The organism is Paenibacillus sp. P36, from assembly GCF_045866505.1.
Classification (GTDB): Bacteria; Bacillota; Bacilli; order Paenibacillales; family NBRC-103111; genus Paenibacillus_E; species Paenibacillus_E chondroitinus.
In genome coordinates, this window is the sequence record NZ_AP038372.1 from 205,001 (window position 1) to 262,671 (window position 57,671).

At 47.8% G+C, this 57,671-nt stretch carries 47 protein-coding genes, 2 rRNA genes, 1 pseudogene and 1 riboswitch (2 of these 51 running past the window's edge); of the genes and pseudogenes, 46 read left to right on the top strand and 4 right to left on the bottom strand.

The window, feature by feature from the left end:
• Nucleotides 1–2,552 (top strand): 23S ribosomal RNA (locus ACKTT9_RS00885) (it extends 366 nt beyond the left edge of the window).
• 69 nt (nt 2,553–2,621) lie between these two features.
• A 5S ribosomal RNA gene (gene rrf, locus ACKTT9_RS00890) occupies nt 2,622–2,738 on the top strand.
• A gap of 421 nt (nt 2,739–3,159) precedes the next feature.
• On the opposite strand, the gene ACKTT9_RS00895 is transcribed toward rrf, so the two are convergent.
• A complete protein-coding gene (locus ACKTT9_RS00895; protein WP_407870172.1) occupies nt 3,160–3,687 on the bottom strand; it encodes a hypothetical protein in 528 nt (175 codons plus the stop codon).
• A 133-nt stretch (nt 3,688–3,820) separates the two neighbouring features.
• On the opposite strand from ACKTT9_RS00895, the gene ACKTT9_RS00900 reads away from it, so the two are divergent.
• The 10 genes from ACKTT9_RS00900 (at nt 3,821) to rsmI (ending at nt 11,178) form a co-directional block, all read left to right on the top strand.
• Nucleotides 3,821–4,021 (top strand): sigma factor G inhibitor Gin, encoded by a 201-nt coding sequence (locus ACKTT9_RS00900; RefSeq protein ID WP_407870173.1) that lies wholly within the window; start codon nt 3,821–3,823, stop codon nt 4,019–4,021.
• A gap of 95 nt (nt 4,022–4,116) precedes the next feature.
• Nucleotides 4,117–5,628 carry an aminotransferase class I/II-fold pyridoxal phosphate-dependent enzyme gene (locus ACKTT9_RS00905; protein WP_407870174.1) on the top strand — a complete coding sequence of 504 codons (1,512 nt, stop codon included), beginning with the start codon at nt 4,117–4,119 and terminating at the stop codon, nt 5,626–5,628.
• A 40-nt stretch (nt 5,629–5,668) separates the two neighbouring features.
• Nucleotides 5,669–6,325 carry a dTMP kinase gene (gene tmk / locus ACKTT9_RS00910; RefSeq protein ID WP_181646447.1) on the top strand — a complete coding sequence of 219 codons (657 nt, stop codon included), beginning with the start codon at nt 5,669–5,671 and terminating at the stop codon, nt 6,323–6,325.
• A 63-nt stretch (nt 6,326–6,388) separates the two neighbouring features.
• Complete coding sequence (locus tag ACKTT9_RS00915) at nt 6,389–6,718, top strand: cyclic-di-AMP receptor (RefSeq protein ID WP_079417169.1); 330 nt, start codon at nt 6,389–6,391, stop codon at nt 6,716–6,718.
• Between the two features lie 33 nt (nt 6,719–6,751).
• Nucleotides 6,752–7,198, top strand: a complete 447-nt coding sequence (locus tag ACKTT9_RS00920; RefSeq protein ID WP_127457116.1) for a YaaR family protein — start codon at nt 6,752–6,754, stop codon at nt 7,196–7,198.
• A 16-nt stretch (nt 7,199–7,214) separates the two neighbouring features.
• On the top strand, nt 7,215–8,192 hold the full coding sequence (holB, locus tag ACKTT9_RS00925; protein WP_157324517.1) for a DNA polymerase III subunit delta': 978 nt from the start codon (nt 7,215–7,217) through the stop codon (nt 8,190–8,192).
• A gap of 1 nt (nt 8,193) precedes the next feature.
• On the top strand, nt 8,194–8,997 hold the full coding sequence (locus ACKTT9_RS00930; RefSeq protein ID WP_127457118.1) for a stage 0 sporulation family protein: 804 nt from the start codon (nt 8,194–8,196) through the stop codon (nt 8,995–8,997).
• A gap of 59 nt (nt 8,998–9,056) precedes the next feature.
• Nucleotides 9,057–9,398: a DNA replication initiation control protein YabA gene (gene yabA, locus ACKTT9_RS00935; RefSeq protein WP_127457119.1), complete on the top strand. Its 342-nt coding sequence runs from the start codon at nt 9,057–9,059 to the stop codon at nt 9,396–9,398.
• Nucleotides 9,399–9,480: 82 nt separating this feature from the next.
• On the top strand, nt 9,481–10,236 hold the full coding sequence (locus tag ACKTT9_RS00940) for a tRNA1(Val) (adenine(37)-N6)-methyltransferase (protein WP_407870175.1): 756 nt from the start codon (nt 9,481–9,483) through the stop codon (nt 10,234–10,236).
• A gap of 54 nt (nt 10,237–10,290) precedes the next feature.
• Nucleotides 10,291–11,178, top strand: coding sequence for a 16S rRNA (cytidine(1402)-2'-O)-methyltransferase (gene rsmI / locus ACKTT9_RS00945; RefSeq protein WP_407870176.1), 888 nt, complete (start codon nt 10,291–10,293; stop codon nt 11,176–11,178).
• 169 nt (nt 11,179–11,347) lie between these two features.
• Here the strand turns inward: rsmI and ACKTT9_RS00950 are convergent, their stop codons facing one another.
• A complete protein-coding gene (locus ACKTT9_RS00950) occupies nt 11,348–11,602 on the bottom strand; it encodes an AbrB/MazE/SpoVT family DNA-binding domain-containing protein (RefSeq protein ID WP_127457122.1) in 255 nt (84 codons plus the stop codon).
• A 372-nt stretch (nt 11,603–11,974) separates the two neighbouring features.
• Here ACKTT9_RS00950 and ACKTT9_RS00955 point away from each other — a divergent pair, with 372 nt between their 5' ends.
• Nucleotides 11,975–13,252, top strand: a complete 1,278-nt coding sequence (locus ACKTT9_RS00955) for an HD domain-containing protein (protein ID WP_127457123.1) — start codon at nt 11,975–11,977, stop codon at nt 13,250–13,252.
• A gap of 27 nt (nt 13,253–13,279) precedes the next feature.
• Nucleotides 13,280–14,047 (top strand): TatD family hydrolase, encoded by a 768-nt coding sequence (locus ACKTT9_RS00960; RefSeq protein WP_127457124.1) that lies wholly within the window; start codon nt 13,280–13,282, stop codon nt 14,045–14,047.
• Here ACKTT9_RS00960 and ACKTT9_RS00965 read toward each other — a convergent pair.
• The gene (locus ACKTT9_RS00965; RefSeq protein ID WP_407870177.1) at nt 14,033–15,265 is read right to left on the bottom strand and encodes an ABC transporter permease; all 1,233 of its coding nucleotides are present in this window, start codon (nt 15,263–15,265) and stop codon (nt 14,033–14,035) included. The two genes, ACKTT9_RS00960 and ACKTT9_RS00965, sit on opposite strands and share 15 nt — an antisense overlap.
• The gene (locus tag ACKTT9_RS00970; protein ID WP_407870178.1) at nt 15,262–16,005 is read right to left on the bottom strand and encodes an ABC transporter ATP-binding protein; all 744 of its coding nucleotides are present in this window, start codon (nt 16,003–16,005) and stop codon (nt 15,262–15,264) included. The genes ACKTT9_RS00965 and ACKTT9_RS00970 overlap by 4 nt, the downstream gene beginning before the upstream one ends.
• A gap of 282 nt (nt 16,006–16,287) precedes the next feature.
• Nucleotides 16,288–16,481: riboswitch (cyclic di-AMP (ydaO/yuaA leader) on the top strand.
• A 290-nt stretch (nt 16,482–16,771) separates the two neighbouring features.
• Here ACKTT9_RS00970 and ACKTT9_RS00975 point away from each other — a divergent pair.
• The 32 genes and pseudogenes from ACKTT9_RS00975 to tilS all read left to right on the top strand — a co-directional run.
• A complete protein-coding gene (locus ACKTT9_RS00975; RefSeq protein ID WP_407870179.1) occupies nt 16,772–17,911 on the top strand; it encodes a ubiquitin-like domain-containing protein in 1,140 nt (379 codons plus the stop codon).
• A 116-nt stretch (nt 17,912–18,027) separates the two neighbouring features.
• The gene (rnmV, locus tag ACKTT9_RS00980) at nt 18,028–18,570 is read left to right on the top strand and encodes a ribonuclease M5 (protein ID WP_157324505.1); all 543 of its coding nucleotides are present in this window, start codon (nt 18,028–18,030) and stop codon (nt 18,568–18,570) included.
• Nucleotides 18,571–18,638: 68 nt separating this feature from the next.
• Nucleotides 18,639–19,547, top strand: a complete 909-nt coding sequence (gene rsmA / locus ACKTT9_RS00985; RefSeq protein WP_407870180.1) for a 16S rRNA (adenine(1518)-N(6)/adenine(1519)-N(6))-dimethyltransferase RsmA — start codon at nt 18,639–18,641, stop codon at nt 19,545–19,547.
• Between the two features lie 55 nt (nt 19,548–19,602).
• On the top strand, nt 19,603–20,475 hold the full coding sequence (yabG, locus tag ACKTT9_RS00990) for a sporulation peptidase YabG (RefSeq protein ID WP_407870181.1): 873 nt from the start codon (nt 19,603–19,605) through the stop codon (nt 20,473–20,475).
• Between the two features lie 265 nt (nt 20,476–20,740).
• Nucleotides 20,741–21,016, top strand: coding sequence for a biofilm formation stimulator Veg (veg, locus tag ACKTT9_RS00995; protein WP_028557365.1), 276 nt, complete (start codon nt 20,741–20,743; stop codon nt 21,014–21,016).
• 154 nt (nt 21,017–21,170) lie between these two features.
• Nucleotides 21,171–21,341, top strand: a pseudogene (locus ACKTT9_RS01000) (small, acid-soluble spore protein, alpha/beta type); the annotation flags it as partial.
• A 349-nt stretch (nt 21,342–21,690) separates the two neighbouring features.
• The gene (gene ispE / locus ACKTT9_RS01005; protein WP_127457131.1) at nt 21,691–22,545 is read left to right on the top strand and encodes a 4-(cytidine 5'-diphospho)-2-C-methyl-D-erythritol kinase; all 855 of its coding nucleotides are present in this window, start codon (nt 21,691–21,693) and stop codon (nt 22,543–22,545) included.
• Between the two features lie 271 nt (nt 22,546–22,816).
• Nucleotides 22,817–23,653, top strand: coding sequence for a pur operon repressor (gene purR, locus ACKTT9_RS01010; protein ID WP_407870182.1), 837 nt, complete (start codon nt 22,817–22,819; stop codon nt 23,651–23,653).
• A gap of 4 nt (nt 23,654–23,657) precedes the next feature.
• A complete protein-coding gene (locus tag ACKTT9_RS01015; RefSeq protein WP_127457133.1) occupies nt 23,658–24,041 on the top strand; it encodes a RidA family protein in 384 nt (127 codons plus the stop codon).
• Nucleotides 24,042–24,159: 118 nt separating this feature from the next.
• Nucleotides 24,160–24,444, top strand: coding sequence for a septation regulator SpoVG (gene spoVG, locus ACKTT9_RS01020; RefSeq protein WP_028557369.1), 285 nt, complete (start codon nt 24,160–24,162; stop codon nt 24,442–24,444).
• A 138-nt stretch (nt 24,445–24,582) separates the two neighbouring features.
• Complete coding sequence (gene glmU, locus ACKTT9_RS01025; RefSeq protein WP_407870183.1) at nt 24,583–25,986, top strand: bifunctional UDP-N-acetylglucosamine diphosphorylase/glucosamine-1-phosphate N-acetyltransferase GlmU; 1,404 nt, start codon at nt 24,583–24,585, stop codon at nt 25,984–25,986.
• A 142-nt stretch (nt 25,987–26,128) separates the two neighbouring features.
• Complete coding sequence (locus ACKTT9_RS01030) at nt 26,129–26,764, top strand: 50S ribosomal protein L25 (protein WP_407870184.1); 636 nt, start codon at nt 26,129–26,131, stop codon at nt 26,762–26,764.
• A 390-nt stretch (nt 26,765–27,154) separates the two neighbouring features.
• Complete coding sequence (gene pth, locus ACKTT9_RS01035) at nt 27,155–27,715, top strand: aminoacyl-tRNA hydrolase (protein WP_127457137.1); 561 nt, start codon at nt 27,155–27,157, stop codon at nt 27,713–27,715.
• Nucleotides 27,716–27,845: 130 nt separating this feature from the next.
• Nucleotides 27,846–28,070 (top strand): anti-sigma-F factor Fin family protein, encoded by a 225-nt coding sequence (locus ACKTT9_RS01040; RefSeq protein WP_145669352.1) that lies wholly within the window; start codon nt 27,846–27,848, stop codon nt 28,068–28,070.
• Between the two features lie 95 nt (nt 28,071–28,165).
• Nucleotides 28,166–31,693: a transcription-repair coupling factor gene (gene mfd / locus ACKTT9_RS01045; RefSeq protein WP_407870185.1), complete on the top strand. Its 3,528-nt coding sequence runs from the start codon at nt 28,166–28,168 to the stop codon at nt 31,691–31,693.
• Entirely contained in the window at nt 31,674–32,780 is a 1,107-nt protein-coding gene (locus ACKTT9_RS01050; RefSeq protein ID WP_127457140.1) for a peptidylprolyl isomerase, read from the top strand. Before mfd ends, ACKTT9_RS01050 begins: the two co-directional genes overlap by 20 nt.
• Before the next feature lie 250 nt (nt 32,781–33,030).
• Nucleotides 33,031–33,573: a stage V sporulation protein T gene (gene spoVT, locus ACKTT9_RS01055; RefSeq protein WP_315955951.1), complete on the top strand. Its 543-nt coding sequence runs from the start codon at nt 33,031–33,033 to the stop codon at nt 33,571–33,573.
• 131 nt (nt 33,574–33,704) lie between these two features.
• Nucleotides 33,705–35,411: an oligosaccharide flippase family protein gene (locus ACKTT9_RS01060; RefSeq protein ID WP_407870186.1), complete on the top strand. Its 1,707-nt coding sequence runs from the start codon at nt 33,705–33,707 to the stop codon at nt 35,409–35,411.
• Between the two features lie 289 nt (nt 35,412–35,700).
• The gene (gene mazG, locus ACKTT9_RS01065; RefSeq protein WP_407870187.1) at nt 35,701–37,218 is read left to right on the top strand and encodes a nucleoside triphosphate pyrophosphohydrolase; all 1,518 of its coding nucleotides are present in this window, start codon (nt 35,701–35,703) and stop codon (nt 37,216–37,218) included.
• Nucleotides 37,219–37,386: 168 nt separating this feature from the next.
• Nucleotides 37,387–37,659: an HU family DNA-binding protein gene (locus ACKTT9_RS01070; protein WP_029197991.1), complete on the top strand. Its 273-nt coding sequence runs from the start codon at nt 37,387–37,389 to the stop codon at nt 37,657–37,659.
• The gene (locus ACKTT9_RS01075) at nt 37,659–37,922 is read left to right on the top strand and encodes an RNA-binding S4 domain-containing protein (RefSeq protein WP_127457143.1); all 264 of its coding nucleotides are present in this window, start codon (nt 37,659–37,661) and stop codon (nt 37,920–37,922) included. Before ACKTT9_RS01070 ends, ACKTT9_RS01075 begins: the two co-directional genes overlap by 1 nt.
• 118 nt (nt 37,923–38,040) lie before the next feature.
• Complete coding sequence (gene yabP / locus ACKTT9_RS01080; protein ID WP_157324487.1) at nt 38,041–38,328, top strand: sporulation protein YabP; 288 nt, start codon at nt 38,041–38,043, stop codon at nt 38,326–38,328.
• On the top strand, nt 38,325–38,900 hold the full coding sequence (gene yabQ, locus ACKTT9_RS01085; RefSeq protein ID WP_407870188.1) for a spore cortex biosynthesis protein YabQ: 576 nt from the start codon (nt 38,325–38,327) through the stop codon (nt 38,898–38,900). Before yabP ends, yabQ begins: the two co-directional genes overlap by 4 nt.
• A 15-nt stretch (nt 38,901–38,915) precedes the next feature.
• The gene (locus ACKTT9_RS01090; protein ID WP_127457146.1) at nt 38,916–39,236 is read left to right on the top strand and encodes a septum formation initiator family protein; all 321 of its coding nucleotides are present in this window, start codon (nt 38,916–38,918) and stop codon (nt 39,234–39,236) included.
• A 105-nt stretch (nt 39,237–39,341) separates the two neighbouring features.
• Complete coding sequence (locus tag ACKTT9_RS01095) at nt 39,342–39,932, top strand: S1 domain-containing RNA-binding protein (protein WP_157324483.1); 591 nt, start codon at nt 39,342–39,344, stop codon at nt 39,930–39,932.
• Between the two features lie 350 nt (nt 39,933–40,282).
• Entirely contained in the window at nt 40,283–42,775 is a 2,493-nt protein-coding gene (gene spoIIE / locus ACKTT9_RS01100) for a stage II sporulation protein E (protein WP_407870189.1), read from the top strand.
• 93 nt (nt 42,776–42,868) lie between these two features.
• A complete protein-coding gene (locus ACKTT9_RS01105; RefSeq protein WP_407870190.1) occupies nt 42,869–43,618 on the top strand; it encodes a class D sortase in 750 nt (249 codons plus the stop codon).
• Between the two features lie 183 nt (nt 43,619–43,801).
• Complete coding sequence (locus ACKTT9_RS01110) at nt 43,802–47,200, top strand: collagen binding domain-containing protein (protein ID WP_407870191.1); 3,399 nt, start codon at nt 43,802–43,804, stop codon at nt 47,198–47,200.
• Nucleotides 47,201–47,527: 327 nt separating this feature from the next.
• Nucleotides 47,528–55,762 (top strand): S-layer homology domain-containing protein, encoded by an 8,235-nt coding sequence (locus tag ACKTT9_RS01115; protein WP_407870192.1) that lies wholly within the window; start codon nt 47,528–47,530, stop codon nt 55,760–55,762.
• 143 nt (nt 55,763–55,905) lie between these two features.
• A complete protein-coding gene (locus ACKTT9_RS01120) occupies nt 55,906–56,625 on the top strand; it encodes a hypothetical protein (protein ID WP_127457174.1) in 720 nt (239 codons plus the stop codon).
• Nucleotides 56,609–57,520, top strand: coding sequence for a protein kinase domain-containing protein (locus ACKTT9_RS01125; RefSeq protein WP_407870193.1), 912 nt, complete (start codon nt 56,609–56,611; stop codon nt 57,518–57,520). The genes ACKTT9_RS01120 and ACKTT9_RS01125 overlap by 17 nt, the downstream gene beginning before the upstream one ends.
• A gap of 36 nt (nt 57,521–57,556) precedes the next feature.
• On the top strand, nt 57,557–57,671 hold the start of the coding sequence (gene tilS / locus ACKTT9_RS01130) for a tRNA lysidine(34) synthetase TilS (RefSeq protein ID WP_407870194.1). Its footprint extends 1,301 nt past the window's final position; the window shows 115 of its 1,416 coding nt (coding positions 1–115); it begins with the start codon at nt 57,557–57,559; its stop codon lies off the right edge, out of view.

A 57,671-nucleotide genomic window follows, 5' to 3' on the forward strand; every position in this document is an offset into this window, starting at 1 on the left:
AAGCCCTGTAGCCCAAAATGAACGTATGCCTAGAGGTATCCTGAGTACGGCGGGTCACGTGAAACCCCGTCGGAATCCGGCAGGACCATCTGCCAAGGCTAAATACTCCCTAGTGACCGATAGTGAAGCAGTACCGTGAGGGAAAGGTGAAAAGCACCGCGGAAGCGGAGTGAAAAAGAACCTGAAACCGTGTGCTTACAAAAAGTCAGAGCGCTCTATATGCGTGATGGCGTGCCTTTTGTAGAATGAACCGGCGAGTTACGTTCCCGTGCGAGGTTAAGTCGAAGAGACGGAGCCGCAGCGAAAGCGAGTCTGAATAGGGCGCTTGAGTACGTGGACGTAGACCCGAAACCGTGTGATCTACCCCTGTCCAGGGTGAAGGTGAGGTAACACTCACTGGAGGCCCGAACCCACGAATGTTGAAAAATTCGGGGATGAGGTGGGGGTAGCGGAGAAATTCCAATCGAACTCGGAGATAGCTGGTTCTCCCCGAAATAGCTTTAGGGCTAGCCTCGGATGTGGAGTTGTGGAGGTAAAGCACTGATTGGGTGCGGGGCCCGCCAAGGGTTACCAAGTCCAGTCAAACTCTGAATGCCACAAACTTAAATCCGGGAGTCAGACAGTGAGTGCTAAGATCCATTGTCAAAAGGGAAACAGCCCAGACCATCAGCTAAGGTCCCCAAGTGTGTGTTAAGTGGGAAAGGATGTGGAGTTGCACAGACAACCAGGATGTTGGCTTAGAAGCAGCCACCATTGAAAGAGTGCGTAATAGCTCACTGGTCGAGTGACTCTGCGCCGAAAATGTAACGGGGCTAAACACGCCACCGAAGCTATGGCTTGCACTTAGTGCATGGGTAGGGGAGCGTTGTATGTACGTTGAATTCTGACCGTAAGGACAGGTGGAGCGCATACAAGTGAGAATGCCGGTATAAGTAACGAAAAGATCAGTGAGAATCTGATCCGCCGAAAACCTAAGGGTTCCTGAGGAAGGCTCGTCCGCTCAGGGTAAGTCGGGACCTAAGGCGAGGCCGAAAGGCGTAGTCGATGGACAACAGGTGGAAATTCCTGTACCACCGTAGCCGTTATGAGCAATGGAGTGACGCAGAAGGATAGTGACGCAGACTGATGGATGTCTGTCCAAGCAGTGAGGCTGATGTGTAGGCAAATCCGCACATCGTAAGGCTGGGCTGTGATGGGGAGGGAAACTTAAAGTACCGAAGGTCATGATTTCACACTGCCAAGAAAAGCTTCTAGCCAGGCGAAGGTGCCCGTACCGCAAACCGACACAGGTGGGTGAGAAGAGAATTCTAAGGCGCGCGGAAGAACTCTCGTTAAGGAACTCGGCAAAATGACCCCGTAACTTCGGGAGAAGGGGTGCCTCGGTAGGGTGAATAGCCCGAGGGGGCCGCAGTGAAAAGGCCCAAGCGACTGTTTAGCAAAAACACAGGTCTGTGCGAAGCCGCAAGGCGAAGTATACGGGCTGACGCCTGCCCGGTGCTGGAAGGTTAAGAGGAGTGGTTAGGGACCTCGGTTCCGAAGCTATGAATTGAAGCCCCAGTAAACGGCGGCCGTAACTATAACGGTCCTAAGGTAGCGAAATTCCTTGTCAGGTAAATTCTGACCCGCACGAATGGCGTAACGACTTGGGCGCTGTCTCAACGAGAGATCCGGTGAAATTTTAATACCTGTGAAGATGCAGGTTACCCGCGACAAGACGGAAAGACCCCATGGAGCTTTACTGCAGCTTGATATTGGACTTTGGTACGATCTGTACAGGATAGGTGGGAGCCTTTGAAGCCTGAGCGCCAGCTTGGGTGGAGGCGCCGTTGGGATACCACCCTGATCGTATCGGAGTTCTAACCTGGTACCGTGATCCGGTATGGGGACAGTGTCAGGTGGGCAGTTTGACTGGGGCGGTCGCCTCCTAAAATGTAACGGAGGCGTTTAAAGGTTCCCTCAGAATGGTTGGAAATCATTCGCAGAGTGCAAAGGCATAAGGGAGCTTGACTGCGAGACCTACAAGTCGAGCAGGGACGAAAGTCGGACTTAGTGATCCGGTGGTACCGAATGGAAGGGCCATCGCTCAACGGATAAAAGCTACCCTGGGGATAACAGGCTTATCTCCCCCAAGAGTCCACATCGACGGGGAGGTTTGGCACCTCGATGTCGGCTCATCGCATCCTGGGGCTGAAGTAGGTCCCAAGGGTTGGGCTGTTCGCCCATTAAAGCGGTACGCGAGCTGGGTTCAGAACGTCGTGAGACAGTTCGGTCCCTATCTGTCGCGGGCGTAGGAAATTTGAGAGGAGCTGTCCTTAGTACGAGAGGACCGGGATGGACGTACCGCTGGTGTACCAGTTGTCTCGCCAGAGGCACCGCTGGGTAGCTATGTACGGAGGGGATAAGCGCTGAAAGCATCTAAGCGCGAAGCCCCCCTCAAGATGAGATTTCCCAGTATGTAAGACCCCTTGTAGACGACGAGGTTGATAGGTTCGAGGTGGAAGTGCGGCAACGTATGCAGCTGACGAATACTAATCGGTCGAGGGCTTAACCAATAAACCTATAGTAGTTACTTTACGAAAGTTTCGTATCTAGTTTTCAAGGCGCAAACCACGCTTTGACTGTTTGGTGATGATGGCGGAGGGGACCCACGCGTTCCCATCTCGAACACGACCGTTAAGCCCTCCAGCGTCGATGGTACTTGAACCGCAGGGTTCTGGGAGAGTAGAACGTTGCCAAGCACAGAAGAAAAACCTTTTTGAGAGAAATCTCAGAAAGGTTTTTTTTGCATCTCTTACGACAACTCTAAGGTGAGATTCCCGAAAAGCGGTACAAGAGAACTGTAGACCGCTTATTGATCTGATTTGCACCTTTCAGAGCTTAAGTGGAACCACAGGCCCTTATTTGACTCTAACAGGCAGATTTTTAGCCAAAACAAACAAATAACGGTTCGTAGATCCCTTTAAGAGTCGAACGGCTCGATTTTATCACAAATAGCGGAATGTAATTCCCACATGCTCATCTCAGACCATTGCTGCAATTTGTGCAGGTAAATCCATCGAAAACGCCAGCACTTTTTACATTCAAGCCTGTTGGATAGCTTCTAACCATCAAAAAAACCTGCACTTTTTACAGTTACTGTAGAAAGTGCAGGCTTCCTTTTTATTGCAAGTAACAAGAAGTTTCTTTCTCAGAAATCTTCATTAAACCAGTTTTCCGATAAGGGTGGAACCGAAACAACATCCATAACCGCGGCATGAGCATCCAGATGTGAAAGATCATGAAATAAATCAACCAAGGAGCTGGAATCCAGGGATACAGGATCGTAATCAGGGACAGACCAATCCAGAACAGGTGGAGCTGTACTTTGCCTACTAGCTTAACCGACGCATGGCCATCCGGTAGCGAACCGCACCAGAAAATTCCCCATCGATAGGACCACCCTCTCATGGCCATTCCAATGGTGAATTGGAAATAAGCCCGAACAAGCAGTGTATGGAAAACAAGTAATAACGGATAGCTGACTAACATTGGAAGCCAGTTTGCGGGGTCGAATTTGAAGAATAAGGCCAAGGCGAGAATCAGGAAGTAAAGAATCCTTTTATACAAAGAATGATAAATGCGCTTCACTAAAGTATAACTATAAATAGTAGATTGTTTGGAGAGACTGGGTTCCTGTTTTGTTGACATGATGACCTCCGTAAGCCGGTTGACCTGATATAGAGGTAATATCGGCATTTTCCTTCCAAGATATGAGCGTTTAGCTAGTTTAGGAGAATCGAGATTCGGATATACTAGTAGTAAAAGTACATGGGGTGATCATATGGAGGAGAACCGAATTGGTATATGTATGATCTGTGAGCAGCAGCGAAGTGGCGGCATTCATATTATTACAGCTTTCATTTGTGATGAGTGCAGCGGTGAAATTGTCAAAACGAATGTGAATGATCAAAAATACCCATTCTTCGTAAATCAGATGAAAAAAGCTTTATACTTGGGGAACTCAAAACAATATATGAACTAATTGAGAGAAGCTTCTTTCTGGAAGCTTTTTTGTTTTTTATGCTTCAATCCACTACTATAAGGGTAGTAAGTAGAAAGTTCAAGGAGTCTATTCGCATGAGCAGCAATCACAATTCAGAGAAACAGCTCAAAGCACCGTTGTATGAGGCAATGGTAGCTCATCAAGCTAAAAATCCGGTAAGTCTGCATGTACCAGGCCACAAATCCGGTCAGGGGTTACTGGACGAAGGGGCACCCTTTTTTAAGCAAATAATGGCGATTGATTATACGGAAATATCAGGTCTGGATGATTTGCATCATGCAGAGGGTGTCATTCTGGAGGCGGAACAGTTAGCCGCAGCCTGCTTTGGTGCAGAGGAATCCCACTTCCTCATTGGTGGCAGTACGGTCGGGAATATCGCCATGATTGCAGCCGTCTGTGAGCGAGGTGATGTCATTCTTGTCCAAAGAAATGTACATAAATCAGTTATTCACGGATTGATGTTGGCAGGGGCGAGAGCTGTGTTCATTTCACCTTCCATCGATCCGCAAACGGGTGTTGCCACAAGCGTACATATTGAAGCTGTGAAACAAGCGTTGCAGCAATATCCGGAGGCTAAAGCTTTATTTTTGACCAATCCCAATTATTACGGCATGGGCGTTCATTTAACACCTTTTGCTGAGTTGATGCATGCACAGGGGAAGATGCTTTTGGTGGATGAGGCACATGGTGCTCACTACGGATTTCATCCGGACGTGCCGGCCTCTGCGCTGTCGCAGGGAGCGGACGCAGTCGTGCAGTCTACGCATAAAATGCTTACCGCGATGACGATGGGAGCCATGCTTCATTTGAAGGGTCCGCGTATGAATAGGGAGGCGATTCGTCGGCTTTTGGGAATGCTGCAGAGCTCAAGCCCTTCGTATCCGATCATGGCATCGTTAGATTTGGCGAGAAAAAGAATGCATACGGAAGGGGAAGCCTGGTTGTCGGAGGGGATTACGCTTGTTAAAGAATTTAGATCCCTGCTAGACGAAATGAACCGATTTGATTACTTTCCTAAGGAATTTCCGTTATCTAGAAGCGAAGGATATGAGACGGCGGATCCCTTTAAAGTGGCCATTTGTGATGCGACACAAACTTTAAGTGCGGCAGAGCTCAAGGAGAGATTAGAGGAGCAGGGCATTTACGTAGAAATGACGGATGGCCGACATGTGCTGCTTGTTTTCACTCCTGCTACGAGTCGAGCGGATTTAGAAAGGGTTATCGACGTGTTAACCAACATTTGTTTGGACGTTCCAGCACAAAAGAAGGAACTTCATGCGCCTATCTCGAATATACTTAAATTACCCTACTACACACAAATCTCTTCACCAATTGTTTTTGATCTGAGAGACATCTCAAGAGAAGGGCGGGAAGTGGGAGCTTATCGACAGGTAAGCATGGAGGATGCGGTTGGCAAGCGTTCTGCGGATATGGTGATCCCGTATCCACCAGGAATTCCTTATCTATACCCGGGTGAAGTTATTACGGATACCGTGGCTGAGGCTTTACTACAATTAGCGGCAAACGGAATTAGGTTTCAAGGTACGGAATTTGGTCAGACACACAAGTTAAAGATATACACATAAACTATTATATGGACTGGTAAAGCAGCACGCAGGAGGAAGAGTGAACGGAATTTTCATTACTTTTGAAGGACCGGACGGTTCCGGAAAAACGACACAGCTCAAGAAATTAGGTGAAGAGCTTAAGAAATTAGGACATGATGTTCTGGTGACGAGAGAACCAGGGGGAACAGCAATCAGCGATAAGATTCGCAGTATTATTCTTGATCCTGTGAATGCAGAAATGGTCGATCAAGCGGAAGTGCTGCTATACGCGGCATCCCGAGCGCAGCATGTGCATCAGTTGATTTTGCCGGCGTTAGAAGCTGGGCGCATCGTCTTGTGCGATCGTTTCATTGATGCAAGCGTTGCGTATCAGGGATACGGACTAGGCTTGGATGTAGAGCAAGTCAAAGCTATTTCACGCTATGCAAGCTCGGGCTTACAAGCAACTCGAACATTCATTCTGGATGTTCCCGTAGAAGTCAGTATGGCGCGATTGCATCAAAGAGCCTCAGGCGCAACAACCGCAGCGGAGCAGCTGGATCGCATCGAACAGAAACATGTGGATTACCACAGCCGGGTAAGGGAAGGATTCCACCAGATCGCATCCGATCATCCTGAGCGTGTAAGAGTGATTGACGCTAACCGCAGTGTAGAGGAGATTGCAGCAGATATTTGGAGTCAGTGTAACCGTTTGCTTGAGGAACATTTTGCTTAGGAACATTTTTCCGTGAGAAGCAGAAAATCCATTCTTAGTTTATAATAAGAGGAGGCAACCCCTATGAAACTAGTCGTAGCTGTTGTACAAGATAAGGACAGTAACCGTCTCTCCAATGCGTTAATTAAAGAAGGTTTTCGCGCAACGAAGCTGGCAAGTACAGGCGGTTTTCTACGCGCAGGAAATACAACTTTCATGATCGGTACGGAAGATGAGAGAGTGCAAGAGGTTATGCAGGTCATTCGCGCCAATTGCAAAATTCGGGAACAGCTTGTTACACCGGTTTCTCCAATGGGAGGAACGACAGATTCTTATATTCCATTCCCAGTGGAAGTCCAAGTGGGTGGAGCCGCGGTATTCGTATTGCCGGTTGAACGCTTCGAGCATTACTAAATTATAGATGACCTAAATAAGGATGGATGCGTCTTGAAAATTAATCCGGGGTGGCAGCCCATTGGTAAGAACGTCAAAGTGAATGAGAACGTACCGCCGCCACAGATGGCCCCCCGGAATTTCTCTGACATTATGCAGCAGCAGGATGAGAAATTTACGCAGGAGCAATTGTCCAAAATGGTGCAGCAGATTACGCTGCAAGGCGACCGTCTTTCACGGGCGATGACCGTAAGAGAGCTTCTCCAGTACAAATTGTTGATTAAGCAATTCCTGGAGGAGACGGCTCGCCGAGGTGTCAATTTACGAGATACGAAGGGCTGGGATCGTCGCGGCCGTTCGAAGCGATATAAGCTTTTGGAAGAAATCGATCAAGAGCTCCTCTCGTTAGCGGATGAATTGCTGGAGAGCGAGCAGGGGCGTATTGAGATTTTGCAAAAAATCGGAGAAATCCGCGGTATGTTGATTAACTTGTTATTTTAGGATGGTGCCATAACGAATGTCCTTCCAGACCATACCGGGGCAAGCAGCGGCAAAGCAACTTCTGCAGAACGGGCTGCGACAAGACAAGCTGTCACACGCCTATATATTTAGCGGGCCTGTGGGGACAGGGCGTTCCGAAATGGCGATAGCCTTGGCGAAAGCGATTTATTGTCAGAACGGAACGGATGACGCTTGCGGTGAATGCTTGGAGTGCCGTAAAGTGGAGCACAGCAATCATCCCGATCTGCATATCGTTGCACCTGAAGGGGCCTCAATCAAGATTGAGCAAATTCGGGAGCTTCAGAAGGAATTTGCTTACCGTGCGACAGCTTCCGGCACGAAAATATATATTCTGCACCATGCAGAGAAAATGACTGTACAGGCAGCAAATAGCCTTTTGAAATTTCTAGAAGAACCAACTTCCAGGGTCGTGGCTATTCTCATCACCGAGAATGGAAATGCCTTATTACCAACGATTCAGTCGAGAGCACAGTGGATTCAATTCACTCCGATGGCGCGTGAGCAGATGGTGTTGACGCTGCTCGAAGAAGGATTTCCAGCTGCTCTTGTGCAGCCTGCAGCACATTTAACGGCAGGATTACAAGCGGCCAGGGAGTTAATCGGAGCGAATTGGTTTGCAGAAATGAGAACCGTAATGTTACAATTAGCGAAGGAGACGCTCACACGTTTTCCTACTTCTATGATTACGGTTCAGCAACGAATTGTGAAATCAGAACTTGCAGAACACATGTCGAGTCTTTTCGACTTGTTGATTCTCTGGTTTAAAGATATGGTGCAACTGCGCCTTGAGCGCAGGGACAGGCTTGTATATAATGACCAGCTAGACTGGATGAGCTCTCTGGCGTTAAGCCGGGATGTCTCAGTCTGGGTGCGTATGATGGAGCAAGCCGTAGATTTACAAAAGCGACTGCGCTTCAACGCCAACTCTCAGCTGGTTATAGAGAAAATGCTCGTGGAGATGCAGGGGGTGTAAGATGTATTCGGTTGTAGGCGTCCGCTTCAAAAAAGCGGGTAAAATATATTATTTTGACCCAATCGATTTGCCGATTGAGCAAGAAAGTGCCGTTATTGTTGAAACCGCTCGCGGTGTGGAATACGGCAAGGTTGTAGTGGGCAAGAAGATTGTCAAAGAAAATGATGTCGTTCTTCCACTCAAAAAGGTCATTCGCATCGCGGATGATTCGGATGCTGATTTGGTTGAAGAGAATAAAAAAGCAGCCAAAGATGCCTTCCAAACGTGCCACGACAAGATCAGAGATCATAGTCTTAAGATGAAGCTTGTGGACGTAGAGTATACCTTTGACCGCAATAAAATTATTTTTTATTTTACAGCCGAGGGGCGCGTTGATTTTCGGGAACTCGTGAAAGATTTGGCGAGCATTTTCCGGACAAGAATCGAACTGCGTCAAATTGGTGTGCGGGACGAAGCGAAGATGTTAGGCGGTATTGGTCCGTGTGGGCGGATTTTATGTTGTTCATCGTTTTTAGGTGATTTTGAGCCGGTATCGATCAAGATGGCCAAAGATCAGAATTTATCGCTGAATCCGACGAAGATTTCGGGTTTATGCGGTCGGTTAATGTGCTGCTTGAAGTACGAGCATGATAATTATGAAAGTGCGAAGGATTCTCTGCCAACCGTTGGAAGGCATGTGATCACTTCTTTTGGTAATGGTAAGGTACTAGGGTTAAATATCAGTGAGCGTACCGCGAAGGTTCAATTATTCGACCTTGGTAAAGCACTTGATTTACCTTTCGATGATGTAGTTGAACAAGAGTAGCGGCAAAGGATCCAAGGAGGCGCTGGCCAGTAAGCATGCATGGCACTAGAGGTGAAAGCGTGGATAAACAGGATATTTTTGGACAAATAGATGGGATCGAAGAACGAATGGGTGCCACTTATGCCGAGTTGGGTGCCTTAAAGAAACAAATCATTATACTCATCGAAGAAAATAAGAGACTAAGCATAGAAAATCAGCAACTGCGCAAGTTGATTCGACAAGAGGAAACGACGGTCGAACAGCCTGTCGGAGAGGCGGAGGAAACGGTTTCGTTACCGGGAGCCGGATATGATAATTTGACCCGCTTGTACAATGAAGGATTTCACATATGTAATGTGTATTATGGACACCTTCGGACTGAGGGAGATTGTTTGTTTTGCTTATCCTTTTTAAATAAATAAGTGTGTTTGACCGTAGGGGTTTATGCCTTACGGTTTTTTTCCATAGATGAGCTAGGACTAGAAAGGAAATGAAGAACAGCGTATGGTGCCTTTACGACCGACTGAAAGAATTGACGATTTATTAACGTATGATTTAAAAATAATTCAAAGCGAGGAAGTGTTCAGCTTTTCGATGGATGCTGTCCTGCTTGGCCGATTTTGCAGTTTGCCGCCGAAGGGGCGGGTTATCGACTTATGTACAGGCAACGGTGTCGTGCCGCTGCTCTTATCTACTCGAACTAAGGCAGATATCTGGGGCGTAGAAATCCAGGAGCGCCTTGCGGATATGGCGGTTCGAAACGCCTTGCTGAATGATTTGGGTGAAAGGCTGCATATGATACAAGGCGATTTAAAGACCATTCATGGCACTTTAGGCCACGGCCAATTCGATGCTGTAACGGTGAATCCGCCTTATCTGCCTGTGCCGAATGGGGAACAGAATGTGAATGAGCATTTTGCGGCAGCGCGTCATGAAATCCACTGTAACTTGGAAGATGTGATAGCTGCATGTGCGAAGCTGGTCAAAGCAGGCGGTAAAGTGGCCATGGTTCACCGGGCAACACGATTGGTGGATATTATCAGTTTAATGAGGAGCTACCGTCTGGAGCCGAAAAGAATTCGTTACGTGCACGCACGCGCTGGGGAAGAGGCGATGATGGTGCTGATCGAGGGAATGAAAGATGGCAAGCCGGAAATTCGCACACTGCCTCCACTTATCGTGTATGACGAGAACCAGGAGTACTGTAAGGAATTGAAGGAAATTTATTACGGGGGCAGAGCTTCCTTGGAGTTTTCATAAAAATAAATAATAGGGTATATGGAAGCATATGACTAAAGTGAAGAGGGACAAACCGTGGGCTTAAATGTGCAAAAAAGTTATCGCGAGGATGGAAATAGCTCGGGCACGCTCTACCTGGTTGCCACACCGATCGGCAACCTCGAAGACATGACCTTTCGGGCGATTCGCATCCTGAAGGAAGTGAACCTGATTGCCGCCGAAGATACGCGGCAAACCCGCAAGCTGCTGACGCACTTCGAAATCGCTACGCGAATCGTCAGCTATCACGAACACAACAAGCAGGCAAGCGGCCCCGAACTCGTCCGCTTGCTGCTTGAAGGGCAGAGCATCGCGCTAGTCAGCGATGCGGGACTGCCGGCCATCTCCGATCCAGGTTATGACCTGGTGAGGATGGCCGTAGAGCAAGGCGCGCCGGTGGTGCCTGTCCCCGGCGCGAATGCGGCCTTGTCGGCGCTGATTGCATCAGGCCTGCCGACAGAGCGGTTTGCCTTCGTCGGATTTCTCCCCCGGGAGAAAAAGGATCAGACGAAGGTGCTCGAAGGGCTGCAGCACGTGCAGGACACGCTGCTGTTCTATGAATCGCCGCACCGCGTCGACAAAACACTTGCCCGCATGGCGGAAGTGTGGGGGCCGGAGCGCCGGGTTTGTCTCGCCCGCGAGCTGACGAAGCGGTACGAGGAGTTTGTACGGGGCACGATTGCTGAGTGCCTCGAGCATCTCGCGCAGCACCCGCCGCAGGGCGAATACTGCGTGATCGCCGAAGGCGCGTCGGCAGAGAGCGCCAAAGAAGCCGCCGACGGTTGGTGGGAGGCGATGTCGCTAGGCGAGCATGTCGAGCACTATGAGGGGCAGGGCAGCGACCGGAAGGAAGCGATGAAGCAGGTTGCGAGCGATCGCGGCCTATCCAAGCGGGATGTTTACAACGCATTGCTTGAGCGCTAAGCGCTCAGGCGGTGTAACGTGTTGGCTGACTATAGCGCTGCGGAAAAGTCCAGACAAAAAAAGATCTCTAATCCGTGGCCGAAGCCAACAAATTAGAGATTAGAGGAGATATGAAAAAGGTTAGAATTACCAATAGGATAAGTGCTACTTCTATTATATACTATTTTTCTTATTTTGTCACAGGTGTTGGCATTTCCGCTAAACAAATATGACAAACAATTTTTCCCTTAAAGTAAGAGACGCCTTCAGCGTTGCCACAGAAGATACAAGCAGGCTCATATTTCTTAAGCATGATACGCTCGCCATCTACATAAATTTCAAGGGCGTCTTTCTCGCCAATTCCAAGTGTACGGCGAAGTTCAATTGGAATAACAACACGCCCCAATTCGTCAACTTTTCTTACAATGCCCGTAGATTTCATCATATATATAAACCCCTTTCGATTTTATAAAAATTTTATCAATATCGTCATGTTTCGACATATCTCTTAAACTAATGATACCAACCATTCCCAAAATAGTCAACCATATTTTCGCTAGTTTGGGCGCGTAGACAATAATTTTTTGAAATCTGATCACAACTGAAAAGAGAGGAAAAGCCAAGTAGAATAAGGATTTGTAAATAATATATTACTATTTGATGTGAGAAAAGGTGGATTTAGCCAATTCATTTAAGTGGATGAAAGCAATGAAAAATTGGGATTAGTAAATTCGACAAATTACGACATACATGTCGATATGATGGTGTGAAATGTCGAAAAGATGTAGAATTTTAATAAAGAGAGGTTGTGATTGCAATGAAGGAAGAGAAGGTTTTTAAAGATCCCGTTCATAAATACATTTACGTGCAGGATAACACGATCTGGGATTTGATTAATACGCGAGAGTTCCAGAGGCTGCGTCGCATCCGGCAATTAGGAACCTCTTATTTAACTTTTCATGGTGCCGAGCATAGCCGTTTCTCGCATTCGCTCGGTGTGTACGAGATCACGCGCAAAATTATTTCTCAATTCGAACGCAATCAATATGAAGATTGGCCGAAGGAAGAGCGTCTGATCTGTCTGTGTGCGGCGCTATTGCACGATTTGGGGCATGGACCTTTCTCCCATTCTATTGAGAAGGCTTTTGGAACCCGACATGAGGATTGGTCTTGTAAAATCGTGCTGGGCGATACGGAGGTCAATAAAGTTTTGAGCCGGGTCTCGCCTGATTTCCCCAAAAAAGTGGCGGGGGTCATTTGCAAATCCTACAATGAAGAAATTGTTGTAAGCCTGGTGTCGTCTCAATTGGACGCCGATCGGATGGATTACCTGTTAAGAGACGCCTATTTTACGGGTGTTAATTACGGGACGTTCGATCTGGAACGTATTCTCCGAGTTATTCGGCCCTATCGAGGGCATATTGTCGTTAAAGAAAGCGGTATGCATGCTGTAGAAGATTATCTTATGTCACGCTATCAGATGTATTGGCAGGTCTATTTCCATCCGGTAACGCGGAGCGCGGAAATTCTGCTGCACAAAATCTTTGCGCGCGCCAAACATTTATATGAAGATAACTATACATTTGGCTTTATGACGGATCCAATTCTGCACCTGATTCAGAATAAGATTTCACTTGAAGATTATTTGCTTCTGGATGAATCCGTGATGCAGGCGATGCTAACTTTTTGGATGAGCGAAAAGGATCCTATCCTTGCTGATATGTGTAAGCGATTCTTAGACCGTAAATTGTATAAATACAGTACTTTTGACGAGTCGAACCAGCGTATGATTCAGCTTATGGAGAAAGTCATGGCCGAGGTTGGGCTCGATCCAATCTATTACATGGAAATTGATTTTCCGTCGAATCAATCCTATGATGTGTACAGGCCGGGAGAGACGGAGGATAATTTGCCGATTCTGCTTTTGGATCATAAAGAGACGCTGACCGAAATCACTCACCGCTCGGAAATCGTGCAGTCGATTAGCGGCTTTCAAATGGGTAAACATCATGTCTATTACCCCGAGGAGTTGCTTGAGCGTCTGAATGCTTCTGAATATCCTGAGCTTTGGGAGATGCTAGGCGAGCAGGAATAATACATAAGAGGAAGTAAGGAGAAGAACATGCTGACAGACTCACATACTCATTTGAATGCGGAACAATTTCAGGAAGATCAGGACGAGGTTATACAACGTGCTCGTGAAGCCGGTGTTACTAGAATGGTGAATGTTGGCTTTAACCGGGAAACAATTCCTAGTTCAATAGCTCTTGCTGAAAAATACGATTTTATCTATACAACAGTAGGTTGGCACCCTGTAGATGCGATTGATATGATGCCGGGGGATTTGGAATGGATCGAATCGCTGTGTCAGCACGAAAAAGTGGTGGCAATCGGAGAAATCGGGCTTGATTACTATTGGGATAAATCGCCTAAAGATGTACAGCAGCGTGTTTTTCGGGAGCAAATCAGGCTGGCGCGAAAGCTTCAAATGCCGATTGTGATTCATAACCGAGATGCGCATCAGGATATTTTGACTATTTTAAAAGAGGAGAAAGCAGCTGAAGTTGGGGGGATCATGCATTGCTTTTCGGGGAGCTGGGAGACGGCCAAGCAGTGTTTGGATATGAATTTCCATATTTCCTTCGGAGGCCCTGTCACTTTCAAAAATGCAAAGCAGCCCAAGGAAGTGCTGGCGCAGGTTCCTTTGGACCGCTTACTCATCGAGACGGATGCTCCTTATTTGACCCCGCATCCTTTCCGCGGCAAGCGCAATGAATCGGCTTATGTTCGGTTGGTTGCCGAAACGGCCGCGGAAATCAAGGGGATAAGTCTGGAAGAACTTGCAGAAATAACGACAAACAACGCCATTGCCTTGTTAGGTCTCAAGTAAAGCATTTTTTGCAAATTTTCGTCGTAGAAAAACTCCGCAGCTGAGTGAGATAAAGAGGAAGCCGATCAGCGGCACGACAATGTAGATGAGTGAAGATCGAATCATGAACGGAATCGAAAGCATACATAATTCTAGCAGCAAGGCTGACCAAATGATGAAGGCTAGCGAGCCGGCTTTCAACTGACGGTTAAGCGGGTACATGTCGAGCCAAAAGGTATAGCGGTGTGAACGCTCAAGTGGCGTTAGTTGAACCATGGAAATGATCAAAGCGATAAAGAAGATGAGCAGTCTCGCTGTGCTGCTGCTTGAAACGGCAATGGCTAATGTGCCTAGTAAGGATATACGTAGGACAATCGCGAATAGCTCCGTACGTAGAAATGTTTTCATATATATGTAGAGATAGGCAGCATCCTGTTTAAAAGGAATAAATCTTGTGACCCCGCTGATCCAGCTTCGGCGGGCTATTCGCGTTCCCAATTGCGGGACATCCACGAACCAGTTGAAAAAGGCATAAAGTCGTGCTTGCTGCTGCCTTTCCTTCGCAATGAGATAATCCCATCCGATGTAGTATTTGGATACGTAATGCGTAGCAGTTAACCAAGCCAGAGTAAGGACAAGAGCAGCTCCGCTTGCCCAGAGGACGCTTGTCAGAAATTGCAGAGAAATCAGCACGGCTGTTGCCAGCCAGCGGAAGCTAACGGAAACTCTTCTTGCGCGCTCATGAGTGAATCGGCTTTCTTGCCAGCTGGCCAATAAATTGCCTACCTTCATTAATAGAAGCAAGGCAAGCATCCATAAGAAATGCTGCTCATCGCGGCCAAGGCAGTGATGATACAAGGGCCATAGGACGACCCATGCCAGAAATGTCCAGAAGGCTTGCAGCACTAAGCTGTACATGAATCCGCCGCGGAAGTAAGGACCCATCTGATGTTCAACGCGCAGTAGAAACATACGGTCTGCGCTTCTGGCTAACGTGCGAATGGGGCTTGAGGCTAACAAAGGTACCAGCAGCAAAAGGACGATCCACAGATAAGGATAATCTGTCGGAAGGCGCTGTAGTATTTTTGCATAATAATAGGAAGAAAGGATGACAAGAAATAGCAGGAAGCCAAAAAAATTGCTGCGCGCTGCATACTGCAGGTAACCCATGGATTCCTTCATATAATGTTCAAATCTCTTCTGCCATAGGGCACGGGTATCCATGTCCATCGCCTTCATACCAATTCTCCTTTTACAAGCTTATAAAAGATGTCGTCCAATGACGCTTGCTGGAGTCCTGTCTGCTGACGTAATTCGACTAAATCGCCTTGGGCGACCATATGTCCTTTGTGCAGGACGACATAGTTATCGCAATATTTTTCAATCGTAGACAAAATATGCGAGGATATGAGAAATGACGCGCCGCGTCGCTTCATTTTGACCATCAACTCGAGCAATGAGCGGATGGCTAGCGGATCGAGCCCGAGAAAAGGCTCGTCAATGATGTAGAGAGAAGGTTCGATCAGGAATGCATTCATGATCATGACCTTTTGCTTCATCCCTTTGGATAAATGGCTTGCGAAAGACTTGAGCTTGTCCTGCATGTGGAACTGCTCGAGCAGCGCTTGTGAGCGGGAGAGATAGTCATCCTTCGTTAAGCCGTAAGCCATGGCAGTTAACTCCAGATGCTCACGAATCGTAAGCTCTTCATATAGCTCTGGACTTTCAGGCACATAAGCGTAAGTGGCACGGTAAGGCAGCGGATCTTCGGCCAGCGTCAAACCGTTAATTTTTATAGAACCCCTTTGTGGTTGAAGCAGTCCAAGGATGTTCTTGATGGTCGTACTTTTTCCTGCGCCGTTCAAACCAATTAATCCCATCATTTCACCTTGACGGATGGAAAATGTGAGGTCGTGAAGAACGGGTTTATTTGGTAAATATCCCCCGAATAAAGCGTCAACTTGTAATATGGGACCCATCTCAGTGCCTCCCTAAATAGCTAATTATTGGAATTTATATACGTGTTTCATACCTGATAATTATAAACAAATTTAGTTTCGAAGCCTAGTTTAAGAGTGAAAACACGAAGAAACTTAGTATTCGTACGTTATAATGAGTTAAATGTAGATAAAAGGTGGTTTTATTTCGAAAATAAGCTATTTTTAATCGATTTAGCCCTTTTTAGTAGGTGTTAATCCCTTTACAGGCAGAGATTAACAGCGTAATATACTTTTCATAATAACTTAATAACCAATTTGCCATTTTTCCATTCGCTGAGTTCCAATTATGGGAACGGGGGAACCACTGTTAGCTTATAAAGCGGCATCGCTGACGAAGTGAACAGAGTGAGTAACAGGGGTGAATCTTGGACGTTGAACGGAAGTTTACGTCTGAGTAGGGCGACTCTCACGTCCGAATCCGTCAGCTAACCTCGTAAGCGTAAGAGAGGTAACGATTGTCGTGCGTGCTATTTGTGTATTTTTACTATGCAAACTAAGCCAGCGAGAAGAGTCCTCTTCTTGCTGGCTTTTTGTCCCCATAAGGACCTTTAACTGTTTCGGACGACTAATCGTAACCCGGAATTCATAGGATGATGAATAGCAAAGCGGGGTGGGACGACCAGAACGCAGTTGTTTCCAAACAACTGCCGATGGACGACACGTTAAGTTAAATTAAAAACCTTAGTCGCGTCAAATTTAATCATGCTGTAACCTGGCGGCGAGGCTTTGAAGGAGGACCGAAGAAGTGGGCAGTATCTCTTTTAGCGAGACCCATGTAAAACGATCATCCAGCATGTCCTTCGCATTGCGATGGAAGCATGAAAACTTGCGTTTGATTTTAAGCCTGGCTATAATCTCAATCGCAATGACTTTCATGTTTTTGGTGTTGTTGTACGGTACGGCTACCAAGAGCGTATCCGTGGTTGTGAATGGACAAGAAACCGTTGTGCATACGAAGCAATGGGTCCTGCAACGCCTACTGGATGAACAAGCCATAACGATTGGTGAACACGATGAAATATCTGCAGACCCTACGGCTACAATCAAGGGCGGGGACAAATTCGTCATCGAACACGCTTCTCCAATTCAATTGACTGCTGATGGAAAGACCACCACTGTTTACACAACTGCAAGAACGGTTGAAAGTGCATTGCAACGTTTACATATTGCACTTGGGGAGCACGATAAGCTGACTCCCGAACCGACAGCCTCTTTGGGATCAGGCGATGAAATCAAAATCGTCCGTGTGAAAAAAGAGACGGAAGAAGTAACAGAGCCGATTGCATTCGACACGGAAAAGAAAAATGATGCATCGTTGCTTAAGGGTAAAGAGCAGGTCGTTCAAGAAGGTAAAGAGGGCGTACTTCTGAAAAAGAAAGAGAAGACTTACGAAGATGGCGTATTAGTTGCAGAAGCTGTTGTAGGTCAAGAAGTACAGGAACAAAGCGTTAAAAAAGTTGTGTCCGTTGGCACGAAAAATCCCGTTGTCGTTCTATCGGCATCATCCCCTAGTGTGGATGAGGTTTCTAAGAATGGTGTAACATTCGGGTATAAACAAATCCTCAAGAACGTGAAGCTCACGGCTTATTCAGCGGGAGCGGATTCGACAGGCAAAGCCGAAGGTTCTCCTGGGTATGGGAAGACCTATACAGGAACGACAGTTACTGAGGGCAGAACGATTGCGGTAGATCCGAAAGTTATCCCACTGGGATGGTGGGTTTACATTGAGGGCGTTGGCTTCCGTCGTGCTGAAGACATTGGCAGCGGTGTGAAAGGCCAAATGATCGATGTTTACTTTGAAGATCATGGCTATGCTAATAAATTCGGAACGAAACAAGGATATACGGTCTATGTCGTAGGACCGAAAAAGCCGTCTGAAAATTAACGTGTAAACGTCTGTTTCAGCGGGAACAATGTCAATATACGTTGCCAGGCAAGCAGCCTGGGCGAAAGAAGAGGGAATCCCTCTTCTTTTTCTGCGTACTGGGAAGGGAACCGATTATGATTAAAGAAGTCATCGTCGTTGAAGGCAAAGACGATACGGCCGCTATTCGCCGAGCTGTCGAGGCGGATACGATAGAGACAGGCGGCTCAGCCATCGGGCAAGCCGTATTGAAGCGAATAGCCCTCGCGCAGCAGCGCAGAGGCGTCATTATATTTACGGATCCGGATCACGCAGGTGAGCGGATACGGAAGATTGTGGCAGCCAAGGTACCGGGCTGCAAGCATGCCTTCATCACGCAGGCGCAGGCCGAGTATAAGGGCGACATCGGCGTCGAGAACGCAGCGCCGGAGATTGTCCGTGAGGCGCTCCAGAACCTGCGGACAGAGTACGACGGGGCTGTCTCGCAGCTTACTATGGAGGATCTCATAGCTGCAGGGTTGATCGTTCATCCGGAAGCGGCTTCCCGGAGGCTCGTCGTTGGCAATGCCCTTGGCATCGGCTACTGCAATGGCAAACAATTTTATAAGCGATGTGCGATGTTCCAGATCTCGCGTGAGGAATTTGAGGCAGCCTTGGAGCATCTGGAACCGAAGATATAGGGAAAGTGAAGTAAGGTGTGACAGTGGAATTCAGGATTTAGAACCTATAGATAAATGAGGGCTACATAATGACTATACCCGGCAATGAAGTGATTGTAACAGCGGAAGATGTTGCAACACCCAGTAAAACGAAACAAATTATAAAAAAGCACAATCTTGTGCTCAAAAAGAGTCTGGGTCAGAACTTCCTGATCGACCAGAACATCTTGGGCAAGATCGTTTCGGCTGCGGAGCTTGGGCCTAACAAAGGCGCGCTGGAAGTCGGCCCTGGCATCGGGGCGCTCACCCAGCAGCTGGCCAAGCTCGCAGGGCGCGTCTTGGCCGTGGAGATCGATCAGCGTCTCCTGCCTATTCTAGGCGAGACGCTGGAGCCTTATCCCCACGCGAGTGTCGTGCATGGCGATATTTTGAAGACGGACCTGCCGGAGTTGTTCCGGCAGCATTTTGACGGGCTGGATGGCGTCAGTGTCGTCGCCAATCTGCCCTACTACATCACGACGCCGATCATTATGAAGCTTCTCGAAGAGAAGCTTCCCTTGGAGAACATCGTCGTGATGATTCAAAAAGAGGTGGCCGACCGCATGGCGGCTCGCCCGGGCACCAAAGATTACGGCAGCCTCAGCATTGCCGTACAGTTCCACTGCGAGCCGGAGCTTGTCACGATCGTGCCGCGCACCGTCTTTGTGCCGCAGCCGAACGTTGACTCTGCCGTCATCCGGCTGCGTGTGCGCAAAACCCCGCCGGTCGAGGTGGCGGACGTGGACTTCTTCTTCGCTGTCGTCCAGGCGTCCTTCGTCCAGCGGCGCAAAACCTTGTACAACAACCTCGCGGCGAGGTTCTTTACCAAAGAAAACAAATCGGAGCTGGAAACTCTGCTCCATAGCATCAACATCGAGCCTTCGCGCCGCGGCGAAACGCTCAGCATGGACGAATTCGCGCGCTTGTCGACTGCGCTTCGCACGCACGGCTGTAAATAACCCGCACCAAATGCCCAGCCCCGCCATAGGATAACCCATGGAGGGGATTTGTGCGATGAGGCAAGGTGATTTTGTAACCCGTAAATCCTATGGCGGCGACGTCATGTTTAAGATTGAACGTATCGATCAACTGAAGGCAGTCCTACGCGGCGTCGATTACCGATTGCTTGCGGACGCGCCTCTAGTGGATTTAACATTGAAGAACCTGACAGAGTCGATGGACCACCCCAGGTCGAGTTCGCCTGAATTTCGCGAGTCATTGCGAAGGCTGGCGGTTGCCCAAGTGCAGCTCCAGGAGAAAAACCAACTCTCGGTTGCCCATACGCAGAAAGTGAACGCGGGATATTTTGAAGTCCCGGGTAAAGTGCTGCATTTAGACGGAGATCCGACTTATCTACGCAAGTGCATGCAGCTCTATGGTGAACTTCGTGTGCCCGCTGAGGGCTTCTATGTTCCCGAGCCCCAGATGGCCGACGCGCTCCACCGGCTGCTTCCGCAAATTAAGCCGGATATTGTCGTCATCACAGGGCATGACGGAATACTTAAGCATCGCAAAGCAGCTGGGCCAGGCGGATTGTCCAGCTATAAGAACTCGCAGAACTTCGTGAACGCGGTTCAAATAGCGCGGCAGTATGAACGCAATCGCGACGCGATGATTGTTGTGGCTGGAGCTTGCCAGTCACATTTTGAGGCTTTGCTTCGAGCTGGAGCCAATTTCGCCAGCTCGCCGGCTCGCATACTCATCCATGCGTTAGATCCGCTGTGTATCGCCGCAAAGTTATCCTATACATCCGTGAAGGATACGATTTCGATGTTGGATATTATGGATTTGACGGTGACGGGGCTTGATGGTCTAGGTGGTGTAGAGACACGAGGGAGCTACCGAATGGGTGTTCCCGGCATTCAACATACAGATGAGCATGTGTAAATCTTTGCTCAGTACATGATTTTCTTTCAAGGACACTTGCCTGATGCTTCTCTCTTCGGAGAGGGCAGCAGGAGAGTGTTCTTTTTTTATTGGAAAAGTGTGAATAATTTGCGAACTTTGGAGACAACCTGTACAATGGGGAATTCAGAAATTAGGCGAAAATGCCGTTGACAACTGGATTATGGTGCTGATATAATATTTGACCCTGTTTGACATGCTTGTCAGGATGGGTTATAATTAACAAGGAAAGAGGTGGTAGTTGACAATGGCAAAAAATGCGCTGTTGGAAATCAAACGCAGTTTGGAGCCCCACGTCGGGCAGAAGATCATGTTGAGAGCGAATGGTGGCCGTCGAAAGACAGTCGAACGTTCCGGTGTTTTAGAAGAAACCTACCCTTCTGTGTTTATCGTGAAGCTTGACCAAGAATCACACGCCTTTAAACGAGTGTCATACAGCTACGCCGACATTCTTACCGAATCTGTTGAAGTTACGGTATGTAATGATGATGGTCAGGTTCGTATCACCTATATCCAACATTAAGCTTAATAAGTTTCTATAATGAGCAGACCCTAGGGTCTGTTTTTGCATTTGAATGGTCTTGGTGCGTCTGGGCATACTAACCTTACTTTACGCTTACGCTGCCAGCTTTGTTCGCTCAAAGCTCAGACTAAGCTCAGGAAAAGGAGGTTTTTTGATGAGTCGCAGAAGAGGTGTTATGTCCGAAAGTTTTAAAAATGAGTTGGCGAAAGATCTGGGGTTCTATGATGTCGTTCAGCGCGAGGGTTGGGAAGGAATTCGTACCAAGGATGCCGGGAATATGGTGAAGCGGGCTATTCAGATTGCAGAAGAACAGTTGGCGAAGCAGTATGTAGCCTCAACACCACCGGTTACGCAAACCTCATACGGGCAGAATGGCTATACGCAGCCAAGCTTCTCACAGGCGCCAATGTATAATCAGCGGGTTGTACAGTCTCAACAGCACTATGGACAGCAAACGCAGGCTTTTACACCTTCCTATAGCTCTCAAAACACGTACACCTCGTCTTCGCCTAGCGGTCAGTCACAAGCGGGCTGGAATCCTATGGCATCGGCCACCCAACAAGCGGGGCAAGGCGAACGGCGTCCCTACTACAGCTAAAGCGAATGCTTTAGCTTTTTTTTTGCGCTTTTGTTATAATATTTTAACGGCAAACGAGCAAAAGAAGGTGATCCTGATGAAGATTTTTGAAAAAGCACCGGCTAAAATTAATTTATCCTTAGATGTTTTACATAAAAGACCAGATGGTTATCATGAAGTAGAGATGGTCATGACGATGGTCGACCTGGCTGATCGGATTGAAATGCAGGAGCTTTCGCGGGATACGATCATTATTTCCAGTCAAGCGGGCTATATTCCGTTGGATGAGAAGAACTTGGCCTTTCAGGCTGCGCGGCTTATCAAGGATCGCTATGACGTCAAGCAAGGCGTCTACATTCATTTGGATAAAAAGATTCCCGTGGCTGCAGGACTTGCAGGGGGCAGCAGTGACGCGGCAGCAACGCTTAGGGGTTTGAATCGACTTTGGAATTTAAACATCCCTATGGAGGAGCTGCAGGTGCTTGGCGCTGAGCTTGGATCGGATGTGCCCTTTTGTGTAACGGGAGGGACGGCTGTTGCCAGAGGACGCGGAGAAAAGCTGGAGCCAATCGTCTCGCCGCCGCAATGTTGGGTTGTTTTGGCCAAGCCTCCCATCAATGTGTCCACGTCGGAGATCTACGGCAAGCTGAACGCTCGTGAGATCAAGAATCACCCTTCAACGGAGAATGTCATGAAGGCGATTCGTGAGAAGCAGTTCGATCAGCTCTGCGGCAACCTCGGCAACGTGCTGGAGGAAGTAACGCTCGACCTGTACCCGGAAGTTAGACAATTGAAAGATTGCATGCAGCGTCTCGGCGCAGATGGCGTGTTAATGTCCGGAAGCGGGCCGACAGTGTTCGGCCTTGTCTCCAAGGAAGCGAAAGTTCCCCGTATTTATAATGGGCTTCGAGGATTCTGTAAGGATGTTTATGCGGTGCGGATGTTGACCTAGCATGTGGAGTTGTGTGCGAGGGGCCCGAAGGGGCTCTTTTTTAACGGAGTGGATAAAGGGACAGCGCTTAATCTCCTAGAACGATAAAGCCGTCAGGCTCATGCCTTGGCGGTGCTTTTTTGTGTAAATATTCACCTTACTGAGAGTAATTTTTGCTGTGTTAGTATTATGTTATGTATATGTTAAGTTAATTTTCATGTGAAGCTTGAATAAATACGTATAAAAGTGGTATATTTTCTTTATATTATTCGGATTTTTGGGGGGTAGTGCGATGAAAAAGTTGAAAAGGAGCGCTAGGCTGGTAGAAATGACGCAATACTTGTTATTTCGCCCCCATTCGTTAATTCCTTTAACGACTTTTGCCGAGCGTTACAACTCAGCGAAATCCTCGATCAGTGAGGATTTGGCGATTATTAAAGAGGTTTTTGAAGAAGAAGGACTCGGGGAACTGCAAACGCTTGCGGGTGCAGCCGGCGGCGTGAAGTTCTCACCGAAGGTGCCGAAGGAAACCTCGTTGAAGTTCATTGGGCAGCTCTGTTTGCAGCTGCAGCAGCCTGAACGGATCCTGCCAGGCGGTTACTTATATATGTCCGATATCATGGGGCAGCCCCAGTATTTAAATGAAATTGGCAAAACGTTCGCATCTGCGTTCGCAGGGCGTGATATCGATGTGATTATGACCGTAGAAACGAAAGGCATTCCGCTCGCGTACGCGACGGCTACTTATATGAATCTACCCGTTGTTGTTGTTCGCAGGGATAGTCGGGTAACAGAAGGCTCAGCCGTAAGCATTAACTATGTTTCTGGTTCCAACAAACGTATTCAGACCATGTCGCTTGCAAGACGTGCCTTGAAAGAAGAATCCAAGGTGCTTATCATCGACGATTTCATGCATGTTGGCGGAACGATTCACGGCATGATGGATCTGCTCGCGGAATTCAAAGCCTCAGTCCAAGGGGTTGGCGTCTTCATGGAATCTGTGGAAGTGGAAGAACGTTTAGTGGATCAGTACGTATCACTATCCCGATTGTTTGGCGTCGATTCCAAGACCAAACAAATCACTGTAGAGCCAGGTAATTATTTTGATAGTAAAAAAGGAGACGCGTAAAACGATGGAATTCATCTCAACAACGGCAGCGCCTGCTGCTATCGGACCTTATTCACAAGCCGTGAAGCTCGGTAATTTGCTGTTTACTTCAGGACAAATCCCGCTTGGCTTAGATGGGCAAATCGTACAGGGCGGCATTAAGGAGCAAGCTCATCAAGTGTTTGCGAATTTGAAAGGCGTGTTGGAAGCAGCGGGTACTTCTTTCGATCAAGTTGTGAAAGCGACCGTTTTCCTCAAGGACATGAATCAATTTGCTGAGCTGAATGAGATCTATGGCACCTACTTTGGAGATCACAAACCGGCTAGATCGACTGTCGAAGTGGCTAGATTACCACGTGATGTTTTTGTCGAAATAGAGTTAATTGCTGTGATTCCTGTCGAAATTTAACAGTAACATTAAGATTGTATAAAATTATCGAAAATTTCAAAAAAATAAGAAGGAATTTGCACAACGATGTGGAATATTACACCCAAGTCTCAGAGATGGAAAAAGGTGGTGAACACAAGTGCAAATTACAGATGTAAGGCTCCGCCGGGTCAACTCCGAGGGGAGGATGAAGGCAATTGCTTCCATAACTATCGATAATGAATTCGTAGTACACGACATACGTGTTATCGATGGGAACAACGGTATGTTCGTAGCGATGCCAAGCAAACGAACGCCGGATGGGGAGTTTCGAGATATCGCTCATCCAATTTCTTCTACGACTCGTGAGAAAATTCAAGCTGCGGTATTGGCTGAATATGACCGTGCAGCGGTAGAAGAAGAGGTTATTGAAGAAGGCGCATAATGTCTAATAATTGAGAGGGCCCGTAAGGGCTCTCTTTTCTTTTTGGGGACTTTGATGCTATATTTGGTAAAGAACTGTTAACTACTTCATTTGGGCATAAATCATACAGCTATTTATAATAAAGGGGTTGGATAGTCTTTGAAACTCATGGCGATTGTGTTGGCGGCAGGACAAGGTAAACGAATGAAATCGAAGCTGTATAAGGTGCTTCATCCGGTTGTAGGCAAACCGATGGTAGGGCATGTTGTAGACACTCTTCGGCAAATAGATGTAACAAGAACGATGGTTATCGTAGGATTTGGAGCAGAAGCCGTCCAGAACTATCTTGGAGATCAGGTTGAGTATGCACTCCAGGAGAAGCAATGTGGAACCGGTCATGCAGTCCTGCAAGCGAAGGATTTGCTAGGTGATGAAGACGGAATGACGGTTGTTATTTGCGGAGATACGCCGCTGATCTCAGACGTAACGCTTAAGAATACGATAGAACTTCATCAGCGTTCGGGCGCGTCGGCTACGATCCTCACAGCGAAGCTTGATGAGCCGCAAGGCTATGGCCGTGTGATACGCGGTGAAGATGGCAGAGTTGCGCGAATAGTTGAACAGAAGGACTGTAGCAGTGAGGAAGCGGCTGTTCAGGAGATTAATACTGGGACATATATTTTCGATAACCGGAAGCTCTTCAAGGCGCTGGGCTCTGTTACAAACAACAATGCTCAGAATGAGTATTACTTGACGGATGTCATCGGTATCATGACGAGTGCAGGGGAAACTGTGCAAGGGTACTGCATGGCGGATGCTGCAGAATCTATCGGCGTGAACGACCGTGTTGCGCTTGCGGAAGCGGAGCGTTTGTTCAAAGCGCGCATTAACCGTGAGCATATGCTGAACGGAGTTACGATTATTGATCCTGCCAACACGTACATCGAGAAGGATGTTATGATCGGAGCGGACACTGTTCTGCTGCCAGGTACGATTTTGCGCGGGAAAACCATCATTGGCGAGCAGTGCACGATCGGACCTCAAACCGAGATTATTGATTCTGTTGTGAAGGATGACGTTACGATTAAGCAATCCGTTCTCCAAGAGGCTTATGTGGATAATGAGGCTAGCGTAGGGCCTTTCGCGTATTTGAGACCTGGAGCGGACATCGGGAAGCAAGTGAAGATCGGCGATTTCGTCGAAATCAAGAATGCGAAGCTGGGCGAGGGCACGAAGGTGTCTCACTTAAGCTACGTTGGAGACGCGATTGTAGGCACGAATGTTAACATTGGCTGTGGTGCGATTACGGTTAATTACGATGGGTTTAATAAGAGTTTAACGGAAATTGGGAACGATGCGTTCGTAGGCAGTAATGTGAACTTGATTGCTCCTGTGAAAATCGGCAATGGTGCATACGTTGTCGCAGGTTCGACCATTACCCACGCTGTGAGCGATGGGGATTTAGCTATCGCAAGAGAAAGACAAACGAACAAACCCGGTTATGCGGACAAAATCAAAGGCCGGATGAAAGCGAAGAAAGAAAACAAAGCAAAAAAAGAATAGGAAAACGTTAAATCTCCCTAGCGAGGGGGAATTTGGATGGAATCTCTGAAGGATGGGTACGCTATGAACTAGCTGTTACCCACTTGGCGTCGTTTACGAAAGTAAGTGTGCTGAGCAAAATTCTTAGGAGGTTCTTTTTCTTATGGCATTGTCACTGAAAGCGGAAGCCCGCAAGGACACAACGAAATTCGATATCAAACAACTGCGTGTAAAAGGCAAAGTGCCTGCGGTCGTGTATGGCAAAAAGGTGGCTGCAACGGTGATAACCGTTGACCAGAAGGAATTAGTGGCGCTGCTTCGCAAAAGCCCGCACGCTGTCATTGAGCTGGAGCTGCCGGACGGCGGCAAGCAGCCGGTTATGATCAATGAAATCCAGCGCAACCCGTTGAACCGGGAGCTGCTCCATGTTGACTTCCATCAAATCAACATGGACGAACCAGTCAAAACAGTGGTCACCTTGGAGTTCATCGGGGATGCTGTTGGGGCGAAAGAGGGCGGCATCTTGCAAATTCAATTGCATGAGCTGGAAATCCGCTGCTTGCCGAGTGAGATCCCGGCATCGATCACTGTGGATATTTCGAATGTAGGAATCGGAGAAAATATGCTGGTTAGTGAGCTCAACGTGCCGGGCACGATTGAAGTGAAATCGGATCCGAGCGAGCTTGTACTGACCATCCTGGCGCCTCAGAAAGAGGCTCCTGAGGATGTTGCTGCTCAGGGCAAAGAGGATAAGCCAAGCGAGGTTAGTGAGGAAGCAAAAGAAGAGCAGACTGTATAGATTTAAAGAAGGGTACCCTCGCCGCTGCGCAAAGGGTATCCTTTGTTTTTCCTCTTTCTTCCGTTAATACCCGGGTCGGGAAACTATGAAGTGCGTATTTCTGTTATAAAACGTATTATTAATTTTAATAAAATGCGGGCTGTAAAATTCGATATAGCCTATATCCTTATGCAGATTTTGGTAGTATACTTGGACGGGAATACCGGCATCTATATGATCTTGAAAATGATGATCGCTTGTAAGTTGTTGACCGTTTAGATACATATTCGCTGTTTCACCCGCAATTATGAATTTGATGTTCACTTTAGTAACATATAGGTAAACAATAACCTTAAGATGCAGGTTACGCCAAGGATTTTTTAGTAAAAGGCTAGGAGGATCTGGAAAAAAATGAAATGTTTTATCGGACTGGGTAACCCGGGAAAGCAATATGAGATGAATCGGCATAATGTTGGGTTCATGGCGATAGACCGTTTTGCCGCCAAATGGGGGATAAACTCTTTTCAAAGTAAGGGGAAGGGACATCTGGGAGAGGGAAACGTGAACGGCACGAAAGTATTTCTTTTGAAGCCGATGACGTATATGAATCTGTCAGGTGAGTCGATGAGAGCAATCTTGGACTTTTATAAACTGAAGGTGGAGGATGTCGTCATCATTTATGATGATATGGACACGCCTTTCGGGCAAATCAGGCTCCGTTATCAAGGAAGTGCAGGCGGCCACAATGGGATTAAGTCCATTATTCAGCATGCCGGGACTCAGAGCTTCAACCGCATTCGTGTGGGTGTGAACCGCCCTGCCCCAGGCTATAATATCGCTGATTATGTCTTGGCGAACTTTTCCAAGGAAGAGATGAAGTCGCTGGATCAGGTGCTGGATCTGACCTGCGAAGCGATGTTGTCGAGCTTGGACGAGCCTTTCGAGAAGACGATGGGCAAATTTAATAAATAGGTAAATCGGTTTGTCTCCAAACATCATATGCATGGTCCTTATTCGAAAATGACAATGGTACATTCGGCTAATTTCTCCGGAGAATGGTCATACTAGGATGTAATTGAATCGTCGAAGGAGGCATACATATATGATTAAGTACATTTGCAGGCATTGTCATACCTTTGTTGGGGAAATTAATCAAGCAATTACGGAGCAGCAACTCGGCTTCCATTTCTTGACCCCTGATGAGCGTAGAGATATAATATCGTATAACACGAATGGTGATGTTACGGTTAGGGTTGTTTGCGATTACTGCCGCGAGGCGCTGGAAGCCAATCCAGAGCTGTCGCTGCTGGCCAGTCCATTGCAGTAACATGATGTTTTCGCTGAATTAAAATGATGAAGATGAAGAGTTAATAGCCGAGGCAAGTGTGCCAAGGCTTCTTTTTGTGAGAGGAGTGTACTTGTTTGCAAGCTTTAATACAGGCTTTTTCTGCGGATACCGACTTTCAAACGATCGTGTCAGGCATCAGGTCCGAGATGAAAGAGCAGCTCGTTGCCGGACTTACCGGTTCCTCCAAGCAAGTGATGATCGCAACTCTTGCGCGAGAGCTAACGCGCCCGCTATTCATTGTTACTCATAATATGTTTGCCGCTCAAAAAATAGCGGAGGATTTGCTAGAATGCCTATCATCCGATGATGTTCTGCTCTATCCGTCGCAAGAGCTTCTGACAGCGGAAGAAGCAGCTTCCAGCCCGGAGATGCTGGCACAGCGCATTGATGTGCTCACGAAGCTAGCGGGCGGTTACCGCGGCATTGTAATTGCTCCGTTCGCAGGCGTGCGCAGATTGCTTCCGATTAAGCAAGTGTTCGAAGAATCCCGAATAACCGTTAAAGTCGGGGATACCATTCAACTGGATGAGCTTCTCAGCACCTTGTCGAATTTGGGCTACGAACGTGTGGAGCGGGTGGAGACCAAAGGGGAGATGAGCGTTCGCGGCGGCATTCTGGATTTGTTTCCATTGACGTCGGAAAATGCGATCCGAATTGAACTTTTTGATGTCGATGTGGACTCTATTCGGACTTTTGATGTGAGTGACCAGCGGTCAATAGATAAATTAACGTCGATTACGATTCCGCCATGCCGTGAGATTCAAGCGGATAGAAAGCGATTACAATCTGCTGCCCAGCATGCATATGAACTGCTGCAGGCTCAGCTGGAGAAGATGACCGACCGAACGGCCAAAGACAAGCTGCTTGAAGGGATCGGACATGACATTGAACTGCTCCGTGAAGGGCAGACGTTCCCAGGCATTTATAAATATATTTCTCTTCTATATACGGAAAGACAGACCCTCATAGACTACATGCCTAAGGATGCGGTGCTGATTATCGACGAACCGGCTCGTTTGCTGGAAACCGCGAAGCAGCTTGAGCGCGACGAGGCAGAGTGGATGATGCATGCGCTGACAGAGGGGAAGAGCTTGCCGGCTTTTGTGCTGTCCAAATCTTACGAAACGCTGCTGCACCGCAGACCTTTTCCAACGTTGTATCTCTCTCTATTTCTGCGTCAGGTCGTTGGGATTCAACCGCAAAATATCGTGAACTTCGTCAGTCGCGTGATGCAAAATTTCCACGGGCAGATGAATTTGCTCAAAGCGGAGATGGAGCGTTGGAAGAAAAACGGAGCCAACGTCATTCTCCTTGCCAACGGTGAAGAACGTGCTGAACGGGTGAGGCGTGTTCTGAACGACTACCAGATCGAAGTGCCGGAAATTGTAGATGGGAATCTGCAAACAGGTTTTGAACTGCCTTCAATCCATTTGGTTGTCATTACGGAAGGCGAGATTTTCACACAGAAGCAGCGCAAAGCCCGTAAAGTCGAGAAGAAGCTGGAGAACGCCGAGCGGATCAAAAGCTATCAAGAGCTTAAAATTGGCGATTACGTTGTTCATGTGAACCACGGGATCGGGAAATACGTCGGTATAGGTACGCTCGAAGTGGGCGGTATCCACAAAGATTATTTGCATATCATGTACGCGGGCGGCGATAAGCTGTCTGTGCCGATTGACCAGATTGATCTGATTCAGAAATATGTAGGTTCCGAAGAGAAGGAACCGAAGGTTTATAAGCTTGGCGGAGCCGATTGGGCGAGAGTGAAGAGCAAGGCAAGAGCATCCGTTAAGGATATTGCCGATGAGCTGATTAAACTTTATGCGGAACGACAGGCTACGACAGGTTATGGATTTAGCAAAGACAGCTCCTACCAAAATGAGTTCGAAGCCATGTTCCCCTACGATGAAACAAGGGATCAACTTCGTGCCATCGAAGAAATTAAGAACGACATGGAGAAATCGCGTCCGATGGATCGCTTGCTTTGCGGCGACGTTGGTTACGGGAAGACCGAGGTTGCCGTTCGTGCGGCCTTTAAAGCGGCCATTGACGGGAAGCAGGTTGCGGTCTTGGTGCCGACAACGATTTTGGCGCAGCAGCACTACGAGACATTCCGCGAGCGCTTCTCAGGTTATCCGTTTAATGTGAGAGTGCTCAGCCGTTTCCGCTCGAAGAAAGAGCAGACGGAAGTCATGAAGGGTGTCAAAAAAGGAACGGTTGACGTTGTCATTGGAACACACAGATTGCTGTCACAGGATGTGCAATTCAAGGATCTGGGCCTGCTGATTGTCGATGAGGAGCAGCGGTTTGGCGTGTCCCACAAAGAGAAGCTAAAGCGGCTTAAGACGAACGTCGACGTGTTGACGCTGACAGCAACGCCGATTCCAAGGACGTTGCATATGTCTATGCTCGGCGTTCGGGATTTGTCCGTTATTGAAACGCCGCCGGAAAATCGGTTCCCTGTTCAGACGTACGTGGTCGAGTATGGCCCGACACTGGTTCGGGAAGCGATCGAGCGGGAGTTGGCGCGTGAAGGTCAAGTGTATTACCTTTACAACCGGGTTCAAGGGATTACGCAGATTGCCGATCAAATCTCGATGATGATACCGGATGCCCGTGTTACGGTTGCGCATGGCCAGATGGGCGAGCAGGAACTCGAGAAAACGATTCTTGATTTCTTGGACGGAGAATACGACGTACTTGTCAGTACGAGCATTATCGAGACGGGTGTCGATATTCCGAATGTGAACACGCTTATCGTTCATGATGCGGATAAAATGGGGCTTTCTCAGCTGTATCAGCTGCGCGGGCGCGTAGGGCGATCGAATCGCGTTGCGTATGCTTACTTCACGTATCAGCGGGATAAAGTGCTCACGGAAGTAGCGGAGAAACGGCTTCAAGCGATTAAAGAGTTTACAGAACTTGGCTCAGGCTTTAAAATTGCGATGAGGGATTTGTCGATTCGCGGTGCAGGGAACTTGCTGGGTGCCGAACAGCATGGCTTCATTGCTTCTGTAGGATTCGACCTCTACTCACAGATGTTAGCCGAAGAAATTGCAAAGCTGAAACTAGAAATAGATGGGGAAGCGACCATCCCGGAACCGGAATGGAACACTTCCATCGACATACAATTGGATGCCTATCTGCCATCCGACTACATCTACGACAGCATGCAAAAGATCGAGATTTACAAAAAAGTGGCCGCGATTCGCACGCTGGAAGAAGCGGCAGACCTGCATGATGAGCTCGTGGATCGCTTCGGAGATCTGCCGCAGGCCGTGTTTAACTTGCTGTCAGTGGCTCGCCTGAAAGCATACGGTGCGGAGTACCGAATTGAAACGATTAGCCAAAAAGGGGATGATTACCTAATCAAGGTGCATATTGACCAAAATGGCAGGCTGGATGGACAGAAGCTGCTTAATTTGTCCAAAGGCTTTGATAATCGGATCAAGCTCAATGCAGACCCGCAGTTGCATATTGTTATTCGCTCCAAAGGTATGAAGCCAGAAGCTTCCATCGAGTTGGTGGAGAAGTTCTTGGTACAATATAAGGATGTTCTGAAAACGAAAGGGGAATTAAAGGATGTTGCCAAATCATACTAGCAAACGACTTTTTTCTAAAAAATGGATATTAAGCATGGTGGCATTGCTTGTTGCATTTTCCGTATTAAGTGCTTGTGGAAGCAAAAAGGAGGGTGCAGCAACCGCTTCACCTTCCCCATCTGCAGCAGCAACAGCAACAGGGAATCCAGCTGACGTAATTGCCACTTACAAAGAAGGCGGCAAAATCACACGCGGTGAATTCGATTCTTTCATCAACGTGAACAAAATGTTTTCGCCACAATTGGCGCAATTCATGACAGACCCGGCTTTTCAACAAGATATGTTGAAGCAAATGGTGACTTTCCGCGTATTGTCTGCGAAAGCGGACGATAAAGTAAAAGCAGATGCTGACAAACAAGTCACTGAGCAAATGAAAGCTATCACGGATTACTTCGGTAAACAAGAAGGCGGAATGGACAAGCAGTTGAAAGACAATGGTATCGAGCTGAAAGATATCGAGTCTTTGATGAAAATGAGCTTCTACACAATGGGCAGCATGGAAAGCAAAATCACGGACAAAGCTGTTCAAGATTCCTATAACGAGCAAGCAGCTGCACATGCTTTTGATATCGCAACAGTTAGCCACATTCTGATCTCCTTGAAGGATGCAGCTACTCAGAAAGATCTGCGCACGAAGGATGAAGCTTTGGCAAGAGCGAAAGAAGTTAAAGGCAAATTGGATAGCGGCGGAGATTTCGCGGCTCTAGCGAAAGAGTATTCCGATGATCCAGGTTCCAAAGATGCTGGCGGTACGTACAAAGATGCAGACATCAACCAATGGGTGCCTGAATTTAAAGAAGCGGCAAGCACACTTCCTTTGAACAAAATTTCTGATCCGGTTGAATCCTCTTTTGGTTACCACGTGATGAAAGTGGAATCCAGAAGCACGAAACAGCTAGATGACACGCTTAAAACACAAATCAAATCTCAGCTTGCGGAGAAATCCCTTTCTGAGTTCGCAGAGAAAGAATATCCGAACTTGATTGAAACGAACAACTTGCCTAAACCGGAAGCAAGCCCAGCTCCAGCGGCAAGCCCTGCTGCAAGTCCAGCAGCTAGCCCTGCAGCAAGCCCGGCGGCAAAGTAAGAACTTACCAGGATGTCCGAATATGGACATCCTGTTTTTATTTGTTATTTTTGGACAACATAATCACAGCAGGGTGCAATGCAAAGCTACATAAAGAAAAATTCCTTAGCAGAAGCGACTGCATAGAAGATTGGGAAGTGAAGAATACTATGGATAGAATTCAAGTTCCCACCAAAACCCGATCTAGCATACAAGATTTCATGCTCCTGTCGTATCTAATTCTTGAGCGGAAAGTGAGGCATCTAGAGGTATGAAAGCAACTGGAATTGTCCGTCGGATAGATGATTTAGGGAGAGTTGTTATTCCCAAGGAAATACGACGCACACTGCGAATTCGCGAAGGCGACCCTTTGGAAATTTTCGTTGATCGCGATGGTGAAGTGATTCTGAAGAAATATTCGCCTATTGGAGAGCTCGGTGATTTTGCTAAGGAGTACGCAGAGTCGTTGTTTGAAAGTACGAATCATGTGGCCATGATTTCAGACCGAGACACGATTATTGCTATGGCAGGTGGGTCCAAAAAGGATTTCTTAGAAAAATCAGTGGGGTCAATTATTGAATCCTGTATGGAAAACCGCAAACCGATTTTGGAGAGCAACTCCGGGCAGTTTGAGATTATTAAGGATATGAATGAGACGTTCTCTTCTTTCGTCGCTGCACCGATTGTGGCTGGTGGCGATCCAATTGGCTCCGTTATTCTGATCTCGAAAGACGAGAGTGTAAAAATGGGGAATATGGAAGTGAAGATGGTAGAAACAGCGGCTGGCTTTCTGGCGAAACAGATGGAACAATAGAGAAAATCATAAAACACAAAGGCTTCCTTACTGAGGTGATGTTCATCTGTAAGAGAAGCTTTTTTTGTCTGCATAGAGCTATTTCGTTATAATACATGTATAGGTATCACATCAGGCAGAGGAGAAATAGGATGGGGGAGACCGGCAAGGGGCATCACATGGATCGCGAAGAGCTCCATCACAATGCCGGAAAACAGGGGACAGCCAAGCTGTTAAAAGGGGCTGCGGTTCTGGGTGCGGCGGCAGTGCTGTCCAAATTACTTGGCACATTGCAAAAAATACCGCTGCAAAATGTAGCGGGAGATGCCGCTTTTGGTATCTATAATGCGGTTTATCCGCTTTATATTTTGATTTTATTTGCGGCTACGGCAGGATTTCCTGTCGCTGTTTCCAAGTTTGTGGCGGAGAGTGTCATTCACGGCGATCATCGTGAGGCGAAACGCATCGCCCGCATATCGGGAACAGTACTGCTAGGCAGCGGTATCGTTTTGTTCGTGCTGCTTTATCTTGGAGCGGGCGAGATTGCCGGTTGGATTGGGATTCAGCAGACGGAGAAGGCGATTCGAAGTGTCTCTTTTGCACTGCTTTTGGCTCCGACACTGGCGGTGCTGCGCGGTTATTTTCAGGGGTATCAAAACATGCTGCCAACCGCGGTCTCACAAGTCATGGAGCAGCTGATTCGGGTTATTACGATGGTAGCTTTACTGCTTTATTTGGTGGCACTTGCTTATGATGAGGAGTGGATTGCGGCAGGAGCAACTTTCGGTTCCGTTACCGGTGCAGCGGCAGGGCTAGTGGTTATGTATGTGTATTGGCGAAAAGCGATGAGGAATCTGAGTGATTCGGAGGAGCAGGAGGATGGAGGCAGTCCTAAATTTCAGCCCCTGTCCACTCGGCAGTGGGTGAGGCGGATTGCAGCTTATGCGATTCCTGTCTGCTTAGGAGCGATCGTAGTGCCGCTTCTGACTTTGGTCGACACGTTTACGATGCCACGGCTGCTTGAAGCTTCGCAAGGCAGCGAGCTTGAAGCGATGCGGCAGTTTGGCTTGTATAACCGCGGCTTGCCGCTCGTCCAGCTTGTTGTGATGGTGGCTTCCTCGATGTCCGCTGTCCTCGTTCCTGCGATGGCGGATGCGAAGGCAAGAGGGCTGACCGATGTCATGCGCTCTCGCGCGGAAATGTCCATCCGGCTCTCCTGGCTTATTGGGCTGGGCGCCTCGTTTGGACTCGCATTTGCCGCGGTGCCGATCAATATCATGCTGTATAAAAACAGCGAAGCAAGCCTAACGATGGCCGTGCTGGCGTTCACGGCCTTGTTCAGCACGCTGAACGCGGTCTCCGCCAGCGTGCTGCAGGGGGCCGGCGCGATTCACACGCCGGCGCAGGCCTTGCTCGTTGCCATCGTGCTGAAAGCACTTGGCAACGTCGTGCTCATGCCCCGCTGGGGCATCGAAGGCGCCGCGCTCAGCGCGGTCATCGCCTACGCCGCTGCGGCGGGGCTGAATCTGGTGCAGCTGCGCCGCTGCACCGGGGCGCGCTTCGCGCTGCGGCCGTACGTCATCGCACCCACGCTGGGCGTGGTGGCGATGGGCGTCTGCCTCGCAGCGCTGCAGCTGCTGGCCATGCCCGCTGTGGCGGCATGGCACGTGCCTGAGCGATTGAGCGCGAGCGCAATCGCTTTGGTTGGGGTAGCCGGCGGCGCGGCCGTCTACGGGCTTGCACTGCTGCGCAGCGGCAGCATCAGCCGCGAGGAGCTGCGGCTGATGCCGGAGCTGGACCGGAAGCTGGCGCCGGTCCTGGCTCGGATCTGGCCGGCGGGGCGTTCGGCCGGCCGGTAGGGCCTTGGCTTGTGAGCCTGTATTGATGAGCTGAAGCCTAATCCTTGCTGTATGTTGCACAACATACAATGATTTTGCCCTTAAAAAGCAGCTCGGTGCTCCTATATTGTATTTTGTGCAACGATTTGAGCAAAATGGCTGCATGTTATGGAGAAGCGCTTCAAATGGTTGTACTTTCTACAATATAGATAGCTTGTTTACTTGAAAAATGACGAAATGCTTGCACAACATACAACATAGCTTGCAGGCTTGCTCTCAAATAACAAACATATTTCAGGAGGTGCCATCCATGTCAACTCAAGCTCAGATAACCGTCGTCGGACTCGGAACGGGAGACGAAGACCAGCTCACACTCGGCGTCTGGAAAAAGCTCCAAAGTGCAGCAAAATCACAAGCCGCGCTCTATTTGCGCACGGAAGACCATCCGATGGTCCGTATGTTGGACAGCAACCAAATCCCTTACCAAACTTTCGACGCCAATTATGTGGCTCATCAAAGTTTTGAAGGGGTTTATGAATCTATAGCGGAAGCACTTATTCAATCTGCCAAAGATTCATCCACTGAGGTCATCTATGCTGTTCCCGGTCACCCTATGGTGGCGGAATACACGGTACAGCTTTTGAAGCAGCGGTGTCCGGATGAAGGGATCTCGCTACAAGTCATGGGGGGAGAAAGCTTTCTGGATCAGGCATTTTTACGCTTTGGCTTTGATCCGATCGATGGATTTCAATTGCTTGATGCGACCAGTCTCAGCCGCTATGCGCTAAATCCGCAGATGCATACAATTATCGGGCAGGTCTATGATACCTACACCGCGTCAGACCTCAAGATTTCTCTCATGGATACATACCCGGATGAATATCGCGTTGTTGTGGGCCACTCCCTGGGTGTGGCGGGTGCCGAGCAGATCATTGAAGTGCCGCTGCATGAGCTGGATCATGTGAAAGGTTACGGAAATTTATCGCTAGTTTGGGTGCCGAAAAGCGAGGAGGATGAGGTCCGCTATCGCACTTTTGGCCGATTGCATGAAATCGTGCAAATTCTTCGGAGTCCAGAGGGCTGTCCTTGGGATCGCGAGCAGACGCATGCCAGCCTCCGCAAAAATCTCATAGAAGAAGCTTACGAAGTGCTGGAAACGATCGATGAAGATGATCCTGAGCACATGTGCGAAGAATTGGGAGATTTGCTGCTGCAAGTTATGCTCCATGCCCAGATGGAAGAGGAGATCGGGACTTTCACTGTGTATGACGTGATTGCTACGCTAAATGAGAAGCTCATTCGCCGCCATCCGCACGTATTCGGGAACAACAAAGCGGAAGATGCCGATGAGGCGCTTGTGAACTGGAATGCGATGAAGGCCGAAGAGAAGCGGAAGAAAGGCATCGACATGACGAAGCAATCGGTCCTGGACGGCATTCCACGGGAGTTGCCGGGGCTCATGAAGGCTTTGAAGCTGCAGAAGAAGGCGGCTACTGTCGGCTTTGATTGGTCTGAGCTGCGAGAGGTGCTTGAAAAGCTGGATGAAGAGCTGGTCGAACTGCGTGAGGCTATCGACGATACGTCGGAAGAAGCGGCTCAAGATCGGCTTGAGGAGCTTGGGGATGTGCTTTTTTCTATTGTAAATGTTGCTAGATTCCTCAAAATTGATCCGGAAGAAGCTATTGCGCACACAAATCGCAAATTTATTCAAAGATTTTCATATATTGAAGATCAGCTACGTTTAAAAGGGCTTTCTTTTGAACAAACTGGGTTATCAGAGATGGAAAATTATTGGCAGGAAGCAAAAAAAGTTACAAAACTTCGCTAGTAATAGAAGGAATTTGACGAAAAAAGAAGAATACTAAGTTTGGTGTAAGGTTGAATATGGAAATTTACTAGTAGGGATATTTGAACATCGTTCAAAGTCTCTCAGCTTTGCGAATTTTGGTACATAGAAGACATGATCTTCAACTATTTTTGGGAGGTAACAAATCACATGAACAAAACGGATTTAATCAACAACATTGCAGAAAAAAGCGGACTAACTAAGAAAGACGTAGAAGTTGTACTTAACGGATTCCTTGGTGAAGTTACAGACGCTCTTTCATCCGGAGATAAAGTTCAATTAATCGGTTTCGGAACTTTCGAAACTCGCAAACGTTCCGGTCGTACAGGCCGCAACCCACAAACTGGTAACCCAATCGTGATCGCGGAATCCAATGTTCCAGCTTTCAAAGCGGGTAACAAGCTTAAAGACGCTGTAAAATAATGCGAATTGACAAGTTTTTAAAAGTATCTCGACTGATTAAGCGCCGAACCGTAGCGAAGGATGTGTCCGACCAAGGGCGTGTCTGGATTAACGGCAGAGATGCCAAGGCGAGTACGCAAGTGAAAGTCGGCGACGAATTAGCTATTCAATTTGGTCAGAAAAAGGTGACGATTCGCGTAGAGCTCCTGTCGGAGTCGACCCGCAAGGAAGACGCTGCGAAGATGTACACGCTGGTCAAGGAAGAGGCTTATCAGTCCGAGTAACACGATATAACACCGAATAGTCCAGGATTCCCGGATGAGGGATCTTGGGCTTTTTTTTTGGTTCTAAAATAGGACATCCTCCCATATCGTAATGATAGATGAAGGAGGGGTACAGGCCATGATGGAACCCGTTAAAAATACGAACAAACGGCAAGAAATCAAAATGCTGAATCGCAAGCTCTTGGAGATCTCCGGAGTTTTGAACGTAGAGAGCTTTGACAGCGAAGAGTTCCTCCTTGAAACGGAAATGGGCTACCTGATGATTAAGGGGCAGAATTTGCACATTAAGAATTTGAGTTTGGAGCAGGGGTTAGTCGCCATTGAAGGACTTATTCAAGAATTATCGTATGTGGATGGAAATACCCAGGAGAAATCCAAGGGGTTTCTTGGTAAATTATTCAAGTGACGCTGAACGTTCAATTCCACACAATCTTCATGATGTTTTTGAGCGGGGTTGCCATTAGCGCGATGTTTGATGTGTTTCGTGTGCTTTCCGGTAAGCTCAGGCTGCCGCGATGGACGATTCCGCTCGTTGATACGGTGTATTGGATTGTGGCGACAATCCTCGTGTTCCGACTGTTGATTTACAGCAATGAAGGACAAGTTCGTATGTTTATTTTTCTGGGAATGGGGATCGGTATTTGCTTTTATTTCGCCTTCCTCAGCCGGGTAGTGGTTCATCTGACGCTGTTTCTCATCCGAGTTGTCATTGCGATTTACAAGTTTATTGCAAAAACCGTCGAAATTCTTATCATTAAACCGATCATTGGCTTATATCGTCTAACTGTGATAATTTTGGGCTTTTTGCTTGCTGTAGCTATATTCCTTTACAGAATTGTGCTACAATTGCTTTATCCTTTGTGGAGATTACTCCTCTGGATGACTCGGCCTGTGCATAAATATTTCGTGATCCCTGATTGGTTGAAGAAACTGACGGGCAAGATCGTAACGTTATATCGCAGGTTATTCTCAAAGTAGGAGGAATTCCTATACATGCAGGCTCAAGCAACCGCACCAAACAAGCGCAGCAGTAGTGTAGGCTCAAAGCGAAGACTGCGTTTTCTGATGATCTTTGTTCTCTGTTTTATGAGTTGGGCTGCTGTTAACATTTGGGGGCAGTTCGCTAAGCTTCACGAGAAGAGAAATGCCGTGGCGAATATGGAGCAACAGCTCGTTGATGCGAAGAAGATCAAGGAGCAGACGCAGAAGGAAATCAGTAGGCTTCATAATGATGAATACTTGGATCAAATTATTCGCCGGGATTTTCACTATAGCAAAACGGGAGAGACGCCACTTAGTGTCTCGAAGCAATAAAAGGACTGAAGAAGGGGCGAATGCCGTGTTGACCGTGGTTTCTGCATCGGTTATAATCGGCGTAGCCAGTGTTTTCAACATTTTAAGGGAGGAACATTTTACTTTATGGCAATTGAAGTTGGCACCAAGTTAGAGGGTAGAGTGACGGGGATTACTCACTTTGGAGCATTCGTCGAGCTTGCTGAAGGAGTTACCGGTCTTGTTCACATTTCAGAGATCGCAGACAATTATGTGAAAGACGTTAATGACCATTTAAAGCTGGAAGACAAAGTATTGGTCAAAGTGATTAACGTGGACAAGGATGGCAAGATCGGACTGTCGATCAAGCAAACGATTGACAAGCCAGTTGAGGAAAGACCAGCTCGTCCTGAACGTACAGGTGGCAGCAGCTATCAAGGACGCCCGAGCGGAGATCGTCCAGGCGGCTTCCAAGGTGGTCGTCCAAGCAGTGGCGGAGAACGCAGTGGTCCTCCTAGTGGTGGCCCAGGCGGCGGTCGTCCAGGCGGCGGTGGCTTCAATCGTGGCGGCGGCGGTGGTGGCGGTCGCGGCGGCTTTAACAAGCAGCAAGGCGGAGCTAGACCGTTCTCGTTCGAAGATAAAGTATCTCGTTTCCTTAAAGATAGTGAAGAGCGGATTTCGTCTCTGAAGAAGAACACCGAGTCCAAACGCGGTGGTCGAGGCGGAAGAAGAGACTAATAGATGCTTATAATAGAACCACATTTCGCTTAGGCGGATGTGGTTTTTTTATTTTTCGTTGGTTTCTGTGGAATTACCAATTATTACAATTCATCGTATGGTCAATTCCAATCGACATGGAGTTACGGGTATCTCCCCCATCTGCATGGCGAAAGTTCGGGAGGATCAGACTTTTGGATACGCTTTCAGTTAAATAAAGCGAGACGCGGCAAGGGCTGGGGGCGGGTGACACGGCTGGCGCGGCTTGTCGGAAATTTCTTTGAATCTATCAACTCATTCTGACAAACTTTCTGCTAGATTGTCTCTATACTAGAGAAACAAATAAGGGAAGAATGGATGGTGTTCAAAGCATGCAAAGAAGAAGCCTAGGAGCGGCGATTAGCGGTGGATGGTCAGGAATTTGGCAAAGAGCGAAAACAGGTGCTCACAGTGCGGCAGTGGAAAATCGTTTTGTTCAAGCTTTTGTAGCTAAGAAGTGGTCTTTTCTCCTCATCGTTATGGCATTCCTTCTTGGACGTGCGATGATCCTCGAACAGCTATCTCCGTTTGCTTTAGCCTTTATTGCAGTTATCTATTTTACGAGGAGAGACATTTTACATTGGGTAGGTATTGCGGCATTTGCCGGAAGCTTACTGTCCATCAATTCAAATACTGGATATCTCGTTACGGAGATTATCGTTTTCCTGCTCATTCAGAAAGCGCTTGAGAAGTTTGAGCGTTCAGAGCTTTCACTCGCTCCGCTGCTCGTTTTTAGCTCAACCTTCCTGGTTCAGCTTTTTGCAGAGTTGGTCGTATCAAACTTAAGCTGGTATTCCCTGATGATGCTGTCCGTAGAGGCGCTGCTTAGTCTAGTGCTGACACTGATTTTCATACAAGCCATTCCGGTATTCACACTTACCCGTAAAAACTATCATTTGAAACATGAGGAAATCATCTGCTTAATTATTTTGTTGGCCTCCGTTATGACAGGGACGGTGAGCTGGGTAATGGGGCCTGTCACCGTGGAGCACGTACTCTCCCGATACTTGATTCTGCTATTTGCATTGGTAGGCGGAGCGCCTTTTGGAGCCTCGGTTGGCGTTATCACAGGGCTTATCTTAAGTCTTGCGAATAGCAACGCTATCTATCAAATGAGCTTGCTTGCCTTCTCCGGGATGTTGGCCGGACTGCTTAAGGAAGGGAACCGGCTCGCGGTTGCTTTCGGTATGCTGCTGGGATCTTCGATTTTATCGTTCTATATAGGTTCGAGTGCCGATATGATTAATTCCGCGTGGGAATCGCTTGCGGCCGTTACGCTGTTTCTCCTTACGCCGAGGAGCCTGATTCTTACGCTTGCCAAATATGTGCCTGGCACGCAGGAGAATCTCAAATCGCAGCAGGACTATGCGAAGCGGGTTCGCGATGTGACGGCCAGCCGTGTGGAACAGTTCTCGGAAGTGTTCCGGCAGCTGTCGCGCAGCTTTAAACAATTAACGACGGATGATGCGGTCAGCCGTAAGGAGGAGGAAGTTGGGCATTTCATGAATGCCGTTGCACAGAAAACATGTGAATCCTGCTGGAAGAAGAGCCAGTGCTGGGATCAGAAATTTTACCAAACGTATACGTTTATGACGGATATGATGACCAATATTGAGACAAAGGAGAATATGACGAAGAAGCAAATACCTGCAGAATGGAAGAAGGTGTGTAATAAGACGGATCAGGTGCTCGATGTGATGAAGCAGCAATATAGCTTGTACAAGAATGATATGCATTGGAAAAAACAAATTATGGATAGCCGCCATCTCGTAGCAGATCAGCTATCTGGCGTCTCGCAGGTCATGGAGGACCTGGCGAAGGAAATTAAACGTGAAGGGCAGGAGTTGTTCCTTCAGGAGGAGCAAATTCGCAATGCGCTGGAGGAGTTGGGCCTATCGATTCATACGATCGACATTATTTCCTTAGATGAAGGAAATATTGAAATTGAAATCATTCATCAATACACGAAGGGCTTCGATGAATGCCGGAAAATCATTGCGCCGCTGCTGAGCGAAATTATCGGCGAAAATGTCGCCGTGATGCGCGAAGAGATGCATGAGCGTGGCGAAGGCTACAGCACGGTCGTATTCGGCTCTGCCAAAGAATACGTGGTCGAGACCGGGGTCGCCGGCGCAGCCAAAGGGGGCGACCTTTTCTCGGGCGACAGCTTCTCCACGGTGGAGCTGGGCAATGGCAAGTATGCCGTTGCGCTTAGCGACGGCATGGGCAACGGCGAGCGGGCGCGGGCCGAGAGTCAGACCGCCCTTAGCATCCTGCAGCAACTGCTGCAGTCCGGGATGGACGAGAAGCTGGCGATCAAGTCGCTGAACTCGGTGTTGATGCTCCGTTCCTCCGATGAGATGTATGCAACGGTGGATATGGCTTTGATTGATATGTACAACGCCAATACGACGTTCATGAAAATTGGCTCCATACCGAGCTTTATTAAGCGAGGGAACGAGGTGATCTCCATCTCCGCCAATAATCTGCCTGTGGGCATTTTAAGCGAGATCGATGTCGATCTGGTTTCTATCCCTCTCCAATCGGGAGATATTCTCGTCATGATGACCGATGGGATCTATGATGCGCCTGGCCATGCGGTGAATAAGGAGATGTGGATGAAGCGCATGATCCATGAAATTGACACGACTTTGCCGCAAGAGTTCGCGGATTGTTTGCTGGAGCGAATTTTCCGCCATCATCATGGCGAAATTCAGGATGACATGACGGTCGTTGTCGCTCGTGTAGAGAAGCGGCAGCCGGAGTGGGCGACATTCCGCTGGCCAGGGATTACGCGCATGGAGCGTCCGAAAACGGTCAGCTAGCTAGAAAATGAAGCCGTAACAGCTCATTTGCTGTTGCGGTTTTAGTGTGGGAAAATAAGGGTATTACAGGATTTATGAGAAAGGCGGTATGGCATGTTCAGGAAAGTGCTTTCTCTCGCATGCATCATCTTCGGGGTCTTGATTTTTCTATATCCAGCCTTGAATGACCGGTACGAGAGTTATCAGCAGCAAAAGATTATGAATCAATGGCAGGAAAGTTTGCAGATCATGGATCAGATCCCGCCGGAGGAGAGTGAGAGCGCACAAACTGAGGGTGTGGATACACTCATAGGAAAAGTCGAGACAACAGGCAGCTTGGGTGCTATGGGCCCAGTGGATACCGCTGGATCTGTTGATTCGGCTGCTACTAATCCCCCTAGTGTAAAGCCAGTGCAGCCTTTGGATTTGCAAGCTGCGCCGAAACCGACACCGCTGCCCAAGAACGTGGAGGGTGTGCTGCGGATCGAAAAAATCAATTTGAAACTTCCAATCTTGACGGACGCAACCGTAAAGAATTTGAAGGTTTCCGTTGCAAGTATAGCTAATACGGGAAAACCGGGTGGGGTGGGCAACTATGCGATAGCTGGCCATAGAAATTTGACCTATGGGAAAAATTTTAACCGATTAGATGAAGTTGACCTTGGCGACATCATTCAAGTCGAGACAGGGAGCAAACAGTTCAAATACATCGTGGAGGATAAGCAATATGTCCTTCCTACAGATGTTTCGGTCTTAAAGGGCAATGGTAAAGATAAGGAAATAACCTTAATTACCTGTGACCCTATGGATAATCCGACGCACCGTTTAATTATTAAAGGGAAAATTGTAGAATCATCGGACTAGGTGGATTTTGCTCTCACTTTAGTCCGATGAGAAACAGTTATGACGTATACAATACAAAATGTATCATATAATAGCTATATTGATACGTTATGTATTGTATAGTGCGGTATTTTCTGATACATTTTGTATCAAAGGCGAATTAAGTTTTTTGGGTCCACATATGGATAGGAATGGAGGGAATTTATGAAGATGTTGAAGAAGGAATTGAAGCTGTTGCTCGTCATTTTGTTAGTCTTCATGCAGTGCTTGTATGCAGTCGGCGTTTCAACCAAAGCAAGCGCGACTGAAATCTCCAATACAGATAACATCTTGGAGAACGTGACGATGGCTGTTTACGACAGTGCAGGACAAGTCGTGACGGGAAACGTCTACGATCAGGGAGCTAGAGTAAGGCTGGACTATATCTGGTCTTTGCCGGACGGTCATAGTTACCGGGCAGGCGACACCTATACGTTTATGCTGCCAGCACAATTTTTGTTATTTAATAACGTGGGTGGGACTTTGACTACCGGTGACGATCAAGTTGGAACCTTTCAAGTGAACAAGGACAGCCGCCAAGTCATCATTACATTTAACAACTTCATTGAGAGCCATGATAATGTGAGAGGGACCCTCACGATCAATACCCAGTTTAATAAAAGCCAAATAACTGGCTCGACAACGCAAATTATTACGATCCCGATTCAATCGGGAGAAGAGGTTTTTACCCTCATTTTCAGGCCGGATGTTCCTTCTACCATAAGTAAAGCAGGTGTGGCTAACGGTTTTAATGCGAAGCAAATTGATTGGACCGTTGATGTGAACAAGTCGATGGACTCCATTCAACAAGCGGTCGTAAAAGATCCTATTCCTGCGGGGTTGGCTGTTCCTGTTTCCGTTGCGGTTTATTCTCTGGACGTAAAATTGGATGGCACTATGATTTTGGGAGAGCTGTTGGATAGCAGCCAGTATACAGTAAGCACGGATGACAGCATTCTTGCCGTTCATTTTGCTGATAACCCAATTACTCATGCATACAGGATACAATTCGCTACGGCAATTACGGACTCAACCAAGTCATCGTTTGTGAACACGGCAACATTGTCTGGCAGCAACAAGACACCGGTTCAAGCAACTGCAACTGTTGAAGTCAAACATGGAAGTGTGCTTAAGAAGATCGCAACTGACTACGCGACAGGGACGCAGACGATAAGTTGGGCAATTCAGTATAATTATAATGAGGGGAATATCCCGCAATCGGCAGCCTGGTTATCCGACCTATTCAATGAGTCCCAAGAGTTAATAGCCGAATCTTTTCAAATATTCCCAGTCACCTTTAATGGGGTAGGCGGCGAAGTGTTGGGTAGTGTAGTGCCTTCTACTGAGTATACTTTGACGCCGCAGACGGCTGAGGGTAAGAAGGGATTTAAGCTGCAGTTTCTTCAAGATATTTCATCTGCTTATAAAGTAATCTATAAAACGAAGGCAAGTAAGCCTGTTCTGGACAATAGTTCCGTAACTAACACCGTTACTTCCGGTGGTGGAAGCAGTGATACTGTTGTTAAGCCGATTAATCAGGTGGTACTTGTCAAAAGTGACGGGCATATCGATTATAATACTAAAATAGTTGAATGGAATATTGCGATTAATGGGGACAGCCAGCAAATGAGCCATGTGGTTGTAACGGATACATTCCCTTACAAGGGTCTTCGCCTTCTTCCAGATACCTTTAAAGTCAAGCAAGGCGCAGGAGTGCTAGATCCATCTGAATATACATTAGACGACTCTGTAGCTCCTGAGGATGGCTTTATTGTAAGATTCAAGAATCCGTTAACCGGACCGGTAACCATTAATTACAAAACAGCATTTAATCTAGATTGGATTCAACCTGCAGGAATCAAAACAGACTTTTATAATACAGCTCAGATGGCCTGGTTGGATCGTTGGGAAAATGAGCAAACCAAGACAGTGACGGATATTTTTTATACAAGGGACGAAGTCAAGAATAATGGTTTCAAAAACGGCACCTATGACGCTGCGCACAAGCAGATTACTTGGACAGTAGGGGTCAACTATAATAGTAAGCCCATTGAGCAAGCTGTCGTTGAGGATCTCTTGGAGTCAAATCAAAAGTTCGATGCAGTCACGCTTGCTGTTTATAAGATGGTCATTGCTCCAAATGGGACCACAACATTAGGCAGTGTAGTAGATACTTCTGAGTACGAGTATCAAATTGACGCAGCTAATAAATTAAAACTCTCGTTCAAACAACCTATATTAGGACCGTATTCCATCGTCTTCAAAACGAGTCTGGACGGACAGCTAATTAACAGTGCCACAGTAAACAACACAGCCAAACTATTCGATGCGAGTAAACCTGTGTCGAATGATCTGAAAGCGACCGTCAACATTCCACACGGAGGCGAGTACATCAGCAAGAAAGGGTTACAAAGCGGCGACAAGATTAATTGGACGATAACGATTAATCAAGGACAGTCAACTTTGAATGATGCTTTATTAATCGATACGCCTACGGTAAATCAATTACTGCTGCTTGATACGTTCCATCTGTTTAAAACAATAGTAGATGTGAATGGCAACGTAACGAAAGGAGCAGAGTTAACCAAGGACGTCGACTATACCTTGGTAATTGAAACGGATGCAAGCGGCAAACAAACGTTCCGCCTGCATTTCGTGAATCCTATTAGCTCCGCCTATATTTTGGAGTACCAATCGCTCATCGCGGCAAATGATAAGGATACTGTTTCCAATAAGGTTATCCTGAGTGGTAACAATGTAACGACAGTGACCAAGGAAACCGTGCAGGATATCATCGTTGGCGTTTCAAGCGGTTCTGGCACAGGCAGTGGTGTAAGAGGCTCGCTCTCCGTGAAGAAGGTGGATGCTTCGAATTACACCGTATTGCTCAGTGGAGCAACCTTCGACTTGTACCGGAAGTCTGACAGGGCATTGGATCGGATTGGTACAATGACCACAAATGAAAATGGAGTTGCTAACTTTACCGGCCTGTTGAAGGGTAACTATGTAGTGAAGGAGAGTGCAGCGCCTGCTGGGTATGCTTTGGATGCGGATAAGGAATATCCGGTATCCTTGAACTCGGGTGAGAACTATTCAATCACGGTAACCAATACGAAGTCTACCGTGCCATCTAACCCGCCTACTAGTACGCCAACGGATTCGCCGTCTAGTACGCCGTCTAATCCACCATCCAGCACGCCAACGAATCCGCCAAAACACGATTCATCATCGAATGATCCGGATCCGACTCCGAGTGCTTCAACATCACCGAAGCCAAGTACGTCGCCTGCTCCGTCCGGTTCGCCAAGTCCGGGTCTGAGCACAAGCCCGAGTCCGAGTCCAAGCTTAAGCCCAAGCCCAAGTCCTGGTTTGTCGCCGAGTCCGACGCCTGCTCAATCAAATGGGTCTGCGCCTTCGCTCAGTCCACAGCCAACGACGTTGGACGGTCTCCAGCCGGAGACACTCCCGGTGACCGGCGAGTCCAGTCACACGGCAGTGAAATTATCCGGTTTGGCGCTCATTCTTCTAGGCTTCCTCTTACGGAGAAAATGGCGTAAAAATTAAAGTTAATGCCAAGCCTTAACAGCTCATTCGCTGTTAGGGCTTTTTTTTGCTTTATTGTGATAAATTATGACATATTTCTTGCAATAATTAGGAATTAGGTCCTATATTTCCTTGCAAGTAGGACTATAATCATGGTTAACTATAAATAGATTCTTTACAGTTAAAAAAAATGGGGTGAGGGATGGCAATAGGTTGTATGGAAAGTCGTTAATGTTGGGTTTACAGAACGGGAAGATCAAGTGTTTGAGCTGAGGAAAAACTGAGCAATCGTGCATCTAAGATGAGCGAACATTATTCAGGTTGCGACAATTATAGTGGAGGTAAATCATGCTGCGTTATCGGAAGAAAATTGCCATTCTGATGTCGCTGATGCTGGTCATCCAGTTAATTGGCGGTATGCTTGGCGCGGTGCAGGCTGCACCATCTTATGCATTTGATGGAACTAAGCTCGATGAGTTTAGTGTAACTGGGTATGATTCAGATCCTAATGATCCGAATGGACTACAAAAGAAAGAATTATCGGAAGCTGTACTAGGGCGCGATACGGAAATTTTGGTCCATGCCCATAATAAAACTCCGGGAACAATGGCCTTCAACGTTGGCGTTGAAGTTGTACTGCCGGACGGTCTTGAACTGGCATCGGATATGAGTCCCAGTACGGTAGTAACAGATGGCGCAACAGGAACCATTACAGCTTTCTGGAAAGATATCAAAGATATCGCTGCTGGGGAAAGCTTCGATTTTCCTGTGAAAATCAAAGCCTCTAATAACTACAGGAAAGCAAACAGCGGCGGTTTGGTTCCGTTTGGAACTATGTTGACGCCTACGGTTCGGTTATATGCGAGCAGTGATCCCCGCAAGTTATACTATGACGCTGCGCTGCCTACCAAGACGTGGAGCAAATCCATTAAGGTCACGCCTTTTTCCATCCGACTTATCAATGATGTGAAAAATGTGAAGGGGGCAGGACCTGATGATGCACCTCCTGCAGGAGGCTCAGAGTGGGGAGAGCTTCCTTACAAGATCGAAATGGTTAACAATGCACGGTCATCTACAACGTTCACACTCTTTAAAGAGACAACGGATGCGGCTGTGGAGCACTACGGTTTTACAGGCCAAACCGGAACGCCGACACAAACGGTTACCAGCGGGGTGCGCACCATTAACTGGACGCTTCCAGCGCTAACAGTGGCAGGCGAGGACGGGAAAGGCAAGAAAACGTTTAGTTATCAGGCGGCTTTTTTGAATAAAGACGCAGGTAATCAAATCATGACGCATGGCACACAGAAGGACGATAAGTTTGACTATTCAGCTACTGTGGACGGTCAAACCTTCACAGGGTCTGTGACACAGAAGGTGACGGCTAGAGATATCGTGATTTATAAAGGTGTACAGAAGAAGGCAGGTTCTTCTTCAGCAGGAAGCGAGGTCGGATACGGAGACAGGCTTGTATACACGCTGCGTGTCAAAGTCAATGAGTACGTTCCTGTGACAGGGATCACCGTTGAAGATACGCTGGGTGACGGGCAGGACTTTGTCGATAGTTCGGCAGTAGTTAAGGATGCAACCGGTGCAACGATATCCCGTGATTTCTCGAAATCGGCTTCAGCGGATGGAACTACAGCCTTAACGTGGACGCTAGGCGATATGAACTACGCAAGTGCCACGGATCGTGAATTCACAATTACTTATGAAGCCACCGTTCGGTCGACTTGGAAGGTTGCTAAATCCGGTGGAAGCAATGTAGTTGCAGCGGACGTTCTCGTCAACAGGGCTGAGGTAAGCGGTGTATCTGTTTCGTCAGGAACGGTTACCGATTCCGATTCAACGGACATTCACGTGACGACGCCTAGTGTTAGTGAAAAAATCGTTAGAGTGAACGATGGAACTACCGTGGGAGGCCAGCCGGTCAATGAGCTGAAGCAAGCGGTAACCGTAGGTGATACAGCTAGCTTTAAAGTGGCTTACGACGCTGTGGGACTGCCGGCGAAACAGCACAAAGTCAAGCTTTATGACTATCTGCCTCTCGGCACGATGTATGAAGGCTCACTTAGCACTTATCAAATTAATGGAATAACGCCTACATACGAAGATGATATGCAAGCTCTCGTGTGGGATTTTGGCAACACGGATCTAGTCGAGGGTCAGGTTAACCAACTGACCACAGAATTAAAAGTGCGGATTCAAAACGATACCAGCTACGTCACCAAGGATAAAGGAGCTAAAAACTTAGTCGTCCTTACCTACGAGAACTCAGAAGGTATCGTTGAAAGCAAGCGTAAGGAAGTTGAATTAGCTTATGTAGAGCCAGACGTGAGCATGGCGCGTACAGTGAGTAAAACGACGGACCTTCACGGGAATGAATCCGTTACAATTACAATCAAGCTAACGAACAATGGATCGACACCGGCCTATCATGTCAAGCTAACGGATAAGTTAGCGGATGGCTTGCAGGACTTGCCGGAAAGTGAGGACTATACGCAGACCGACACTTCGATCAAATTCAATGAAATTCCTTCCATACAACCAGGCACAACCAATTCGGTTACGTTGACTTACACAGTTCAGCTAATTGATCCAATCGGCGCGAGCAGAGATATTGTGCTGAAAGATGCGACGTGGACCTACTATGGGCAAAGCGATACTTCGGAAGAAGTCATCAATCGCCCTTACACCGGGCAAGAGACGACGACGACCACGCTAACAACAGCCGGACCGACGATTACGAAGACTGTTGAGGATACCTCGGGTACGAAAACTTCCTTGAAGCCTGGAGATTGGGTAGTTTACAAGGTGGAAGTGAAAGTGCCGGACCACAACGTGGCTTATTCACCATCGGTCGAAATTGAAATACCAAGCAATGAAGATTATGTTGCGACGTATACAGGGTATAATTCAGAAACACATACGGGGACGGGTTCGCAAACTGTCGATACGTCAACAGCGGGCTACATTAAACTTGCTGGAATGGCGGAGACGCCGGGTGCGACGTATACGTATTATGTTAAAACCACGGTTAAGAAGATTAATGCCGGTACATCAGTAAATGATACGTCTGGCGCTACCTTCAAATGGAAGGCAGAAGCATCCGCAACAGCAAAGAAAAGCTTATCCGTTCAGAACACAGAAAAGCCTACGGTGACCATTAAAGCACCGCAGCTGGAAATCACCTTAAGTCCTGCTACTACATCTATGAAAGCAGGCGATACCCAAGCCTACACTGTCAAGGTGAAGAACAAGGGGCTGAACCCGGCCTATACCTTTACGCCAACAGTAACGCTGCCTGCAGGATTTAGTTTTGTTTCTGGAGACGGGACGGCAACTGGGGTCACGATGACGTTCCCGCAAGAGACGACACTTGCTAATAATGCTGAGATAACATACGGATTCACTGCCCGTCTTGACAACGTCAAGGGGTCAGGATCAACGCAAAGCATTTTAGCTTCCACTGGAGACTACTACAGTCTGCCTGATAGTGGCGGCGCCAAGTATGATTACGTGGCAGGTTCAGCTACCGTTGATGTTCCGCGCGTCACGATTACGAATGTTATTACGGCAACGAGCAGTGGCGACATCACCAAGATTCGTCCAGGAGATTCCGTAGACTACAAAGTCGAAGTGACAATACCTGACGGGACGATAGCGTACGACGTTGTTGTCGAAGATGTAGTCGACTCACTCGGAAGCAACTTTACTTTAACGAACAATCCTAATAATTTTACAATTGCAGGAAACAAGCTCACCAAAGTTTTAACTAATTCGGAGACGGATGCCTCACTAGGGGCTAAAGTCATCACATACACCTTTCAAGCACGAGCAAAAGCAGGTGTTTTCGACTCTACTGAAGTAGTTCCGTATAAAACTACGGCTGTAGCCAAGTGGAATAAGCAAAACGGCTCCGACCCAGCCCAAACGGCTGATGCAGTAACGAGCATTGCTATTATGCAGCCGAAATTGACCATAGCTCCGGTAGCAATTACCGATACGAAGTTTTCCAAAACCAACACCGAGATCACGGTTGAGTTTGAACTGAGTAACGTCGGGAACGCGACAGCATACAAGCCTTCCGTGGAAGTCAAGCTGCCAAGCGAACTGAACGTGAAGCCAGGCTCGATTTCGGATGGCGGATCCCTTAGCGGTGGCGACACGCTTACATGGTCTGCGCTCTCTGATCTAGCTGTAAGCAGTAAGAAGAAAGTGACCTTCATAGTCACTACGAAGCCAGAAGTTTTACCGGGGACAACGGGTATTACGATCAACGGTAAAATAACCGGATACGAGTCCCGGGAAACAACTCCGGTTGCCATTTACACGCCTGTAGTGTCCTTGCCGCAGGTACTCTCTGTAGATGTGTTGACGGTATCGGCTTCAATCAAAGAATCAACGAACAACAGCACGACGACAGTGCGTCCTGGGGATGAAGTGACCTATCTCCTGAATTTGGATCAGCCGCTTAATACGACCTCGTATCATGTAAATCTTGATTCGCTGTCAGGGCTTGTCCAACAGGAAATCATTTCGGTAGGTAAAATCGTTGGCGGCTCTGTCACTGATATTCCGAAAGTTGGAGATAAGTATCCGCTTGGGTCTATCACAGGGGATGCCAGTCCAACGGACCCGTCCGCGCAGTATCAAATTGTTACAAGGTTGAAAACGGATGGACCGACGGGCGGCTACTTCGCACAGTTCACGCCGAAGCTTGACTATCAGACAGCGGCTGTTGAAGGCGCGCCTCGAACCATATCGGCCGAGATGCTGTCCGTGAACGTCGTGCAACCCGACATTTCCCTGCTGTTAAGCAGCATCAAACCGGCTCGTCCGGATGGTTCCGTTCCGTTCGATACGGCGAGTGAAGAGCTTCTCTTCACCATGAAGCTGACGAATAACGGGCAAAGTACCGCGTTCAACCCGTTTACGACGATCCAGCTTCCAATGGGCGTTCATATCAGCTGGGCAGATCCTAGGGCTACAGTAAGCGGATCTACCTATAGCTTGACTTGGGAGAGTACGCCGATTCAGCCTGGCAGCAACAGCGAATTACAATTCAAAGTACAGGCGGATAACGCTACCGTGGTTAGCTCGGTATATAGCGTCAAGTATACCTTGAACGAATACTACTCTCTCCCTTCGAAGGGCGGGAAGAAGTATGATGAGCTGAGTTCGAACTTAATCAACGCCATTGTACTTGGGCAGCACACGTTGAATACAGCTCCGGATCAAAGTGTGAAGGCCGGACAAACGGCAACGTTCCCGCACATCGTGACGAATACTGGAGCCGGTGTAGATCTCTTTAAGCTTGAAGTGAACACACCATTTACTACGGATGTGATCGTTAATGGCCAAGTGGCAGCCACGTGGGCATTCGATCAAGGCCAATGGAAATGGACCTACATCTCTCCGGATGTGAATCAAGGCGGCGTCCCAGGCTTCATGTTGAATGCAGGACAGCAGCAGGCGTTGCAGCTAGTCGTTCATGTTCCGGAAGGCACTCCGTATGACAACGATCATCCGTATCTGATCGGCCTCAAGGCATCTGCCGCCGAGAGCGGAAAAGAAGAGAGCATTCAAGATAAGCTATACGTTGTTGGGGATCCGATTGACGGATGGGCGGGTAGTCAGCCGCGTTCGCCATGGACAGAGCCGGTGCTTGCACCAGGGGATCCATTGAAGCTTTCAGCTGTTAGCTCTAACGATGTGCAGCGAGTGGAAGCTGTTTATATCCATGGCTCCCATTCCGAAGTCATTCAATTCGTGCTGACGAATCCGGAAACATACATCACAGATGGCCATAAAGAATGGAAAAACGTGCTGACACGGTTACCGGACGATATTCTGGGTAATCAGACTTCAGAGTCGTTCAAATTAACCTTCAAAGGTTATGATGCGGCAATCGGTGGTCATGACATCCAGACAGATGCACCTAACGGCGCATTTGGCGGCAATAATGGTTTTACGGTGAAAAATGCGATTGAAATTCTTGGTACCATTACAGTTGCAGGAGAACACCGGCCAATCGCCGGCGCTACTGTTACCTTGTACAAGGAAGATGCCAATCATGTGGAAATCGCAAAAACAACAACGGATGCTAACGGTGGCTACAATTTCGGACAACGTCCGGCAGCACGTTATAGCATCGTGGTACAAGCTGAGAATTACGCAGAAGCAAGCAAAACGTTCTATGCGATACCGGGCACAGTTGGAAGCAACCAAGTTATCGTAGACGCCGAGCTTAGCCAATATCGCTTAGTCTTAACAGCTGATCCTAGCAGCATTGTCGGCGATGGGCAGTCCACGACTGTTTTAACGGCAATTGTATTGGATCAAGCGGGTCAGCCGCTTTCGAATGTTCAAGTGAACTTCACTGCTCCAATCGGTACTTTCGTTGGTGGCTCATCGGCTGTCACGAATGAAAAAGGTGAAGCAAAAGTAACGTTCAAGTCTGCCGTCATCGAGGGCATCATCTCCGAGCGGTTCCCGATTCAGGCAGTTGCTGACGACAGTCCGCGCGATCTCCATGCCAAAGCACAAATTATCATGACGTTTGAACCGGCTAGCATTGTCGGAATTGTTACTGAGATGATCGATGGCGTTGTAACACCGGTTAATGGAGCTCATGTTGTCATTACGGCTAATTTTGACGGGAATCCCGGCGTCGACTTTACTGGCGATGCTTACACGGTTACGAAAGATACGTACCAAGGCTATTACAAAATCGCGATCCCTCGCGGAGGCGTCGATTATCAAATGCAAATTACGAAGCCTGTTCAAATCGGCGGGCAAACCCAACTTATCACCTACACACAAACGATAACGGCAGGTGTGGTTTCCGGTACAGGACATGAAGAATTTATGCCTTCCAAAGGGGCCAGCGGTCTTATTGCAGTAGGTAACGACAATCAGAGTGTCGGTGTGTTTCCTGCGGACATGACGAACAAAATGAGAGTTCGCTTGTTGGATGGCTCGAATCATGAAATTTCGAATGCTCCGCTTCAAGCCAACGGAACGTTCAGTATGAACGGCCTGACGCAAGGCGAATACAAGATGGAAATTAGCTACGAAGTAGAGCCGGGCGTATTCATTGTGTTGAATGAGAACGCGCAAGGAGAACTGTCGAAGCTAAAAATCAGCAGCGATGGTGAACTGAACATTGCGCTTGAGCTAATTGACCCTTACGGCAAAGTTACAGATGCTAATACGGGGGAAGTAATCGAAGATGCGCACGTTGAGTTGTACTATGCAGATACGCCTAGAAATGAAATTAATGGAAAAACCAAACACACTATGGTACCACTTCCTGTTCTCACAGGCTTTGCGCCAAACGATAACAAGAACCCACAAAATACAGATGCAGCCGGAGATTACGCGTACATGGTCTTCCCGACATCGGATTATTACATCCGAGTTACGAAACCGGGATATGTGACGTATATCAGCCCGACGATATCCGTAGAATATGCAATCGTTAAGCACGATTTGCAAATGCAGCGGGAATCAACATCAGACAAAGGCAATGGCGGCTCTGTCGGAGGCAGTATTGTTCTGCCGGGGCAAACAGACTTGTCCGTTCATTTATTTTCGGACAAAGCCAATTATGGTGAAGGACAAGAAATCACGTTTACGGTTGAATACAGCAACAAAACAGGTACATTAGCGCAGGGAGTTAACGTTAGCGCACAAATTCCAACCTACACGACGGTCGCTGACGCAGCAGGCGGATCCGTGAACGGAAATACGATCACGTGGGCGATCGGTGATTTGGCCGCGAATGGAAAAGGGTCGTTGACCTACAAAGTGAAAGTGTTGTCCAACGCTCTTCCTAAAGCGGAACAAAACGTAACGAACGAAGCATCGATTTCAAGTAAGACAACGCTCGTACATCTGGAAGACGACAAGTCTATACTTCAAGTGATGTTGTTCTCGAACCGCTATGAGAATAGCAAGCACACCAGATATATCATGGGATACCCTGATCTGGAGTTCAAACCGCTGCGCAATATTACCCGCGCTGAAGTTGCGGCGATTTTCGCAAGGATCATGGATCTGCGCAGTACAGTGAAAGGGGAAGTACTCTACCCGGATGTGCCAATCGCTTATTGGGGCAGCGAGTACATTGAGGCTGCTACGAGAGCCGGCCTATTTGGCGGGTACGAGGATCGATCGTTCCGGCCGGATACCGCGATTACGCGTGCTGAGCTATCGGCTGTCATAGCCCGTTACCTGAACCTGAAAGCAGATGCATCCAACAATCTTCATTTCAATGATATTTCTGCGCACTGGGCGAAGAATGAGATCGAGGAGATTTACCGTTATCACATCATTAACGGATATCCGGACGGCTCCTTCCAACCGGGGCAAGCGATGATTCGCGCAGAAGCTGTGACGATGATTAATCGTCTTCTGCACCGCGGTCCGTTGAAAAACGCCAGTCAGTCTTTCCCTGACGTCTCCCCGTCTTATTGGGGCTTCGAGCAAGTAGAGGAAAGCGCCAATACGCACGAGTATAAACGCAATGAAGACGGCTCGGAAACATTAACCAAGTTGATACCTGAGCCACTCTGGTAATGAAAATAGAGGCAGGAGCCCCTCGGGGTATCCTGCTTCTTTTCTTTCTATTCCAGGTGATTAGAGCCTCTCGAAAATGGAAAAACTAGGAGAAGAACTGCTAGAGAGCAAATTTTCCTTATGTCAGGGAGGCAATTGTTATGATGAAACAGATTTTGTTAATTACAGATGGATGTTCGAATGTTGGCGTGAGTCCTGTTATAGCGGCTGCACAGGCGCATACAGAAGGTGTAACTGTGAATGTCATAGGAGTGGTCGATCAAGGGGAGTTAGGCCTGTTAGGCACGGAGGAGATTCGTGAGATTGCCGCAGCAGGCGGGGGGATGAGCCGTATTGTCAATTCGGTCCAGCTGTCCCAAACCGTTCAGATGATGACGCGTAAAACCGTAACAACAACGATACAGCATGCGGTAGGCAAAGAATTGCAGAGCATTCTGGGGATTAATCAATTAGAGCAGCTTCCGCCTGAGAAGCGGGCAGAGGTCGTGCAGGTGATCGATTCCATGAGTGAAACTACTTCCCTTCGCGTAGCGCTTTTAATAGATGCTAGTGCTAGTATGAAGCCCAAGCTTGCAGCGGTGCGGGAAGCTATTCATGATCTTCTGCTAAGTCTTAGAGCCCGTAGTGGCAAAAGTGAATTAGCCGTGTTCCATTTTCCGTCAACCAAAACAAGGGATCAAGAGCTGGAGATGGATCTCAACTGGACGAATCAGCTTGCAAATTTAGACAAGATGTTCTATAAAATAAACATGAAGGGTACGACTCCGACGGGTCCGGCGCTCCTGCAGACGCTGCAGTTCGTGACGGAGAAGCCTGTCGCACCAACTACCGAGGATGGGATGCTGAGTGACTACGTGGTATGAGGAAGCTTTCCGTCCAGGGACAGAAATCCAAGGCAAATGGAACGGCCGCAGTTATGTGGTTGAACGTTTATTAGGTGCTGGCTCTAACGGTGTTGTGGTTCTCGTACGAAGAGGAACGGCCAGATTTGCTCTAAAAGCAGGACATGAAACGGTTGACCACCAATCGGAGATTAATTCGCTTCTCGCTATATCCCTCACAGATACATCTTTTAAGAACTTCTTAATCGATGCGGATGATATGCAGGTTCGCGGGAAAGAGATATCTTTCTATGTCATGCGATATATTGATGGAATGACAATCTCTCATTTTATACATAAGCGTGGGCAGGATTGGATCTATGTTATTGGTTCTAACCTGCTCAGAAAGCTGACGGAGATCCATAAGAGCGGTTATGTGTTTGGGGATTTGAAGATTGAGAACATGATCGTATCCAAGTATGGCGATGTGGACCTCATTGATTTCGGCGGGGTGACACCCAAGGGCAGAGCGATTAAGCAACTGACCGAAGTGTACGATCGCGGCTATTGGAAGATGGGGGAGCGGGTAGCGGAAGAGAGCTATGATTTATTTTCATTTGCCATTTTACTTTTAAAATCGCTCGATCAGCGCAAACGCTTTACGGCAATGAACAAGATGCTCCCTCAAAACAGAGATGTGGATCAGCTTATGGTCATTATGCGAGAAAATTCAGCAGCTGCCCAGATCGCGCCATTTCTTCAAAAAGCATTGAGAGGCGAGTTTACTACGTCGCAGGAAGCTTTTCATTATTGGAAAAAACTCATTTCGGGTAAAAAGCTTACACAGCCCGCTCTGAAAATGCCGTGGCTCAAGATTTGCTTCGCGGCCTCCATTTTTATTTTTGCAGCTACTGTTTATGTTTATTGGCTGAACTAATAACTAGGGAACATGCAAGTCGGAAAGGAAGACAGTATGGAAATCGATCTTGTCGCCAAGGTGCGGCAGCGAGTGACCGAAGAGAAGTTGGCGGATTCGGGAGATGTCGTCGTCGTCGCAGTTTCAGGAGGACCTGATTCCGTGGCGCTGC

Excerpts from the sequence above, each read along its gene's own strand:
- ACKTT9_RS00965 (WP_407870177.1), bottom strand. The coding sequence starts at position 15,265 with ATGAAGGCGATGGACATGGATACCCGTGCCCTATGGCAGAAGAGATTT.
- veg (WP_028557365.1), top strand. The coding sequence starts at position 20,741 with ATGGCAAAAAATGCGCTGTTGGAAATCAAACGCAGTTTGGAGCCCCAC.
- spoVT (WP_315955951.1), top strand. The coding sequence starts at position 33,031 with ATGAAAGCAACTGGAATTGTCCGTCGGATAGATGATTTAGGGAGAGTT.
- pth (WP_127457137.1), top strand. The coding sequence starts at position 27,155 with ATGAAATGTTTTATCGGACTGGGTAACCCGGGAAAGCAATATGAGATG.
- rsmA (WP_407870180.1), top strand. The coding sequence starts at position 18,639 with ATGACTATACCCGGCAATGAAGTGATTGTAACAGCGGAAGATGTTGCA.
- ACKTT9_RS00940 (WP_407870175.1), top strand. The coding sequence starts at position 9,481 with ATGGTGCCTTTACGACCGACTGAAAGAATTGACGATTTATTAACGTAT.
- ACKTT9_RS01105 (WP_407870190.1), top strand. The coding sequence starts at position 42,869 with ATGTTCAGGAAAGTGCTTTCTCTCGCATGCATCATCTTCGGGGTCTTG.
- ACKTT9_RS00960 (WP_127457124.1), top strand. The coding sequence starts at position 13,280 with ATGCTGACAGACTCACATACTCATTTGAATGCGGAACAATTTCAGGAA.
- ACKTT9_RS00930 (WP_127457118.1), top strand. The coding sequence starts at position 8,194 with ATGTATTCGGTTGTAGGCGTCCGCTTCAAAAAAGCGGGTAAAATATAT.
- ACKTT9_RS01120 (WP_127457174.1), top strand. The coding sequence starts at position 55,906 with ATGAAACAGATTTTGTTAATTACAGATGGATGTTCGAATGTTGGCGTG.
- ACKTT9_RS00895 (WP_407870172.1), bottom strand. The coding sequence starts at position 3,687 with ATGTCAACAAAACAGGAACCCAGTCTCTCCAAACAATCTACTATTTAT.
- ACKTT9_RS00915 (WP_079417169.1), top strand. The coding sequence starts at position 6,389 with ATGAAACTAGTCGTAGCTGTTGTACAAGATAAGGACAGTAACCGTCTC.
- ACKTT9_RS00970 (WP_407870178.1), bottom strand. The coding sequence starts at position 16,005 with ATGGGTCCCATATTACAAGTTGACGCTTTATTCGGGGGATATTTACCA.
- ACKTT9_RS00955 (WP_127457123.1), top strand. The coding sequence starts at position 11,975 with ATGAAGGAAGAGAAGGTTTTTAAAGATCCCGTTCATAAATACATTTAC.
- ACKTT9_RS01050 (WP_127457140.1), top strand. The coding sequence starts at position 31,674 with ATGTTGCCAAATCATACTAGCAAACGACTTTTTTCTAAAAAATGGATA.
- ACKTT9_RS01070 (WP_029197991.1), top strand. The coding sequence starts at position 37,387 with ATGAACAAAACGGATTTAATCAACAACATTGCAGAAAAAAGCGGACTA.
- ACKTT9_RS01110 (WP_407870191.1), top strand. The coding sequence starts at position 43,802 with ATGAAGATGTTGAAGAAGGAATTGAAGCTGTTGCTCGTCATTTTGTTA.
- purR (WP_407870182.1), top strand. The coding sequence starts at position 22,817 with ATGAAAAAGTTGAAAAGGAGCGCTAGGCTGGTAGAAATGACGCAATAC.
- yabP (WP_157324487.1), top strand. The coding sequence starts at position 38,041 with ATGATGGAACCCGTTAAAAATACGAACAAACGGCAAGAAATCAAAATG.
- ACKTT9_RS00900 (WP_407870173.1), top strand. The coding sequence starts at position 3,821 with ATGGAGGAGAACCGAATTGGTATATGTATGATCTGTGAGCAGCAGCGA.
- spoIIE (WP_407870189.1), top strand. The coding sequence starts at position 40,283 with ATGCAAAGAAGAAGCCTAGGAGCGGCGATTAGCGGTGGATGGTCAGGA.
- yabG (WP_407870181.1), top strand. The coding sequence starts at position 19,603 with ATGAGGCAAGGTGATTTTGTAACCCGTAAATCCTATGGCGGCGACGTC.
- rnmV (WP_157324505.1), top strand. The coding sequence starts at position 18,028 with ATGATTAAAGAAGTCATCGTCGTTGAAGGCAAAGACGATACGGCCGCT.
- ACKTT9_RS01015 (WP_127457133.1), top strand. The coding sequence starts at position 23,658 with ATGGAATTCATCTCAACAACGGCAGCGCCTGCTGCTATCGGACCTTAT.
- ACKTT9_RS01030 (WP_407870184.1), top strand. The coding sequence starts at position 26,129 with ATGGCATTGTCACTGAAAGCGGAAGCCCGCAAGGACACAACGAAATTC.
- holB (WP_157324517.1), top strand. The coding sequence starts at position 7,215 with ATGTCCTTCCAGACCATACCGGGGCAAGCAGCGGCAAAGCAACTTCTG.
- ACKTT9_RS01060 (WP_407870186.1), top strand. The coding sequence starts at position 33,705 with ATGGGGGAGACCGGCAAGGGGCATCACATGGATCGCGAAGAGCTCCAT.
- ACKTT9_RS01090 (WP_127457146.1), top strand. The coding sequence starts at position 38,916 with ATGCAGGCTCAAGCAACCGCACCAAACAAGCGCAGCAGTAGTGTAGGC.
- ACKTT9_RS01095 (WP_157324483.1), top strand. The coding sequence starts at position 39,342 with ATGGCAATTGAAGTTGGCACCAAGTTAGAGGGTAGAGTGACGGGGATT.
- ispE (WP_127457131.1), top strand. The coding sequence starts at position 21,691 with ATGAAGATTTTTGAAAAAGCACCGGCTAAAATTAATTTATCCTTAGAT.
- ACKTT9_RS01040 (WP_145669352.1), top strand. The coding sequence starts at position 27,846 with ATGATTAAGTACATTTGCAGGCATTGTCATACCTTTGTTGGGGAAATT.
- ACKTT9_RS00950 (WP_127457122.1), bottom strand. The coding sequence starts at position 11,602 with ATGATGAAATCTACGGGCATTGTAAGAAAAGTTGACGAATTGGGGCGT.
- mazG (WP_407870187.1), top strand. The coding sequence starts at position 35,701 with ATGTCAACTCAAGCTCAGATAACCGTCGTCGGACTCGGAACGGGAGAC.
- ACKTT9_RS01115 (WP_407870192.1), top strand. The coding sequence starts at position 47,528 with ATGCTGCGTTATCGGAAGAAAATTGCCATTCTGATGTCGCTGATGCTG.
- ACKTT9_RS01075 (WP_127457143.1), top strand. The coding sequence starts at position 37,659 with ATGCGAATTGACAAGTTTTTAAAAGTATCTCGACTGATTAAGCGCCGA.
- ACKTT9_RS00905 (WP_407870174.1), top strand. The coding sequence starts at position 4,117 with ATGAGCAGCAATCACAATTCAGAGAAACAGCTCAAAGCACCGTTGTAT.